We start from the raw sequence: 57,671 nt of genomic DNA on the forward strand, positions 1-57,671 counted from the left end.
CAGCGGTCAACACGAACTCGACGGAAGAGCGTCCCGAAAACGACATCCTGAAACCGTAGCAACTTAACGCCAGGATTTCCGGCGCACGACACTAGCTGTATTGATCACGAGCGTCATTGACACTCGGCAGGTCCTGAACATGACGAAGACCTCCGGTGTGGGGGAGCTGTGTAGGACTTCACCGCGCGGAGGTCACCGTGTCCCAGCGTAATGCCCGGCTTACTGTTCATGGCAGGCGGCTGTTGATCCAACGTGTCTGTTCCGGCCGTCCGGTCGCTCGTGTGGCCGCAGAGATGGGGATATCGCGGGCGACCGTCTACAAGTGGGTGCGACGGTGGCAGGCCGAGGGCGACCCGGGGCTGTTCGACCGCTTGAGTCGACCGCGCACCGTACGGCTCCTGAGACGGAAGCCGCTGTCTGCGATCTGCGCCAGGACCACAAGCTCGGCCCCGCCAGGATCGGCCCGATCATCGGTCTGCCAGCCTCCACGGTGCACCGGATCCTGACCCGTCACGGCCTGAACCGTCTGGGCTGGCTGGACCGGCCGACCGGCGAGCCGATACGCCGCTACGAACGCAGCCGCCCAGGCGAGCTGGTGCACGTCGACACCTGCCACAGAACGAGTTCACCAAATTCCTGCGGGCAAGCGCTTCCGACCGCCAAGAACTGCGGCAGACTCTTCCACACCCACCGCTTCGGATCCGTCGAGGACGGGCTGGCAGCACGCAAGAACACCCTCGCCAAACAACGCGACCAGGCACGCAACGACGTCCTGCGCCTGGCGGAACGCACTCAGCAGGAAGCCGGAACAGATCTCGATCCCGAACAGGGCGCGCCCCTCGCCTCCCGACTCCACCCCCCTCACCGGCCCTGCCCTCGCCCGGGCAACCGCCCTGCACACCAAAGCCACCGCCCATGAGGAAGAAGCAGCCACCGCTGCAGCCATCGCGGAGAAGGAACTGGCGGCCTTCCGGGACAGAGAACACGCCGAACCCGACCTCGCCGCTTACCAGGAAGCACACCGCGCAGCACACAAGCAGCTCGACGCCTTGGAACAACAAGCAGAGCATCACGACCGTCTCGTCCGACAACGCCAGCTGGCCCTGCAAGGCCAGAAGGTGGCCCCGCTCCGCCTCCGCTGGTAACCCCGTGCTGACACGCCGGCGACCCGTGTGCCAAGCTACCGGTTCGCAGAGGGGGGTGCGGAGTGGGGCGGGTGCGTACGGCGGACGGGCGACGGCTGCACGGCTCGATCGGGGCCGCACAGGCCTCGTTGACGGTACTGGTCGTGGGTGGAACTGCCCTGGGAGCAATGTTGCTGCCGCCCGACACGGGGCTGTTCGTCAAGGGCCGCGGGCCGCTTGGCGGCAACCCCGTCCTCGTAGTCGTCCTTGCCTTGCTGTCAGTCCTCGGCGGTTTCGCGTTGCGTGGGAAGTATCTGGAGAAAGTCGGCGTCGACAAGGAACTCAGCCCGGTGGAACGGCGGTTGACGGATGGTGTGAGCCGCGTCCTGCTGGCCGCACCACTGGTCCTCCCGCTGCTCATCTTGGGCCTCCACCGGTTCGGTTCGTCGGGCGGCAGCCACGGGGCCGACCACGGGCCGTCCCCGTTTCCCTCTGCGCGGCAGGAACCGGTACGCACCCCGCCGCCGCCCGTTCCAGATGCCGGGCACAGTGGCCACAGCACGCACTTCGGGCCGATGCGCATCCTGCTGGTTCTCGGCATCGTCCTGCTCGCAGTGGCCGTCGTGTTCGCCGGGCTGCACCTGTGGCGGAATCTGACTCGGCCGCCGGAGTCCGAGGCCGCGGCGACGTACACGACGCTCGATGACGAGCAGGAACGCCTGGCCCAGGCCGTGGACTCCGGGCGCCGCGCCCTGCTGGACGGAACCGACACCCGCGCAGCCGTCATTGCCTGCTATGTCGCCATGGAGGAGTCGCTCGCCGACTCCGGCGTGGCCCGGCGCGCCTCGGACAGCCCGCAGGACCTGCTGGAACGGGCCGCCGCCAGCGGTCTGCCTGTGGGGGCAGCCGCCGCCGATCTCACTGCCCTGTTCCGCGAGGCCCGTTACTCCACGCACCCGATGGACGGCAGCCACCGAGACCGGGCCGCGGCCGCGCTCGCCGAGATCGCTGATGGTCTGCTCTCGCGGGCGTCTGGTCCAGAAGCCGTGGCGGGTGCCTCGTGAAGGCACTCACACGGACCCGGTCCCTCGTCAACTCCGTGCTGCGGGAGCCCGGTTCGATACAGCACTCGCTGGCCGTCCTGGGCACTGTCGCGGTCGCGACCGGAGTGCTGATCGCCCTGGCCAATGGTGCCGCAGCTGCCGCCACCGGGCTCACCCTCATCACCGCTGTTGCGCTGGTCCTGGGGCGCTATTCCGTGGGCGGTGCTGCCCAGGACAACGGCTACCGCAAGCCGGTGCGCCTGCTGGGCAGGCGGGCCCCGGCGCTCGGCGGGTGGCAGCGCATCGTGGCCAAGACCTTCGCAGATGACAGCGAAGTGCACTTCCGTACCGTCATGCGTCCGCAGCTGCAGCGGCTGTTCGCCGCCCGGCTGGCCGAACGACACGGCGTTGAGATGTACCGGAACCCGCAGCGGGCCCGGGCGCTGGTCGGCACTGAGCTGTGGCCGTGGATCGATCCTGAAGCGACCGCTCCGCAGCCCACTCTCCCCGAGCCCGTCCTGCGTTCCCTGCTCGACCGCCTGGATGCCCTGTGGTCCAGCGGCGCTGCGGTCGACTCCGTAACCCGCACAACCTGACCCCGCCCCGTGAGGATCCGATCGTGACCAGCCCACAGCCCACCCCGGACCAAGACATCCTGACTCCTCGGCAGGCGGGCGAACGGGCCGCAGCCGTGCTCGACGAGATCCGCACAGCCGTGGTCGGCAAGACGGAACCGCTGGCGCTGGTGATGCTCGGCATACTCGCCGGCGGCCACGTCCTCATCGAAGACCTGCCGGGACTCGGGAAGACACTGCTGGCCCGCTCCTTCGCCGCTACCCTCGGCCTGGACTTCCGCCGCATACAGTTCACCCCTGACCTGCTGCCCTCCGACGTCACCGGCGCTCCGTTCTACGACCAGCGCAACGCCGACATGGTGTTTCGGCCCGGACCGGTCTTCACCCACCTGCTGCTCGCCGACGAGATCAACCGCACTCCACCCAAGACCCAAGCCGCGCTGCTGGAGGCGATGGCCGAGTCCCAGGTGTCCATTGACGGATGCACCCGACCGCTGCCGGAGCCGTTCGTGGTCGTTGCCACGGCCAACCCCATCGAATACGAGGGCACATATACCCTGCCCGAGGCCCAGCTCGACCGGTTCCTGCTGCGGGTGAGGATGGGCTATCTGACGGCGTTCCAGGAGACCGGCATGCTGCGCGCGCGTGTCGATCGGGCGGGGCCCGAGGCTGTGCTGCGCACGCTCAGCGGGCCGGACGAGGTCCTGGCCATGCGGGCCGCCGTCGAACGCGTCGAGGTGGACGACGACGTGCTGGACTACGTCGTCGCGCTGGTCGGCGCGACCCGGGCCCACCCGCACATTCAGGTCGGTGCCTCTCCGCGTGGCGGCCTGGCCCTGGTGCAGCTCGCCCGTGCCCGTGCCGTTCTGGACCTGCGGGACTACGTGACTCCGGAGGACGTCAAGTCCGTGGCGGTGCCGGCCCTGGCGCACCGCGTCACCCTCAAGCCGGAGCTTTGGGTCCGGCAGATCGACAGCGACGATGTGATCCGCGAGATCATGCAGTCCGTGGCCGCCCCACAGACCCTGCCGCGCACGCCGGTCGTGTCATGACAGAGCCAGAGCCTTCCCGTAGAGCGGCAGTCGCCGCCCAACGGGCCCTGAACGGCCGCCAGGACGTGACCGCTGAACCGCCGCCCCCGCCCCCGCCCGGCTGGCGCACTGGTGAACGGGCGCTGCGACTGGGCACGTTGGCCGTTGTCGCGATGGCTGCCGCTCTGGTTACTGCGCGCCCCTGGGTGCTTGCTCTGGCCGCCGCACCGCTGGTGCTGCTCGCCCTCGCTTTGCCGAGCGGGCCGCGCCCGGGCGCGGTGACGGCCGAGGCCGAGGTGGAGCCGCGGCGGTGCTTCGAGGGCGAGCAGGTGACGGTACGGATAGCGCTGGCCTACGACGGTGAGACCGGCCGCCTGGACCCCGGCGTCACACTCGGCCACGGGATCCGGCTTGACCACCTTGCGGTCAGCCCGCACCGCGTCGATCTCGTCCTGACCGCGCAGCGCTGGGGCCGTTGGACGCTCGGCACGGTCGACGTCGACGTCTACGACCGCGGCGGGCTGGCCCGCCGCACCGTGCGGGCCGAGCTCGGCGAGATCGTCGTTTTCCCAGTGGCCGAACACGCCGGCCTCACGCCCGTCCCGGTCCGGCTGCCGCAACGACTCGGCGAGCACACCGCCGTGCAGCGCGGCGAGGGCGTCGAGGTCACCGGCGTGCACCCATACGCGCGCGGCGAGCGACAGCGCCGGATCCACTGGCCGGCCACCACCCGCCGCGGCACCCTGCAGGTCCACCAATTCGCCGCAGAGCGCACCGCCGACACCGTGGTGCTGCTGGACGTGCTCACCGACGTGGTCGACCCGGTCACCGGCACTTCCTCGCTCGACGAGGGCTTCCGGGCAGCTGCCGGGTTGGTCCGCGCCTACCTGCGCACCCACGACCGGGTGGGCGTCGTGTCGGTCGGTGGCCCGACCCACTGGCTGCAACCGGGCAGCGGTCAGGGGTACTTCTACCGCATCGTCGAGAGCGTACTGGAGGTCCGCAAGGACCGCGCGTACCGCACGGAGGGCCTCAGTCTGCTCCCGCCTCCCGCGTTGCCCGCAGGAGCGCTGGTGTACGTCATCACGCCACTGACCGACCAGCGGATTTTTGACGTCCTGCACCAGGTGCGCCGGCGGGCAAACCCGATGGTTGTCGTCGAGATCCCCACAAGCGACCCGGTTGTGGAACCTGGCGACGCCGAGGGCGAACTCGCGCTGCGGTTGTGGCGGGCCGACCGAGACGCGATGCGCTTCGCCCTCGTGGAACGTGGGATCGCGGTCGTCGCCCACCGGGCCGGCGAGACCCTTGACCTCGCCCTTGCGCCGCTGCTGCGCACCAGCATCCACGGAGGGACCAGATGACGGCCGCCCTCGCCCGACCGGGCCCGCGCTCCGTCGGCAGCCGAGCCGCCAGGCTCATCACACGTCTCACCTCCCGCATCACTGACCGACTGCTCGGAACGGCACTCGCCGTCGCCGCCTTCGACCCACCGACCGCCCTGCACGCACCGCTGCCGGTCAGGGTGATGGTGCTCGGGGCGGCAGCGGCCGCGTGGTGGGCTGCTCCGATGGTCGACGCGCGTCCCGTTCTGACTTCCATGCACTGGCGGACCGCCGTGGCCCGTCGCAGGACGACCGTGCTGCCGGCTGCGGCGATCGTGGTCGCGGCGGCCACCGGCCCAGCGGTCTGGCTGGTCGTCTGCATCGCAGCCCTGCTCCTCGCCTACCTGCTCGTCACAGACGCGTGGACAGTCGGTGTCAACGCCCCGCCCGGCCAGCCGCAGGCCACACCCGCGCTGGCGGCCGCCGCCGCGACGGCGGTGGTCCTGCTTGCCGCCCAGGCGCCGGTCGCGAGCACCTCATGGGCACGGTTGCCTGCCGCACTCGCTATTGCCGCGACCATGGTTTGCCTGGTACTGGCGCTGCGCACCCGTCGCCGCTCGCCCGGCTGACTGCCTCACGCTGGGACTCGCAGTCCCCGCTGTCTGGCTCCGAACATGGCCTGAGAAAGGGTGCGCCTGAGCTGTTCCTCTTCTTCCGGCCTGGCCCTGAAGGACTGGGCCCGGCCCTGATCAGGAGGTCCCGAAGGACCTGGAGGTGCTCCTCCGGCGTCTTCACGCCGGGCGACTGGGCCAGCTCCCGCAACCGATGTCCGCTGGCGGATTAGGCTGACATGGTGTGCCCGTGCACCAACCCCGCAGACAGTGAGTTGTGCAGAATCTGGTCCTTGGGCAGGGTGAGCGTGAACCGGTTCGCAATGACAGTCAGGGATTTGAGGTGGGCAATCTCGCGTCTGTCTTCGTCGTGGATTGCGGCCGTTTCGATGTCAGCTTGGATGAGAGCGGCGTCCGGGCCGGAGACCTCGTGCGACCACGTGTGCATGTACATGTGGAATCCAGATGCGAACCTGCCGTCGCGATAGAGGGCGAATTGCGGAGGCGGAACCTTCGGGTTCTGGGTCTCGTAGTACAGCTCGAAAATTTCCTCACCACTGTTGCGCGAGAGTTGGTTGCTGTAGCCGGGGCCGAGTTCGCCCGGCCAGTACCCATTGTGCGAGGCGGGGTGACTTTCCTGTGAGAGTCCTGTGGGCGGCCGAGGTCGCCTGCTGAGACCGGAAGTGCCGACCGCCTCGCGCGGAGCCTGGCCTCCACCAGCGGAGCAGCAGCGATATGGGCGCCGGACAGGCCCGATGCCGCCGATTGCGGGGGCGTCACAGGCCGAGCCGGCCCACTCTCTGCTGCTCGAACTCGGTAGGGGCCGGGATCCCCCGGTCTCGCAGGCTGGCCGGCTGGGCCAGCTCGTCGGCGAGTGATGCGGACGGGCGGGGCGGGTCTGCTGGGGTGCGTGCTGGGCGGTTGGGCTTTCCCGGACGACCTGTTGGAGGTTCACCGCGAAGCCGTACGAAATCCTTCCCCGCGCCATCCGGCTTGATTAGCTTCCCGGCTGTACGACAGAACTCGGGAGGCTCAACTTGACCACGGATATTTCACGGCGACGGCTCTTCGCGCTCGGCGGCGGTGCGCTCGGCGCTGCGGCGGCGGGGTCGCTGCTGCCGCCTTCGCTGCAGGCCGCGATAGCCGCGCAGCCGGCACATTCGGCGGGGTCCGGAGGTCGTGACGGGCTCGGAGCCATCAAGCACGTGGTGATCCTGATGCAGGAGAACCGTTCCTTCGACCACTACTTCGGGACGCTCCGGGGCGTACGCGGCTTCGGTGACCGCAACGCCGTCGAGCTGCCCTCGGGCAAGCCGGTCTTCGAGCAGCCCGCACCGCTGGGCACCTCCGTTCTGCCGTTCCCGGTGCGCGGCGCCGCCGAGACGCAGCAGAAGGACCTCCAGTACATCGGTGCGCTCGACCACTCCTGGAGCGGCGGCGGCAAGGCGTGGGCCGGTGGGTGGATGAACGGCTGGGTATCCGCGAAGACGGCCGCCACCATGGCGTACTACGACCGCCGTGACATCCCGCTGCACTACGAGCTGGCCGACACCTTCACGGTCTGCGACGCCTACCACTCCTCCATTCACTCCTCGACCAGCCCCAACCGCAACCACCTGTGGAGTGGGAAGACGGGCAACGAGCCGAACGGCAAGCGGGCCGTCGGCAACGACGCGTACGACGAGGGCGCCCACCCCGGATACGACTGGGGCACCTACGCGGAGCGGCTGGAGAAGGCCGGGCGCAGCTGGCGCACCTACACCGAGTGGGAGAACTTCACCGACAACCAGATCGAGTTCTTCGCCACCTTCAAGGCCATCGCGCGCAAGGCGCTGGCGAAGACCGGCGGGCACACGTACATGGAGTCGTTCTACTCCGCCGTGCGGGACGCGGACGCAGCCGAGCGGGAGCGGCTGTTCGGCCTGCTGGAGGAGGGCGTCGCGACCCTGGACAGGACCGAACGCCGTCTCTTCGAGAGGGCGTTGCGCCGGCTGGAGACCGGAACGCTGGCCGACGAGTTCGCCAAGGACGTGGCCGCGGGCACGCTGCCGGAGGTCTCCTATCTGGTGCCCTCCGCCGTCGACTCGGAGCACCCGAGCGTCTCCTCGCCGATCCACAGCGCGACGATCGTCTACAAGGTCCTGGACGCGCTGGGCAAGCACCCCGACGTGTGGCGGCACACCGCCGTCATCATCAACTACGACGAGAACGACGGCTTCTTCGACCACGTGCCGCCGCCGGTCGCCTCGCCCGAGGTGACCGAGGAGCAGTGGGAGGGCAAGCCCACCGGTCTCGGCATGCGAGTGCCGATGCTCGTCGTGTCGCCATGGACCATCGGCGGCTACGTCTGCTCCGAGGTCTTCGACCACACCTCCGTGATCCGCTTCCTGGAGCGCTGGACCGGGGTGAAGGAACCGAACATCGGCGACTGGCGGCGCACCGTCACCGGCGACCTGACCTCCGCTTTCGACTTCTCGCGAGGACGTCGCCGACCGGAGGTGGAGCAGCCGGGCGCCATTCCGCCGTTCAGCGGCCGCTGGTCGCCGAGGCCGCCGCTCGTGCAGCACATGCCCGTGCAGGAGCCGGGCGCACGTCCGGCCCGTGCACTGCCGTACCAGCCGGACGCGCAGGCGAAGGTGGTGGACGGCGCTGTGCGCGTGACCCTCAGCAACACGGGGAGCTCGTCGGCGCACTTCGCGCTGTATCCGTACGCGGGCGAGTTCCCCGTACCGCAGCACCGGGACGTGAAGGGCACGACGCAGTGGACGGTGCCCGTCACCGGCGCGGTGTACCGGTTCACGGTGACGGGGCCGAACGGCTTCCGCCGCGAGTTCGCCGGGTCCGCGAAGGACGGTGCCCCGGCCGAGGTCGCGTCGCGGGTCGACGCCGGGGAGCGCGATCTGCATCTCACGCTGCGCAACACGGGGCGGACGACGCTCGCCTTCAACGTGAGGCCGCGTGGATACGTCGACGAGGCGGACCTGCGCGAGTGGACCAGGACCGTCAAGGTCAAGCCGGGGCGCAGCCGCACAGTGGTGCACTCGGCGGCCGACGCGCACGGCTGGTACGACCTGGACGTCACCGTCGAGGGGGACGACGCCTTCCGGCGCCGGCTGATGGGGCACATCGAGAACGGCCGGGCGAGCATCTCGGGCTGACCCCGGTCAGGGCGGCGGTGGGCGCCCCTCACCGCCGCCGGCCCGCCGTTCCAGCGTCAGGCAGGCGAGCCGGTCGAGGAACAGCAGTGCGGGTACCTCTGCCTCCGCGAGTTCGCGCATCCGCAGCCGGGCCTCGGCCCGGGCGGCCTCGTTGAGCAGGGGCAGCCGGACGATGGTTACGGCCCTCTGGGCGGCAAGCTGCCGACAGATCGCCGGGCACATCGGCCGTTGAGCCACATGTCCGGGCGTTCTTCGGGGGGCATTCCGTAGAGGTCCTTGTCGGCGACTTTGGGCCGGCCCGGTGCGAGGCTGTGCCCGGCCTGCGGGTTCTCGTTCTTGCCTAGGTGATCGCCGGGTGTGGGGAGAAGGACGGTCATGGTCTTGCCTGCTGATCAGCCTGCCCCATCTTCATGGACTGACCTTGAGCACTGTCCGCTGCCCAGCGGACACGCCCGCATTCTGTGGGCCCTGCCTGTGACGGTCGCCGAGATCGAGTGGTACGAGGAGAACGGGATCGAGGTCGGACCGAGGGCTGCGCGAAGTACACCTCCGTCGCCGACGACTTCGGATCGGCGAGCGGTGAGTCGGCCTGGACCATGCGGTTCAGGCGCCCCGGATGGGACGTCCGGGTGGAGACCCGCACGATCCTGACATCGGACGAGACCGATCTCCATGTCGATGCCACGTGGACGGCTACGAGGACGGTCGCAGGGGCTTCTCCCGGACCTGGAACGAGAGCGTTCCGCGAGTGAACGCCTGAGCGTTGCCCGTGCCGGAGCCAATGCGTCCGTCCCCTTGATATGGCGCCGCAGGGCCACGATCGGGGCCAGCCCGGTGAGGCCGCGCGGTGGACGGCAGGCCGGAAACCCTCCCGCGGGGCTCAGATCTGCCGGTCGTCGCTGTGACGGCCGAGGCTGCGGCCGAAACGTTCCGAGATCGCCGGCATCAGGCTCTCGCCGTCGGCCGGGCGGTCGAGGCCGAAGACGTGACCGGGGAAGTCCAGGTCCTTCTGTACCGCCCAGATTCCGTCGTGGTCCTCCGTCGGGAGGATGCGCACCGGGTCACCGACAGCGACCCAGCCGATCGGCACCATCGAGTCGGCCGGCAGTACGGTGCGCAGATGCACGACGCCGTTGATCCGCACCTCGGAACGGGTCCCGATCCGTGCGCCGTTGAAGACGCGGCTGCCGGTGGCCAGGAAGACCTCGTCCTCGACCCGGCAACCGGTCAAATAGGAGGTGGGGCCCACCAGCACCTGCCGCCCCAGAACCAGCGGGTCCCGTCGGGTACCCCGCAGGACCGAGTTCTCCATCACGATGCTTCCCTCGCCGACCTCCACCGGACCGCCCTCGGCGGTGAGCACCGCACCGAACAGCACCCGGCACCCGGCGCCCACCCGCACATCCCCGCACAGCGTGGCGGTCGGAGCGACATAGGCCGTGGGGTGGACCGTCGGCGAGCAGCCCTCATGAGCAATCATCATGCCCGCGATCATCCCGTGTCCGGAGCGCCGGCGTACACCACCCCCGCGACCCCACCGGTCAGCGGCCGGCTGGCCGGCGTCGTAGCCGCAAAGGTGCGTAGACGGCGAGCGCCGCGACGAACGCGACGTAGTAGGCAAGGTCCGCGCCGTGGAGTGCCGCGGCCACCGGCCCTACGTACAGGCTCGTGTCCATGAACGGAACCGCCGCGCCGAAGGCGACGACGAATGCCGCGAGTGCGGGCCACCACGGCTGCGGGCGGTCGCTCTCGGCAGCCGGCTCGAACGAAGCTCCGCCCCTGTCCCTCGTGCGTGCGAACCAGTCGACGGCTACGACCGCCACGAATCCGGGGATCCAGTAACCGACGAACAGCAACACGTTCTGGAAGCGGGCCGTGGTGTCCGCGGCGTGCATCCACAGCACCAGCGGGAAGCCGAGTACGGCAGAGAGGGCCGCGGCCAGCGGCCGTGGGATGGGCACTCCGACGGTCTGAAGGGCCAGAGAGCCGCTGTAGTCGTTCATCGCATTGCTGCACAGCGCCGCAAGCGCGACCGCAAGCAGGCCGAACGCGCCGAGCGTGCCGCCTCCCAGCAGTTCATCGACGCCCTTCGCGGTCTGGTCGGTGAAGGCGGATGCTCCCCACAGGCCGAGCGCCTGCACGGCTACGAAGGAGACCGTGACGCCGAGAAGCGTGTACCAGAACATGCGGGGGCGGGAGGCGGACCGTGGCAGGTACCGGCTGAAGTCGCTGGCGTACGGAGCCCAGGAGAGTGCGAGGCTGAGTGCGATGGTGCTGGTGAGCACGAAGGCGCCGGCGCGGTCGGCGCCGTGCACCGACCCGCTGGTGGTGGGGTGGACGCCGTCGAGGAGCTTGACGGCCAGCGCGACGAAGGCCGCGGCCAGCACGAAGGTCATGATCTTCTGCAGTCGGTGGATCGCCTCGTAGCCGAACACACCGAGTACGCCCTGCCCCACCATCATCACGAGTACGCCCAGCCAGAACGGCCATCCGCACAGTTGAGCCAGCGCATCCCCGCCGAAGAGGCCGATGAGCGCGTCCCACGCGACCGATGACAGCCACTGCAGCACGCCCGGAACGGCAACGGCCCGGCCGAAAGCGAGCCGCGCGAGCGGCAGTTGTCCTGTCCCCGTGAGACTGCCCCAGGTCCCGAGGTACGCGGTGGGCACGGCGCCAACGAGCGTGCCGAGCACCACAGCCACCAGGGCGGTGGTGAAGTCCAGCCCGAGGACGATGCCGATCGTGCCGGTGAAGACGCCCGTCATGGTGAGGTTCGGAGCGAACCACACGGTGAACAGCCGCCCGGGAGTGCCGTAGCGGTGCGATTCGGGGACCGGGGCGATCCCGCGGGTCTCGATGCGCAGATCACCGGCGGCGGGGGGCGTCCGCCCGTCGAGGACAGCCCGGCGGTCAGTGGCTGCCGGGCCGCTCGGAGCATGTGGAAATGACATGAATGACATCCCTCCGCCAGTGCTAACTGGTTCAGGTTCGACGGGTGTGATCTCAGCCCCGCTGGTCGGGGCACCCCGTGTCGGATTGCGTCGGCAAGGCTAACCCACGTGTTCGGGCCCGGACGACTGGGCTCCGACAGGTCGGTCGCAGGCCCGCATACCGCCTTGCTCACGTGGCTCGTTGAGCAGGGCGTGGGCTTCGAGGGGTTGTCCCGGTGGCGGGGTACGGGCGCCGGCGCGGGGACCGTCAGTCCATGGAGGTGTCCCCGTGGCCCGGGGCCCCGGCGACCTCCACGGTGGAGATGATTCGGACGACCGACGGGGCACGGGGCGCCGACCCGAAGCCGAAGGTGACCGGCGGGTAGACGGGAGCGAGTCCGCCGAGATTCCGTCCGCCCAGCATTGCGGTTGCCGCACGAACACGGTGCAGGTCCCCGGCCCCGTACCACTCGCGACGGCCCGCGCCCGCACTCCCCAGCGTGCGGACACCCGGCATCAGCCGGGCCGGTCCGTCGCAGACGGCGGCCGTCCTGTCCACCGTGGGAGACCAAGCCGACCGCATGGGCACACTGGTGGAAGACCTGCTGCTGCTCGCCCGGCTGGACCAGCAGCGCCCTCTGGAACGGCAGCCGGTCGATGTGCTCGCCCTGGCCGTCGACGCGGTACGCGATGCCCGCCTGCTCGCCCCCGAGCGTGAGATCCGGCTCGCGGTGGACGACAGAGGCTCCTACGCCGTCACCGGCGATGAACTCCGGCTGCGCCAGGTGCTGTCCAATCTGACCGGCAACGCCCTCACACACACCCCACCGGGCACCCCCGTCTCGATCGAACTCGGACCCGGTCGCCCCGGCCAGCCACCTGCCGTGCTCCTCGACGTCACGGACCAGGGCCCGGCCTCCGGAACAGGCCGAGCGCGTGTTCGAACGTTTCTACCGCACCGACACCTCACGAACCCGCCGCACCGGCGGCCTTACCGGGGGAATACGGAAAGGGCCCTGAGGCGTGCGTACCCGCTGCGCCAGCCCGTGACGTCGAGCGCCACGTAGCGTGCAGTGATGCCGGCCGTGAGGCCGGTCGTGGTGGTGCGGCCCCGCAGTGTTCCGCCGGAGCGGTAGGTGACGCCGTCGTCGCTGAACTCGACCGTCGCCCCCGGCACCCTGCTCGTCGTCCACTCCGCGAGGATCCTCCCGACGGGGAGCGCCGAGCCGAGGTCCACGACCATTCGGGCCCGGTCGGATCCCGGTGTCCACGACGTGCGGTGATCGCCGTCCACCGCGGCCGACGGGTCCGACATGCCGGCGGAGCGCGGTGCGTTCGGGAACGTGTCACATCCCAGTGCGGCATCGTCGAGCGGGTACGGGGCGACATCGCGCAGCGACACGGTCGCGGTCCGGCCGCGGCGCAGCCGGACCTTCGTGCGCCGTCCGCAGGCCGCGGTCACGAGCAGGTCGCAGGACGGCCCGGTCAGGCCACGGGCAGCGCAGGCGGAGTGGACCTCGGCATGTGGGCCGCCGTGGACACCGAGCCGGGTTCCGCAGTCGTCCTGATCACCGGCGTGATGGCGGCGGGGAAGTCCACCGTGGCCGAACTGCCGGCTGGGCGGCTGCCCCAAGCCGTCCACGTGCGCGGCGACGTCCTCCGGCGGATGGTGCTGTCCGGCCGGGAGCTGTCCTGCCGGGGCCTGCGGCGGTCCTCGATGTGCCGACGGCTTCATGGTCTGCCGGCCGCGACCCCGCGCCGAGGTGGATCCGGAGCGGGGTCGCGGCCGGGTGACACGGCCCGCTGGGTCAGCCGCCGATGCCCGAGTCCTGCGCGGCGGCGATGATTGTCGTCGCGTCTTCCGGGAGCAGATGGCCGGCACTGACGGACGTCTGCGCGGCGTTGCGTACCTTGCTCACGTAGTCGGCGTGGGTCGGGTAGAGCCGGGCGAGCACCGGTTCCGCGGTGGCGGGGAAATGGGGGTTGGACGGGTCGCCGTCGTCGTGCGGTCCCAGGCGTCGGCATCGCCGTTCCACGGGTCGCGGGCGCCGTACAGGCCGCAGAAGACCCCGCTGCCGGTGGTGTCGCGCGAGCCGGTGAGCGTACGGGTGGGCACCGTGACGTCCGGCAGGCGGACGCCGCCGGTGGCCAGGCCGGTGGCCGGGTCACGCAGGACGGTGCTCAGCGGCTGACCGCTCGGCGGCCGCGCACCGCCCCGTGCCCAGGTGGCCAGGTGGCGCAGCGCCGAGTTCATCGCCCAGTGGCCGGGCCCGTCGTTGAAGGGGGCCGAACCGGCGGCGCAGCCGGGCGACGGCGCGGCGGAGCCCGCCGAATTCTGCACGGTTGCGTTGCCGAGGTCGAAGGCCCACTGGTCCCCGTGCGCGGTGCCGGCCAGTTCCCAGTGCACGACGCTGCCGGTGTCCGGCTGTCGTGCCGTCGCGGCGCCCGGCACACATCGGTCTCGGTGAGCACGACGAACGTCGGCACCGGCAGGTCGGTCCTGATCCGGGACGGGTTCGGCATCAGCAGCGCGTCTGCGAGCACGCCGCTGATCGGTGAGGCGATCGCGCTGTTGCTGTGCACCATGAAGCCGTCGTAGACCTGGGACGCCGGCGGCTGCTCGAACGGGCCGGCCTGGTGAAGGTGGTACGAACGCGGAAGGTCCGGGGGGTCACCGAGCGGTACTACGCAATGGCCGCGCAGTCGATCGTGCTGCCGGACCCGGGTGAGGGCGGGCCGGATGTGCTGATGCGGCATGCGGTGGCGGACCTGGAGGCAGCGCCGGCGGAGGGCGAACGGCACGTACGGATGGCACATCTACGGCTCACCGAGGAGCAGTTCGCTGAGCTGGGGGCACGACTGCAAGCGCTGGCGGACGAGTACCGGAAACTCTCCGACCCGTCGCTGCCGGACGCGTCACTCGTCTTCGCACTGTTCCACCCGGCACCGCGCGAGCAGGTCGAAGGAGGCGCCAAGTGACGTCAGCCGCTGAGAAGTGGCCCACCGGTTTCGGACGGCTGTGGACCGCGCAGACGGTGTCCTCGCTCGGCCACGGGGTGTCGCACGCGGCTCTGCCGCTCCTCGCTCTGACGCTGACGCGCGATCCGATGGCGCTCGCCGTCGTCACGGCCGCCGGCACCCTGCCGTGGCTGCTCTTCGGGGTGCTCGGCGGTGCGCTGGTGGACCGCTGGGACCGTCGCCGCACGATGTGGGTCACGGACGCGGCGCGTGCGGCGCTGCTCGCGATACCGGCGGCAGCGGCCGCGCTCGACGTGCGGAGCATTCCCCTGCTCGCGGCCGTCGCCTTCCTGCTCGGCCTCGGCGCGCTCTTCTTCGACACTGCCGCCACGGCCTATCTGCCGGATCTCCTCGGCCGCGAACCCGCGCTCCTGGAGCGCGCCAACTCCCGCCTGCGCGGCACTCAGACCGCGGCATCCGGCTTCGCGGGCCCGCCGGCGGGCAGTGCCCTGCTCGCGCTCGGCCGGGCGGTTCCGCTCCTCGCCGACGCGCTGTCCTTCGCGCTCTCCGCACTGCTCGTACGGTCGCTGCCGGCCGTGTCCCGGCCCGTATCGCAGGCCCGGGAGTCGCTGCTGCAGCAGGCGCGGGCCGGTGCCTCCTACGTATTCCGGGACCAGCTGCTGCTCGGGCTCGGCGCTGCGCCCGGCGGTCGGCAACATCGCCTTCCTCGCCGTGGAGACCGTACTCGCCCTCTCCGCGCACGATCATCTGGGCATCGGCACCTTCGGCTTCGGCCTGCTCCTCATGGCGGAAGCCACAGGCGGTCTCCTCGGTGCGGGTATCACCCCCTTCCTCGGTCGACGGCTGGGTACCGGCACCGCGCTCACCTGTACGGCCGCGGTCGAGGGACTGGCCATCCTGGGCCTTGCCGTCGCCTCGAACCCGTACGCCGCCGGCCTCGCGCTCGCCGTCTGCGGAGCGGGCATGGGCGCCACGATGGTGCTCGGTCCCTCTCTCCGACAGACGATCGTCCCCGCCCACCTGATGGGCCGTGTCGCCTCCACCTCCCGCATGCTCGCCATGTGCGCCGCCCCGTTCGGCGCCTTCCTCGGCGGCTGGCTGGCCACCACCCACGACGTACGCACCCCGCTCTACGCCGCCGCCGGCCTTCTCCTCACCATGACCGCCGTCACGGCGACCATGACGAGCAACCGCCAGGTGGAGGCGGCGCTGCGCGCTGCCGCCCCGGCCGATGACCCGGATCACCCGGAATGCCGGGATCCTGTTCAGGAGGATGCCCTCTAGGCAGTGTGCTAGGTGGCGAGTCGTTCGTAGCTGCAGTGGCCCGAGCGGCTCGTGCCGCGCGAGTCCGAGGCCCGGGAACGCGCCCGGGAACCTAAGACGTTCGGCGTGGGCCCCGTCCGCACGTCAGCCGGGTTCAACGGTCATGGAGTCGAAGGTTGCCCGCATCAGCTGGTCGATGGTACTGGTCCGGTCTGCCATGGAGTCGAAGAGATCAGCGAGCAACCACAGCACGAAGCTGTGCACCAGTGCTTCCGCCGGCGGGATCGGTCCGAACTGATTGCGCCACGCCACTGTGTCCATACCCATTGCCGCGGCCATGAGGACACCGGTGACCATCGGCACCTGAGCCGGGTCAGCCATCTCGAAGCTGGGAAGCTTGCGGACCACAGCGGGGATCAGATCGCTGAGGGGATCCAGGCGGTCTTCTCTGCCGTTCTGCTCGACAATCAGGTATCCGGTCAGCACACCCACCAGAAAGACCGTTCCCCGGGAGACCTCGTCAGGCCCGTAGGCGTCCATCGCAGCCTGGACCCGCTGCTGCGCCTGCTGGCGTTCTTCTGCGGAAGTGCGCTTCTCCAGGACTCGGTACGAGTCCCACGCTGCACGGATCGCTTCATCTGCGACCACGCCGTCATCAGTCATGAGGCAACCGTAGTGAGAGAACGACTTGCAGGAGAAATCCTTGAGCGGCCCACCGCAGCAACGACATGAGGGCCATGCCCCGGCGGCGGCTACTCCGCCACTGACTGCATGGGGGGTGCCCCGGTGCGGTGAGACAGCAGGCGCAACACCCCACGCATGGCACCCATGAGCTGCGGATACGCCAGGAAGGGCTGCTGGCGCGCGTCTGGCACCACCGCGTTGCAACCCGGCCGAGGTTCGTTGACGGGGCAGTGTCCGCCGGTATCGTGGAGTGGATGATGGTGGGCGCCACAGAGACCAGGCTCGTTGTTCTGCGTGGGAACAGTGCCTCGGGCAAGTCCTCGGTCGCAGCCGGCGTCCGTGAGCGCTTCGGCCGCGGGCTGGCCCTGGTTGGCCAGGACAACCTTCGCCGGGTCGTCCTGCGCGAGCACGACCTTCCTGGCGGCGCGAATATCAGGCTCATCGATACGGTCGCCCGCTTCAGCCTCGATGCCGGGTATCACGTCGTCCTCGAAGGAATTCTGTACGCGGACCACTACGGGCAGATGCTTCAGCAGCTGCGCGCCGACCATCGCGGGCACACCCACTGCTACTACCTGGACGTCCCCTTCCCGGAGACCCTGGCCAGGCACGCGACCAAACCCATCGCGGACGAGGTCGGCGAGAGGCGGCTGCGCGAGTGGTACCGGCCGCTCGATCTGCTGCCCGGCGGCATCGAGACCGTCATCGACGCCGGCAGCGTCCTGGCGGACACCGTCGACCGCATCATGCACGACACCGATCTCGCACGGCTCCCGGCACGGGACCACTGACCAGCCGGGTGGCGAGTGCGAAGATGTGCGTCCGGACGAGGCAACAAGACCAAGCACACGATCTGATGCAGGTTCGGATGCCCCCACCTTCCCTCTCGACCAGGTGCACGCCAGTGATCGTCCCACGGCGAGTATGACGGGGCGCTCGGACCGCGCTTCAGCTGTCCCGCTTGAAAGCGGGACAGCCCTTGAAGGGCCTGTGTGATGTCGTGATCAATGGGCGTGTTCCGCTGCTGTGCTGGGTCGGGGAGTTCCCCCGTGCGGCGGAGGTGCTTCATCACGCGGTACGACGTGCCGCATCGCGCGGTGCGAGAGATTCGGGTCATGACGACGACGGATCCTGCCCCGCCCGAATCCCGCGTGCCGCCGCCGGCCCCGCCGCCCCCGCGCTGGGCGGTGCGTGCCGCCCGTGTCGCGGCCTGGTCGACCGTCCCCTCCGGGGTGTGGCGCGTCGCGCTCGTGCTCGGGGTGCCGGTCGGGGTGATGGAGCGTGAGGAGTTCCTCGCCGCATTCCCTGACAACTCCCCGCTGATCGGCCTGGCTTACGTACTGCTGATCGGCGCGGTCGCCGAGGCCGCCTCGTGCCTCACGCTGGGCCTGGTACGGCCCTGGGGGAAGTGGTGCCGCGCTGGATTCCGTTCCTCGGAGGGCGCCCGGTCAACCGCAGACTCGCGGTCCTCGCCGCTTCGCTGGGAGCCCTCGCGGTAACCGTCCTGTGGTGGATCCTCTTCTTCGGCGGACTGCTGACCTCTCCCAGCCCGGACCCCGGCATCTCGGCCGGCGAAGCCCTTTTCGTCGCCACCTACGCCCCACTCCTGCTGTGGGGCCCGCTCCTGGCGGCGGTGACCTGGTCGTACCACCGACGACACAAGGCTTGTGTGAAGTCGTGATCGAACCTGGGATCCGTCCCTGTGGGGGGAACGGAACCCGCAAAAGGGGGCGACCGGCAGGAACAGAACAGAACGGGCAGGGCGACGGAAACGACGCCGACGGGAAGCACGGCGACGCGTCCGGCGATATCACGGGCTCCGACTGCGGGAAGCCCTGCTTGGCCGGTTCAGAGGCGGACTGACCTCGGTGCTCCTGCACGGCGCGACGGCCACGCCCGTGATCAGGCACCTGGACCGGCGGCGTTCCCGGATCCCGTGGACGTAGCCGCCCGGGGGGTGGGCGAGCGAGATCCTGGTCGTGGCCTGGAGGTGGAGAACGGTGTACTTCAAGTCACGGGGCGTTGTCTCGCCCGCTACTTCGGGGACGGTGCTGTACGACGCTGACCAGGCGACCGGGCGACCGGGCGACCAGGTCCGTTCTCCACCGGCGGGACGCCGGGGCGGGGGCGCCCGGCTCCTCAGCCGGCCGCCACCCACCTTGGTCGTCCCCGTACAGCCCTCTTCGGCATGCGGGAACCACCACATGACCCGATCTGCGTGGACAAGGACAGACCGGCGTCGATGTCGCCGATCCGCCGCCTGCTCAGTGGCCCATCAGCACCGTGGGGTCTGCGTCCTTGACCTTCCTGCGAGGCAGGAGGGCGGCGGGGGCCAGACAGAAGGCGATCAGGATGGTCGCTACCAGGAACACGGAGGCGAACGCGTCACCCATCTGTGTCTGCACCTCGGTGGGCGAGGTCGCGTTGACGTCCTTCAGGCCGTTGGTGAGGAGCACCGAGAAAAGGGCGGTGCCGATCGAGGCCGCGACCTGCTGGACGATGTTCATCAGCGTCGAGCCACGGGCGACGTTGTGGTCCGTGAGAGTGGCCAGCGCGGATGCCATGATCGGCATCATCGAGGCGCCCATTCCGAGGCCCATCACGAAGAGCGCGGTGATGATGTAGGTGTAGGACGTGTCGGAGGCCAACTGCGTGAACATACCCATGCCCACTGTGATCACCGCGATGCCGGTCAACACGATCTTGCCGGGTCCGATGCGGTCGGCGAGCATGCCGGCGATCGGCATCGTGATCATCGCCCCCACACCCTGAGGTGCGAGGAGAAGCCCGGAGTCCAGCGCCGACTCGCCGCGCACCTGCTGGAAGTAGAGCGGGAACAGCAGGCTGGCGCCGAAGAACGCGACGGCGAACAGAGACATCGCGATCACCGAGATGCTCATGTCCCGATTGAGGAACAGGCGCAGGTCGACCAGCGGGTGAATGTTGCGCCGATGCAGGGCCCACGGCACGAACGCGATGATGAGAACCAGCCCTATGCCTGCGGGAACGAGCACTTTGGCAGCCCAGACCGTTCCCGTCTCGGGTATGGACGAGACGCCGTACAGGAAAGTCGCCAGCCCCGGCGAGAGCATGATCATGCCCAGCCAGTCAAAGGTCTCGGACGGCTGCACACGGTCCTTCGGAAGGACGATTGCGGCATAGGCCAGCGCGATCGCACCAATCGGTACGTTGATCAGGAAGATCCAGTGCCAGGAGGCGGCGTCGATCAGCCAGCCACCGAGGATGGGACCGAAGATCGGGCCGAGCAGCATCGGGATACCGAGCACTGCCATTACCCGGCCGACTCGCTCAGGGCCTGCTGCACGCGTCAGGATCGTCATGCCCAGAGGCATCAACATGCCGCCGCCGAGGCCCTGGAGGACGCGGAACGTCACGAGCATCTCAAGTGAGGTGGCAGCAGCGCACAGTGCGGAACCGGCGGCGAACAGGACGATCGCAAGGAGGTAGAGACGTTTGGTACCGAACCTGTCGGCCGCCCAGCCGGTGAGCGGGATGACGCTTGCCAGCGCCAGGGTGTAACCCGTCATCGTCCAGGCCACTTGGGCCGAGGTCGCGTGGAACTCCTTCTGGAACGTCTGCAGTCCGACCGACACCACCGTGATGTCGAGGATCGACATGATCCCGCCAAGCACGATCACGCCGGCTACAAGGAGAACCCCCTTGTCCAGCCGGTCTCGGGACGTGGCCTTGGGGGGACTGCTCTCGCTTTGTTGTGAAGCGGTCACTTCTGAACCCTTCCAGGGAAAGACTGAACCATCCCGGTCGTCTGGTCCGTCCACGCCCTGGGGCTGCCGGATGGCCGCGACGGTCGTGGAGCCTTACTCAAACGGGAGACTTCAGCCCTGTTCAGGTCGCAATGCAACCGGGCGCCCCCACCCTCACACCGGACTACATGATGGTTCGGAATACTGATGAACCTATATTGGGCAGGACCGTACCACCCCCTGTTGGGCCGGCATGAGGCTGGGAATGACAAGGAGATCGGGCGGCGTGCCCGCGCTGACCGGCGCAGACCAGGTGGACGGTGACTGGGGCGTTCCCGATCGGGCCCGCAGCCCAGGTCGGTGCAGTGGTGCTGGACGCAGACCGTGGCGGTGCTCTTCTTCACGTCGCCGGTCTCGTCGACCACATTCGGCGATGGTCCAGCAATTGTTGCGCGGCAGGTCCGAGAACAGCCCAGGCGTCACACTCCGGACCGGGGCCGGGATTCGATGCGGGCGAACCGTCAGGTGGGCCTTGACCTCTGATGTTGGACACACGAGACACTGGATCCTGAGGATCTGAGAACGGACATCTCGTGGTCATGAAGAACTATCCGCCGGAGTTCAAGGCGGAGGCGGTCGCGCTGTAGGAGTGGCGGCCGGAAGCGACGATCAGGTCGGTCGCCGCCGATCTGGGGATCAACCCGGAGACCCTGCGGCACTGGGTGAGGGTGGCTGGAGCAAGCCCTCCACGGGGACGACGGACGCAGGAACCGGCCCAGAAGTCGCCGGCCAGGACGACCGGCAGGCCGTTTGCCCAGGTCTCGATCCGCTCCAACAGTGCTGGAGTGTCATTCTTCGTGGCGTCGTCGCGCCGAAGGCGTGTACTACAGGCCAGGACCGCGCGCCCGTCGACCGGGGCCTTGGCACAGACCACCGAGCGCTTCTCCACGGTGAAACCGGGCGGGGTCAGCTCCGCCGACATCCCGGGTCACCTCGCTTTGCGGGGCCTTGAGCAAAGGCGCCTGGCCGAACGATCTGTCGTCACCCCACTTGGAGCAGCCGTCTGAGGTCTGCGTACTCGTCCACACGCCCGCGTAGACGGGCAACGCCTGCCGAAGCCGGTCGTACTGGCCCTTGCACACCTCCTGACGCATCACCACATCGGTGTCCCAGTCGGTGATGTGACCCTGCAGGCCGTCGGCCCAGGCGGTCAGTGACATGTCGCTCTGACACTTCGCCGCATACGCCCCGCATACGCCCCGCAGACGTTGTACGAGATCGTACGGACCGGGGGCGTACCCGCCGGTGCCTCGGCAGACATGGCCGCCGGCGACGGCACGCTCGCGAACAGGCCGGTGGCCAGAAGCAATGACGCGGCTCCCCCCCCGAAGTGATCTTCCCTCGGCCAACGCATTCCCCGCCCTGTTCAGAGTCAAGCAGAGAGGGACAGGGCAGATCAGGCCATTGGGCCCGTGCCGCCGGGAGACGCCGTACCTGATGCGGCGCTGACCAAGTGGGGTGCGGTCACGTCCCGCCGGCGGACCTGGGCGGACTTCGGGAGCGCGTCGAGCGCGGTGGCTGTTCTGGGAGCCCCCGGCGCTCGCCCCGCCCGGGCCGCCGATCCGCGGCGTTCCGAGGAGTCCGGCAGTTGATGCGAGGCGGCGGTGCATGCCGGTCCCGGGTCGCCATTGCGGCGGCGACCCGGGACCATCAGCGATGTCTTCCTGGAGGGGCGAAAGAAGCCGTACCGGAGGCCGTCATTGTTTCGCTCCTTCGTCTGTGACAGGTCCCCTCAGGTGCGGGTCCAGCGCTGGTTACTGCCATTCGAGCAGGAGTAGATCTGGATGGGGGTTCCGTTGGCGGTGCCGGCGGCGTCGAGGCAGAGGCCGGACTGGACTCCGACGATGGATCCGTCGGAGTTGAGGCGCCATTTCTGGTTGTCGCCGCCCCAGCAGCTGTAGATCTGGACCTTGGCGCCGTTGCCGGTGCCGGCGACGTCCAGGCATTTGTCGCCGTAGACCCTGAGCTCGCCTGCTTCGGTGTAAGCCCACTGCTGGTTGGAGTTGCTGTGACAGTCCCACAGCTGGAGCTGGGTGCCGTCGGTGGTGCCGGCGTTCGGCACGTCCAGGCAGCGGCCCGAACCGGTGCCCTTGATCTGTCCGGAATCGACAGGGGGAGTGGTGGTGGTGCCGCCGTTGAGCGCGTCGAGGACGGCGGTGTAAGCGGGCTTCTTGCTGCCGTCGCCGCTGAACAGCAGCGGCGTCTGCTCAGATCGCCAGGAGTCGGTGTCGCGTACGCCCCAGACCGTGATGCCGAGGCAGCGCGGGACCGCCAGGCAGTCCTTGGTCACATTGGCGTAGGTCGAGGCCGGGGCGCCCTGGATGTCGAGTTCGGTGATGGCCACGTCGACGCCCAGGGCGGCGAAGTTCTGCAGGGTGGTGCGGAAGTTGCTGTTGTAGGGGCTGCCGCTGTTGAAGTGCGACTGGAAGCCGACGCAGTCGATCGGCACGCCGCGCTGCTTGAAGTCCCGGACCATGGAGTACATGGCCTGGGTCTTGGCCCAGGTCCAGTCCTCGACGTTGTAGTCGTTGTAGCAGAGCTTGGCCGCAGGGTCCGCGGCACGCGCGGCGCGGAAGGCGACCTCGATCCAGTCGTTGCCGCTCCGCTGCAGATTGGAGTCGCGCCGGGCCCCCGAACTGCCGTCGGCGAAGGCCTCGTTCACCACGTCCCACTGGGCGATCTTGCCCTTGTAGTGCCCCATGACACCGTTGATGTGGTCGGTCATTGCCTGGCGCAGTGTGCTGCCGCTGAGGCTCTGCATCCAGCCGGGCTGCTGGGAGTGCCAGGCCAGGGTGTGGCCGCGCACCTGCTTGCCGTTCTGCGCCGCCCAGTTGTAGACGCGGTCGGCGGAGGTGAAGTTGAACTGGCCCCGCTGCGGTTCGGTGGCGTCGATCTTCATCTCGTTCTCGGCCGTCACCATGTTGAACTCACGGCTTGCGATCGTCGTGTACGTCGAGTCGCTCAGCCTGCCCGAGGCGATTGCGGTGCCGAAGTAGCGGCCGCTCTGCGCCGATGCGGCGCCGAGCGTGCTCTCGGCGGCGTGCGCGGTCGGCGGCGCGACGAGCGCGGTCACCGCTGCAAGGACGCCGACGACCAGCGTAGGCAGCAGGCCGCGAACCTTCCGGCGTGCAGCGGGTCTGGGAAGGGGATACGAGCCCATGGCTGTGCCTCCAAGATGGCTATTGCGAAAGGACCGAAATGCGGGGGATCGGGTTATCCGCCCCGTTCGCCGGATGGACGGAGGGGGCGGGCCGGTTCCCGGCAGCGCAGATTCACCGGAATCGCGGTCATGGGACGGGACGATCTTCGACGCAGGCACGGTTACTCCATCGCGGCTCAGCCGGGGGCCGCCATGCGGCCTCCTGCGCCTCTCCAACTGCAGGAAGAAGCAGGATGCGCTGGTGCGAACCTCACCGGAGCGGAACGGAACGGAACTGGGCGGCGCAGGTGCAGAGATGGGGGATCTGTAGCAGTCATGCGTGGAACTGCCGCGGGGCACGGGCGGCCCAAGGCTGGTGTCGTTCGGCGTATCGAGCTGTGGTCGGCTTCTCAGACAGGAATGATTGAGGTAGTGACGAAGCAGCGTCAATACTCACGACGCAGAAGTTTCTGTCGAGGGTTCGAAACTTTCGAACTTCGTTAGGTCGGGGAGTGGTGCCCCGTCTTCGTGCGAACCGCTGGGTCGATGAGCTGTATCGCGCACCTCTGGAGTTCTTCCCGGTCGCTGTCTCGGCTTGGCGAGGTGAGAGGTAGGTGGCTTCCGGCAGGTCGGAAGAGGGGTTTGGCGGTGGCGTTCCTGAAAATGTTTCGGTATCGCTGGCGATACGTGCGAAAGGTATTGACGCCGTTGTTGGGCTCCCTATCATTCAGGTTGACCGACACTTCGATCCTTGGTCGGCATTTCGAACATGTCGAGTCCGCCGCTCGCGCGGTTGGGTGACTCCGGGTCGTGCCGCATGAATGCTGAGACGCGAGGAGTCGCACCTACTGAAATGTCATGATCCTGCCAATCTTGGGCTGTGGCCCACTTCGGAAGGCCGCTATGCCGCCGCGCTCACCCGCCGGCGCCACGTCCCGCACCGCCCGACAGTCCGGGCAGCCTCGACGAGGTCAGCCGGAACCGTCTCAAGCTTGAGGAAGTCCCCATGCACAGGAGAAGTTTCAGCCGCAGACATTCGTCCGCGGCACTCGCCGCCGTGGTTGCGGCCCTGGCCGCGTTGGCGGCCATGCTCGTCGCCGCCCCGGCCCAGGCGGCTGCCAGTGGCGCGTTGCGCGGTGCCGGATCGGGCCGGTGTCTCGACGTGCCGGGCGCCGTCCAGGCCGACGGCACGTACCTGCAGTTATACGACTGCTGGAACGGAACGAACCAGCAGTGGACGCTGACGGACGCCGACCAGCTGACCGTATACGGAAACAAGTGCCTGGATGTTCCGGGGCACGCCACCACAGCTGGTAGCCGGCTGCAGATCTGGAGCTGTTCCGGCGGTGCGAACCAGCAGTGGCGGGCGAACTCCGACGGCACGGTCCGTGGTGTGGAGTCCGGGCTGTGCCTGGAGGCCGCGGGCGCCGGTACGGCCAACGGCACGGCAGTGCAGCTGGGCACGTGCAATGGTGGCAGCAATCAGAAGTGGACCGGCCTGACCGGGACGCCGCCGACGGACGGCACATGTTCTCTTCCGTCGACGTACCGCTGGTCCTCGACGGGTGTCCTGGCGCAGCCGAAGAGCGGCTGGGTCGCGCTGAAGGACTTCACCACGGTGACGCACAACGGCAAGCGCCTGGTCTACGGGTCGACCTCGTCGGGGTCGTCGTACGGCTCGATGGTGTTCAGCCCCTTCACGAACTGGTCGGACATGGCGTCGGCCGGCCAGAACACGATGAGCCAGGCCGCGGTGGCGCCCACACTGTTCTACTTCGCGCCCAAGAACATCTGGGTGCTGGCCTACCAGTGGGGTTCGGCGGCCTTCGTGTACCGCACGTCGAGCGATCCGACCAACGCGAACGGCTGGTCCTCTCCGCAGCCGCTGTTCACCGGGACCATCTCCGGTTCCGACACCGGCCCGATCGACCAGACCCTGATCGCCGATGGTCAGAACATGTACCTGTTCTTCGCCGGTGACAACGGCAAGATCTACCGGGCGAGCATGCCGATCGGGAACTTCCCGGGCAACTTCGGCTCCTCGTACACGACAATCATGAGCGACACGAAGGCCAACCTCTTCGAGGCCGTGCAGGTCTACAAGGTCCAGGGGCAGAACCAGTACCTCATGATCGTCGAGGCGATGGGCGCGAACGGGCGCTACTTCCGCTCCTTCACGGCCTCCAGCCTCAACGGCTCGTGGACCCCGCAGGCCGCCAGCGAGAGCAATCCCTTCGCGGGCAGGGCCAACAGTGGTGCCAACTGGACCAACGACATCAGCCACGGTGACCTGGTCCGCGACAACCCCGACCAGACCATGACCATCGACCCCTGCAACCTGCAGCTCCTCTACCAGGGCAAGTCTCCGAACGCGGGTGGGGACTACAACGCGCTGCCATGGCGGCCAGGGGCCCTCACCCTGCAGCGTGCGTCAGGCAGCCCGCACGACGGCCTCCGCGTAGGAGAGTCCGAGCAACTGGGTGAGGACGAAAGCCTGCCGGCGGTCGTAGGGGAGAGCGGCCAGGAGTTCCTGGAGCGCCACGCCTTCCTCGAAGCCGGGCAGTCCGGTCGGCTGGGCGCGTTCCACGGTCGTACGCCAGTCATGGGTGTCGGCGAGCAGAGGGCGCGCGGCGGCCCTGCGGAAGTCGTCGATGACGGCGCGGCGGGCGATGGCGAGAAGCCAGGTACGGGCCGAGGAGCGCCCCTCGAAGCGGTGGAGTGTGCGTAGCGCGCGCAGAAACGTGTCCTGCGCGAGGTCCTCGGCAGCCTGTGGATCGGCGGACAAATGGGCCACGAACCGCACGGCATGTCCGAAGTCCCCGGTCGCGTCGAGGAGATCAAGAGCCTGCCGATGGGAGGGGTGATTTGCTACCCGCTGTGGCGAGCAGGGGATGCCAGACTGGTGTGCTCAACTCGACCTCACAGCAGTGGAGACCACCTGATGAACGCTTCCCCCGCTGAGGCAACCGAAGAGCGTACTGGCGGATGCCTGTGCGGCCGGATCCGTTTCACCGCCACGGGCCCGGCGGTCTACCCGCACACATGCCACTGCGACCATTGCCAGATGCTCGGTGGGGCCCCGGCGATGTGGTGGGCCGGCTTCGAGCGGGTCACGTGGACGGGCGAGGGCGGTGAGCCGACCTGGTTCGAAACGTTCCCGGGCAAGGCCAAGCGCGGCTTCTGCCCCACCTGCGGGAGCCGAGTCGCGGCGGTCGACTGCGATGTCCCCGAGATCGGCATCAACGTTCCGGCCCTCGACGATGCCAGCGGCGCGGACCTCACGCCGGTCAACGCTTCCTTCCGCCGGAACGCGGTGCACTGGATGCCGCCGGTGCCCGACACTCAGCGCTGCCCCATCGGCTGACACACAGCCTGCTCAGGTGGCCGCCAGCATCGCGACGGCCTGCTCTCTGCAGCTTCCTGGCGCACGGACTGCGTCAGAGACCCAGTGACCGAACGCCGCGCGGCTCTGAGGTGAGGCTGCACCATGACAACCACGCCCGGCCACACGCAGCCGACGCCGACCAGCCACCTCATCAAGCGATTTTGATCAACGTTCCCCGGTTCGCCGTGCACCTGTTGACGGTCGGCCAGGTGCTTGCGCACCCGGTCGGTGCGGGCGCGGGGATCACAGCCGCCGGGCAGCGCACCATGACGGCGCACGGACCTGGCGCGCAGGTGAAGGAGCTCGGCGTGTACGGGCAGCAAGCCGACAGTGCAGGGCTGACCCGGGTCAGGACCCGGCCGCTGCGCGAGACTCATTGCTTGCGGAACTGTTCCACCAGCGCCACGTATCCGCTGCTGCCGTGGCCGGCGGCTGCCGCTAGCTCCGCCAGGGCCATGAAGAGCCTTGGCAGTTCGGAGTTGAGGCCGAGTACCTCGCTCTCCTCGACCACCTGTGTCATCGCCGTCAGATGGGTGTCCACGGTGCCGTCGTCGGCCGGGTAGACGCCGTCGTCGGCCTGCCGCGCGTAGCTCGGAAGCCAGCCTGTCACCATGTCGATCGCGGTTCGTGCGACGGGGAGGTACGCCGTGGCGGACACACCGGCCGAGCCGAGGATCGCGGTTCCGTTGAGGAAGCCGTCGAGCATGCTCCACATGAGGACAAGCGTGGCCATCTCGTGTGTGGCCGACAGTCCGGGGTCATCACCGAGGTAGAGGCCCGTACCGAGACTGCCCAGGCAGGACTCCTGGGCTTCGTACACCGGTCGCGGCCCGCTGTAGGCGAGCACCGCGTCAGCCGTGCCGACCGCCTCCGGGACGGCCATGACCCCGCCGTCGAGGTAACCGCCGCCGCGGCGCACCACCTCCTCGGCGAGCTTCCTGGCGCGCGAGGGCGTGCCCGAGGTCAGGTTCACCACGACCCGATCGTCGAGCAGCCCGTCGAGGATTTCCACCACGGCGTCGTAGTCCGATACGCAGACCACCACGAGCGGGGCGGCCGCTATCGCGACCCCGGGGGACCCGCGCGCGTCGCGCCCCGAGCCACGAGGTCGTCGGCCTTGGACGGTGTGCGGTTCCACACGGTCGTCGGGTGTCCCGTGCGCAGGAACGCCCTGGCGAGGGCGCCGCCCATCAGCCCAAGGCCCAGAACGGTGACAGGTGAGCCGGTGTGCATCATGTGCTCCTTCTCTGATCGCCGGCACAATCGTCAACGTTCACACCGGTATGAAGGTCAAGGGGGAATGCGCGTTCTGATCGGGGAGTTGAGTCGGCAGACCGGGGTCAATCCGCACCAACTGCGGTACTACGAGGCTCAGGGCCTGCTGGTGCCCGGCCGCGGCGACAACGGCTACCGCGAGTACGGCGAGGACGCCGTCCTGACCGTGTCCCAGAAGGGATCACCGTGGTGCACCGCAGAGTGCTTCCAAGCCGCAAGGGGTCAGGCCGGCCTGGACCACGGCCAGGTTCGCCACTGGACATCCTGGCACCGCCACATCACCCTCGCCATGCCCGCGCTGGCCTTCGTGGCCGCCGTCGCCGTCGGCGCGAAGTCCGCCACAGGCCCAGACCCGAACGGCCCGGTCTCATCGGTGTTGGCGGGTTCTCACCGCGGTGTGCTCAGGCAGCGACTGGGATCGCGTTCGAGATGGTGCCAGTAGTGTCTGGTCATGACTGAGGAGCACTCCAACGCGTGGGCCGCCGCAGCGATCCGACGGGTAGGGGCAGACGGCCCGCAGGTGGCGCCGACGCCTCTGCGTCGGCTTCCGCTTGCCGCGATCCGGGACATCCAGGTCTACCTCAAGGATGAGTCCGCGCACCCCACCGGCAGCATGAAGTACCGCCTGGTGCGGGCCATGTTCTGCGAGGCGATCGCCAGCGGCGCCATCAAGGCTGATACGCCGGTGATCGCGGCTACGAGCGGACCGGTTGCCATCGCCGGAGCCCACTTCGCGAGCCTGCTGAGCCTGGACTTCACAGCCGTCGTGCCGGCCAGGACCCCTCCTGAAGTCCTGGCCAGAATTTCAGGAGAGGGCGGGCGGTGGCAGATTGCGGAGCAGCCGCCGGCCGCGGCGCAAGAGGAGGCGAGAGCGTTGGCCGAGCAGTTCGGCGGCCACTTCCTTGACCACTTCACAGACGCGGAGCGGGCGATGGCCGTGTGTGGTGAGCCAACGGTCGCCGACGAGATCTTTGTTCAGTTGAGCCGGGAGCAGCACCCGATTCCGCAGTGGATCGTCACCGGTGCCGGAACAGGAGCGACCTCTGCGGCGGTCGGACGCCACCTGCGGCGACACGGCCATCCGACTCGGCTGGCCGTGGTTGATCCGGAGAACTCCGCCTACTTTCCGGCGTGGGTGAGCGGGTGTGGCGACTACACCACGGGGATGCCCTCGCGGATACCCGGCATCGGCCGTCCACGAACCGAACCCGGATTCCTGCCGACGGTGATCGACCTGATGATTCCGGTACCGGACGCGGCGTCCATTGCGGCCCTGCGGTGGCTCCGTACGGCTGCCGGGATCGAAGCCGGACCGGCGACCGGCACCAACTTCTGGGGAACGTGCCACCTGGTGGCACGGATGCGTGAAGCGGGGGTACGGGGCAGCATCGTCACCCTCATCGGCGATACCGCCGGCCCGTACCTGAACACCCACCTCAACCCGTCCTGGGTTCATGCGCGGGGGCTTGACCCCGCACCGTACGAAGCCGACATCGAGCGTTTCGTCCACACCGGGGAGTGGCCGGCCGGGGCGCGGCCCGTGTGATCCTCAAGCGCGGACAGCCCTGCTGTTCTGTAGAACGCCCGAGGGGAGCCCCGGCGCCGTCCGAGGGAGACCATGGGCAGCTTCGCCGAAGAGAAGAACGGCTGAGTCAGCTGTCCTGTCCGGCGGCACGATTCCGCGAAAACCATGTCGGCCGAGAACAATGAGGGGCAGCGTTCTCAATCAACGTGGCACCTCACCAGACCAGCGCATCGTCATCTGACGGTTCGTGGTGAGGCGTCCCGGCGGGCCCGGCAGTGCGCCCTCGCGCCCCCGTTTCAGCGGCGGGCCGGACGGGCGCAGAGTACGTTACCGGAGGTGACTGCGTTCCGGGGCAGGGCGAGGCCGAAGGCCCGTTCCAGTCCTTCGAGGAACAGCGCGATGTTGTCCGTCCAGTTGCCTGCCTTCTCCGCGATGCGGAGGTGCAGGTTGAGGAAGGACAGTGGCGCTTCCGGGGCGAACGGCGCCTCCCCCGGGGCGTACCAGATGAGCTCGTACATGTCCCGCCGGTCTTCGGCGCCGTCCTCGATCGGGAAGGGGTTCTGGTACACCCCGTCCTCGAAGTAGCTGAAGGCGTAAACGGCCTTGGCCATGGTCGCGCCGAGCGTGATCTGCTGCTCGGGAGGCGGGTCGAGGGAGCGCGAGAAGGCATGGTCGAAGTCGTGGTAGCCCAGCCACGTCCAGCCGTTCTCCTCCCCGAAGGCCAGCACGCGGGTGAGGTCGTCGGTGCCCTCCCGTGCGTCCCGCTCCTCGACCTGGTGGAGCAGCAGCCCGTCGGCGATGTCCTGCGCGTCGGCCCCGTAGGCGAGGGCGACGTCCTCGGCGGTCAGCCCCTTGATGAACACGAGTTCCGTGAAGGGCTCTTGGCACCGCCAACTGCCGGCGATCCACGCCACGCCGTCGCCCACCGGGCCCTGGCGGGCGAGGAACTCCTCGAACGCGGCCGCCTGCTTCGGGGGCATGTAGCCCTGGCGGGCCGTGCGCGCCCTGTCCTCCAGCCAGGCGAGCTCCGCCACGGACCTCAGCTCCGCCACGACCACCCGGTCCCGCACGAAGGTCATCCGCCCCCCGTCAGCGTGCACGTACCGGATGTACGGGCCCTGCGGGTCGGGGCCGAACGGGTGCCCCTGCCCCGATCCGGATCTGGGCCGGTGTCGCGCTCCGTCGTGGGCCCGTTGGGCAAAGTGTTCCAGCTCGGCGAGTTCCGCCGCGGGGAGGAGCACACTCGTCGGCTCGCCGCCGTCGACGACACACACCCGCTCGCCGGTCTCCTCGACGTGACCGACGAGATCTGCGAAGTCCGTTACGGCATCGCCCAGTTCAACGTTGTCCATACGACGGGACATTACTGGCGGCGACGCGGCGACGCGGCGGCCGGGCCGGGGGCGGGTTCTGAACCGCCTCTGCACCACGGAGCGTCACCGCTGCGTGGGCTGGTGCGGACCATGCCGAACCTGCAGGCGATCTGTTCTCCGCGCGCGCCGGAGAGCAGTCCGGTGCGGTCCGGGCTGATTCCGGCGAGACGAAGGCGGCCGGGGTGCGTTCGGAGAAGGACTTGAGGGTATCGGAGGCTTCGGCGCCTGCGCCTGCGCGTGTGGCGGTGTTGAGGTTGTGGAGTTCGTCGACTTTACCGACCGCAAGAGCTCGTGAACCGGCTCTGAACTGCGACGACCGTGCGGATCGCGATCGGCAGTGACAACTTCTCCCCGCACCTGACCACGAAGAAGGTGCCAGCGCGTCGGCGACTGGGCTGCGGCGAACAACGTCTAGATGGCCTACACCCGGACCAACGGTTCTTGGCTCAACCGCATCGAGGCCCAGTTCACCGCCCTGCGCTACTTCACCCTCGACGGCACCGACCACGCCGGCTACAAAGAACAGGGCGGCATGATCGGCAGCTCTGGCGGAACAGGCACACCGCCGATATTCGCTTGCGCACCATCGTCAAGCGGGTCAACGTCGCCTGACACCTCATGAAGGCAGAGAAGATGACCACGCAGACCCGCCACGTCGACCACGAACTCATCCAGGCCGCAGCCCACGTCGCACGCACTCGCTGCCGGGGCAACAACCACACCATGGCGGCCGCAGCCCGTGCCCAGGACGGCCGGATCATCACAGCAGCGAACGTCTACCACTTCACGGGCGGCCCCTGCGCCGAGCTGGTTCTCCTCGGCACAGCCGCTGCCCAAGGCGCCTACGAGCTGGACACGATCGTCGCCGTGGGCGACGGCGACCGGGGAGTCGTTCCCCCGTGTGGACGGTGCCGCCAGGTCCTTCTCGACTACTTCCCGGCCCTGAAGGTCATCGTCGGGGCCGGCGAACGGCTCCGGACCGTGTCCATCTCCGATCTGCTTCCCGAAAGCTATATCTGGGCCGATCATCAGCTCGACACTGAGGAAACCGAACCACTCAGCACGAGCTGACACCCTCAGACATAGACAGGGCGAACGTTGTGTGATGCGGCATTAGCCGTGTTTCCGTACACGTGCGCGAGACAATCTCACGATGGAGCAGCCGAGTTGAACAATGCGGGCGCGGACACGTAGAACTGCGACAACAGGGCCTCCGGGAACTGCTCGGTTCGGTTCGCACCTCCGAGCTACCAAGGGGCGTCTTCACGCGCCTACAGCCCGGCCGCGCCGCCCGGTACGGGAGAGGCCGACGGCACCGCCGCCGCGGCCTGCCCGTCTTCCTCCTGCGCGTCGTCTCGAATGCCGGGACCTGGGGTGTGCGGGTGACCTACGAAGCCTCGTCGGCGGGGGTGTGGTCGGTGGACAGGGTGAGGTCTTCCCAGGTGTCGAGGTCGCTCTCGACCGCCGCGCGTCCGGCACGGACCAGGCGCAGGGCGTCGGATCCGAGGACGAGGTGGGCCGGCGGGTTGGGTGTGTCGAGGATGCGCAGGAGGGCGGTGGCTGCCTTGGTGGGGTTGCCGAGCTGGTTGCCGCTGGCGGCCTGGCGGGCGGCGCGGATGGGTTCGAACAAGTCGTCGTAGTCGGGGATGGATCGTGGTGCACGGACCATGGAGCGGCCCGCCCAGTCGGTGCGGAAGGAGCCCGGCTCGATGGCGGTGACGTGAATGCCGAAGCCGGCGACTTCCTTACCGATGGCTTCGAGGATGCCTTCCAGCGCGTACTTGCTGCCGCAATAGCCGGAGACGCCGGGGAAGGAGGCAAGCCCGCCCATGGAGGTGACGGCCAGGACGTGCCCGCGGCGCCGTGCGCGCATGAACGGTAGGACGGCCTGGACGGTTGCCGCCGCGCCGAAGACGTTGACGTCGAACTGGGCGCGCAGGTCGGCCAGAGGCGTTTCCTCGAAGGTCCCTTCCAGGCCGTAGCCGGCGTTCGCGATCAGCACGTCGATGGACCCAACGGTCTTCTCGGTCTCGGCGATGGTGGTGATGACGGCGTCGTCGTCGGTCACGTCCAGGATGCGGGCGTGGGCACGCTCCTGGTGCAGGGCGGTGAAGGCAGTCGCGTCGGCATCCTTGCGGACGGTGCCGACGACGGTGTGGCCGGCGTCCAGGGCAGTGGTGGCGAAAGCGCGGCCGAGGCCGCTGCTGACGCCGGTGATCAGGACCGTTTTGGACGGGGGTGTCATGCCTGCTGCTCCCTGTAGAGGACGAGGTGCTCGTGGAAGAGCACGCCGTCGCGGATGTCGCCGGTGGCGGTGAAGCCGGTGTCGTCGACGTAGTCGAGGTGGTTGCCGGTGACGGTGTAGCGGCCGGTGTAAGCACTGGGACGGGTGCCGCGGGCCTCGTCGTAGCGGCCGTCGGGCAGTAGTTCCTGGCGGATGTGCCCGTCCGCGGTCACCCACATCCCGACCACGTCCACGTCACCGGCCCCCCGCCCGGCGGCTGCGTTCGGCGGGCTCGACCGGTTGCTCACCAGGTGCTCCTTGTCGTTCGCGGCGTTGATCGCCAGCCTGGACGGGCTGGAGGAAGGGAGCCAGGGCGAGTCGTGCCTGGGTACGGTGCACCCAGGCACGCGGCGTGAGGTGTGGCTTAGCCTGAAGGGGTGACCAGCAACGATCTCGGACATTTCCTGCGCGCTCACCGCGCCCGCCTGCGACCCGACGATGTCGGGCTCGCCTCCTACGGTGCGCGCCGGGTGGCGGGGCTGCGGCGGGAGGAGGTCGCGGTGCTGGCCGGCATGAACAGCGACTACTACGCCCGTCTGGAGCAGGGGCGTGAGCGCAGCCCTTCGCCGCAGATCCTTGAGGCGATCCGCAGCGCGCTGCGGATGGACGACCAAGCGCGGGAGCACCTGTTCCGGCTGGCGGGCACCGCGCCGGACGGCGAGCGGCCGCAGCCGCGAGAGAGTGTGAGTCCTGCGCTGCGCCAGTTGCTGGACGGATACTCGACCGCCGCTGCGTTCGTCCTGAACCCTGCCAACGACTTCCTGGCGTCGAACGCGCTGGCCGACGCCCTGTTCTCGCCGTTCGAGGACATGGACAACATGGCCCGCATGACCTTCCTCGATCCGGCCGCCCGGAGCTTCTTCACCCAGTGGGGCCGGGCGGCGGAGGCGGTCGTGGCCGGACTGCGCCACGCCACGGGTCTGGACCCGCACTACCGGCGCCTGCACGACCTCGTCGAATCTCTGACCGAGGAGAGCGAGGAGTTCGCCGCCCTGTGGTCCTCGCACACCGTCCACGGCAAGACCCGTGCCGACAAGGAGCTCCTCCACCCCGACGTCGGTCACCTCGATCTCACTTACCAGACCTTCGACGTCCGCGGCGCGCCGGGCCAGCAGTTGGTGATCTACCACGCCGCACCGGGAAGCCCCGGCGCCCAGGCGCTCTCCCTGCTCGGCAGCCTCCAGGCTACCCAGCGTCAGGAGACTGCGCCGGAGCAGTGATGTCCCCGGGAAGGCAGAGCCTTGTGCGCGTGAGCCCATCGCATCCCAGGGTGCGATGGGTTCACGCGCACAAGACAGCGACCACTCGGGTGTTGGCGTCGTAGGGCCGGAAGTGCCAGGGCGGCGCCCAGGACCTGACTGAAGTTCCCCCCGCGAGCTGGACAGCGGGTGTCTACGCTGCCGGGGCGAGGTTCTGTCTGAGCAAGGCTCTCGTTTCGAGCGGGGTGACGTACCCGTAGTCAGGGTGCCGACGGAGCCGGCTGCGGTTGTACTCGACCTCGACGTAGCGAAAGCAAGAAAGTCCAGGTCCGCACCGACACCGACGAGGTCATCGTCACCCTCACCCCCGGCGGAGCGGAAGTCGCCCGCCACTCGCGCTGCTGGGCCAAACAGCAGACGATCACCGATCCCGTCCATGCCCGAGCCGCGGCCCTCCTGCGGGGCAACTACCGCCACCACCAAGCCTCCCGGGCCCTGGCTGCCCGCCAGGCAGGCGCCGCCACCGCGGCTGACCTCGTCGAGGTCGAACAACGACAACTCGACTCCTACGACCGCATGTTCACCCTCATCGAGGGCGGCGGCGGACACGACGAGCCGGAGGCATCCTGATGCCGCCCACCACCACCAAGGCCAGCCCCGACAAGCCCCAAACCGGCCGCCAGACCGCAGCCGACCTGACCTTCCTGACCCGGGCGATGAAAGCCCCCGCGCTGCTGGACGCCGCCGAGCGCCTGGCCGAACGGGCCTTGAAGGAGACCTGGACACACACCGAGTTCCTGGTCGCCTGCCTCCAGCGGGAGGTCTCCGCCCGCGAGTCCCACGGGGGCGAGGCCCGCATCCGGTCTGCCCGCTTCCCCGCGATGAAAACGATCGAGGAACTCGACGTCACCCATCTGCGCGGCATAACTCGCCAACAGCTCGCACATCTGGGCACGTTGGACTTCATCGCCGCGAAGGAGAACACCGTTTTCCTGGGACCGCCGGGAACCGGGAAGACACACCTGGCGATCGGACTGGCGGTCCGCGCCTGCCAGGCCGGCCACCGCGTCGCATTCGCCACCGCCGCCGAATGGGTCGACCGCCTGGCCGCCGCCCATCACGCCGGACACCTCCAGGCCGAGCTCACCAAACTCAGCCGCTACCCGCTGATCGTCATCGACGAGGTCGGCTACATCCCCTTCGAAGCCGAGGCCGCGAATCTGTTCTTCCAGCTGATATCGAACAGATACGAACGAGCGAGCGTGATCGTCACGAGCAACAAACCCTTCGGACGCTGGGGAGAGGTCTTCGGCGACGAGACCGTGGCAGCCGCCATGATCGACCGCCTCGTCCACCACGCCGAGGTCCACTCCCTCAAAGGCGATTCCTACCGCATGCGCGGACGCCAGCTCGGACGCGTCCCCACCGCCACACACGACACCGACTGAACACCAGCAACCAGACCCGGTGGGTCAAAGTTCGACCGCCCAAACCGGGTCAGGATTCAGCCGCCGCCGACACCCGGTGGCTCGACATAGGGGCTCACCTCGTACCCTCCGCACATGACTGAAGCCCCGCCATCTTGAAGTCGCTGGTCATCGGGGTGGCGTGATCGTCTGTGAGCATGCTCGGGTAGATCGTCGGCGGCAGTCTGCGCTCTTGATCGTCAGGCGGCGGGCAAGGTCGGCCTGTTCGTTTCCAGGTCGCGCGGTCGTACGGGTTCGCAGGCTCGCGGGATGACGGAGATCAATGAGGTCGCGAACGAGCTCCCGTCGAACACGGCTTCGCGCACCTGAAGACCTGGCGCATCCGCACCGAACTCCGCACCGCCCCCGCTCGCGCCACCGACCTCCTGCGAGCTCTCCTGGTCCTCTCGAACCTCGAGCTCTCACGCTCACAGATGATCAGTCATATTCGGCCTGGTACGGCTCCGTCCTGCCAGCGGTAGAGGTCGCGCAGCAGAGAAATCTCGGCGCCGTGGTGGATCAGCTCCCTGTTGACGTGCAGGACCCTGTTCTCCATGGGAAACCGCTCGGGACCCGCCGTGGGCGGATTGTCCAGGTCGGCGTCCGAGAGCTCGCGGACCCCCGCGTTCCATCTCCCATACATCTCATCGAGCTGTTTCAGCGCCTCGTCAGCGGTCCCCGCGTAGGCGAATGCCTGGGACTCGACGTCCTGGCCGCCGAAGTACCATCCGACCCGATAGCCCAGGCAGGAGACGATCATGTGCGCCAGCCGCCAGGCAATCGTGGTCACCGGCGCGGGCACCGGGGCAGGGGACGCGAAGTCCATCGTCCATTCCCCCGAACCTTCCGACATCGGTGCGGCCGACGTGCCACCTGGGCGAATGCTCCAGCAGCCGCGCACCGGCTCCCAGAAGTACTCCTCGTCGGAAAGACCCTCCAGCCGTGGCCGCAGGTTCTTGCTCCAGTACCAGTCCAACTGGTCCGCGAGTCCCTCGCTTCTTGTCATTTCCGCACACTACATACAACGGAGACCTGGCCCCTCGTCGACGCCGTCGCCGGCCATGGGCCGCGAGACGTACCGCACCGGGAGATGACGCTGGGCCCTGATGAGCCGTTCGGGCCGCGCCGCCGCGAGCGGCTCAGCCTCGACCAATGACATGACGGATGACATGACTGATGACCAAGACTGCAGACTCCCGCCCCGGATCGGCATGAGTGTCCCGAGCGAGCACCACGCCAGAGCCTCCGACCCGCATGTTCGAAGATGGCGAAGACTCACTGTCCACATCCGGCTATGGCATCGGCCAAAAGGAAACTGATAGAGCGTCACTTTCAGGTATCAGACGTCAAGGCGTACGCCGTCTCACACGAGCCAGTCCTTCGCAATCGAACATCAAAGCAGGGCTCCGAGACGGCTCCCCAAGGTCTGTGCCAGAACCAAGAAATGACGGACTGTGTGGATGCGAACGTGGGGCCGTCCAGTCGCCCGCAGCGCGGCTGTCCGGCGTGGCAGGTAGCTGCAGTGAGAGAGTGCAGTTCTGATGTTCGCGCGGTTTCGATCGGCGTTTAATCACTTGACCCGGCCCATACGGTGTTCGGGTGAAGGACACTCTGATCAACGAACTCCGCACCGCGTACGACACCCAACTCCGTGGTGTCACCCCGCCTGGCGGCAGCGCACGCATCGAAAAGGACGGCCCGTTGACCCGTGTCGTCGGGTGGCACCGCGGCTTCGTCACGGGCCCACGCGAACTCGGTGTGTGCGGGGCAGAACTCGACAAGCTCATCGCGCGGCAGCGTGACTTCTACGCTGCCCGTGGTGAAGCGGTCGAATGGAAGACTCGTGCCCATGATCTCCCTGCGGACCTCACCGACCGACTCACGGCGGCCGGCTTCGTCGCCGAGGACAGTGAGACCGTGCTCATCGGGCAGTCCGCAGACCTTGCCGCAGACCCCGTCCTGCCCGAGGGTGTGACCCTCCGCCGTGTCAGCGCCAGATCAGACCTTCAGCGCATCGCCGCTATGGAGAGCGTCGTCTGGGGCGAGGACTGGGGCTGGCTCGCCGGAGACCTGGCCGCCCGGATCGAGATCGCCCCGGAGAACACCGTCGTCCTCGTCGCCGAAGCACGCACCGAAGTCGTCTGCGCCGCCTGGCTGGTGTTCAAGGACGGCATCGACTTCGGCGGCCTCTGGGGCGGCTCAACGCTCAAGGAATGGCGCGGGCAGGGCATCTACAGGGCCATGGTCGCCCACCGAGCCCAACTCGCTGCCGCCCGCGATGTCCCTTACCTCTACGTCGACGCCTCAGCCGACAGCGCCCCGATCCTCACCCGCCTTGGACTGCACGCGGTCACCACGACGACGCCGTATGTGTGGTCGCCCTGAGCTCAGCCGGCCTTGGCGGGATCTTCGGCTCGTGCGCGGGTGCTGGCGAGGGTTCCCCTGCTCGACCACTTGGACCTGGCCTGTGTTCGTTCCTCGACGACGTCCGCGGCAAGTTCCCCGACTCGCCCGCACTGTTCGCCGACGAGTGCGGCCGCCACCTCCAGCAGGGAACGGCCCGCAACCGGCTGCGTTGTCTGATGGAACTCGAAGGCCGTCCGGCCGCCGACCGGTTCAGCACGCACGCCCTGCGGCGGGCGTGCGCGATGCATGACTACGAAACGAGGGGTGGACCTGGTGGCCATCCAGCAGATGCTCGGTCACTGGACTGTCAGCTCGGCCATGAGATACGTCCGGCCCTCGGCCACGTTCATCGAGGACGCCTACCGACGTGCCGTGACCAGCACGCTGGGCGAGCTCGCGGGAGAAGACCCCACGCCGTGAACACCAAGTGGAAACTGCGGATGGAGGCCGCCCAGCGCGAGTGTTCGGCCGCGCCGGATTTCACCTCTTCCGCAAGCGTCCTGCTCTACTCGCGAACCCCAGGTCCGACCGTTGGGGGTGGCCAGTTGGATTTCCCCGTCCGCGGCCGTCTGATGGGGAGCCAACTGGTCACGGGACTGGTGACGGTCAGTCACTTGATTCGCGCTCGTCATCCATCTCGTTCGGCGGTTCCCGCGACGGCCGGACCGAGACCGGTGGGGAGGTGGCGTACCGCCAGGGCGACGGCGTCCTCGGCTGTGGCGGCCTCGCCGAGAACATCATCGGAGAGCGGATGCCTCTTCACGCAGAATGGGCTGCCACTGTGTGACGGGACGATGGCCACCTCATCGCGGAACGGGTATCCCGTGCAGGAGCTGAAGCCGAGCGTCCAGTGGCTGGAGAATACGTAGAGCTGTCGCAGCCGTGGTTCTGCATGAGCCGCTTCCACGAGTTCGCCGAACCCTGTGAAATCCGGTTCCTCGGACGCCTGCTGCTGCATTGTGCGCCACTGCAGGTCCACCACCGCGGCCGGCCCGCGTTCGTGAGCTTCGGCGCGCTTGCTGGAGCGGACAAACGACAGCTCCGTCCGCAGCTCCCGCAGGCTCCTGCCCTGCCCCCATGCCGCTCCGGCCCTGACGACATCCGCCAGGTCGGGCGTCGCTCCGGTGATGAGTTCGACTCCGCGACTCCAGCCGGAGACACCGAACCAGCGGCTCTCCGCCCCGATGTGAACGGATAGCGGCTTACGCTCAGGAACCGACGAGGCGATGCCCGCCGAAACGAGTGGGCCCCAATCGCCGGGTACCACTGTGAGATCGGCATCGAGTTCGGCCGCCAGCTGTTCCAGCGCTGCGGCCAGGCTGCCCGCAGCAGCCAGATCAGGGTATAGGTCAGAGTCCACTTCCATATTCTGCCGTTGCGACGCCACCAAGAGAACGGCGATCAGTGTCGCAGCGACGCCGTGGGCACGTGACTCCGACTGTGCTTTGCTCACGGCCGGGGGGAGCCATTGACATCACACTCAGTCAGCCCCCCACGGAAAGTGAGCCAGAACCCGAGAACGGGCTCTGGTCCACTGAGTGTGGTCGCGTATACAGGGAGGCTGCTGATCTTCGCCTCATGGTCGTTCTAGGGCGTGTTTTGAAAGTAGCGCCGTCCGCCCGGCAGGCGGGACTTTCGAAACACGCCCTAGGTGGCCAAGCATGACGCTGGCTCTCCTCACCGGGCCCCTTGGATCGATCATCCGGGGACTCGGGAGGCGTTCTACCGGCGGACCGCCGAGATCAGTCCGCCGGGCCGCTCCTCGCGCTGCGGCGGGGTGCCGATCGGGCGGCCGTAGGCAGCAGCGCACTCGCGCAGGGTCTGACTCTCGGCCTCCCAGCCGTGCCCGGCCAGCCAGCCCACCGGGTCGTCGGGCATCTCCGAAACCCACAGGGACGCCGCCGATCCCGACGCGGCGTCCGCTCCGAAGCGCTCGAGCACGCCGCGCGAGCCCAATGTCAGCCCCATCCGGCTGCCTGCCGCCGACTGCGCGCTGATCCGGGCCAGCAGCAGTTCCACCGCGGCCTCGGGCAGATAGATCAGCAGTCCTTCGGCGATCCACACGGTCGGCGCCGCCGGGTCGTGCCCCGCGGCGGCCAGCGCGCCTGGCCAGTCCTCACGCAGATCCACCGCGACGGTGATCCGCTCGCAGCGCGGGACGGCCCGCTCCTGGCGCAGCACCGAAGCCTTGAAGTCCAGTGGCGAGGCGGTGTCGACCTCGAACAGGCGGGTGCCCTCGGGCCAGTCCATCCGGAAGGCCCGGCTGTCCATGCCGGCGCCCAGCAGTACAACCTGCCGGACCCCGGACGCGGAGGCCTGCTGCAACAGGTCGTCGAGGAACTTTGTTCTGATGACGATGGAGAACGACACGGCCAGCCGACGGCGTCGCGCGGCCTCGTCATCGGGCGGCGGTGAGGAGGGCCACAGGCCGCCGACGGTGGCGAAGGCCCGTGCCAGCGGATCGCGGAATAGCGGGTCCTCCCGCTCGGTCTCCAGCGCCCGCACCCTGGCCACCCCCACCGCCGTGGCCCACACTCCCGACGGCTGCACCCGCTCCTGCCCCTCAGTCACCACGTCAGCCTAACGAGTTCGTGCACGGTTAGCGGTGAGACGTCGAAGGCGTCGGTGGGTGCCTTGGTGCTCACGTCTGCCAAGCCGGGATCTGGTCTGCGGTCTGCTGCTGGGACAGCAGACCGGCGACGGCTCGGGCGGTGGTGTCCATGTGTTCACGGCGGCCGAGGTGGCGGGACAGTGCCCGCCAGTTCTTCAGATGGGCGATGCCGTGCTCGACCCGGATGCGGCGAGAGGAGCGGGCCTTGCGCTGGCGCTCGTGCATCTTCTCGTACCAGTCAGGGGCATCCTTCTTGAACTTGCGGTGCGGGGGCGTCACGACGCGTCCGCTGGTCTGTGCTCCGAGTCCCTGGTAGCCGGCGCCGGCGAGTATCTCGACCGCTGGACCGTCGGCCAGGAGCTTGACCAGCCCTAACTCACGGGCGTGGGTGATGTCCGCGCAGCTTCCGGGTCTGGTCGGGCTGCAGAACAGCAGCCGTCCGTCCCCGTCCGCGAAGACCATCGCTTTCACTGCGTTCTGCTTGTTCTTGCCGGAGATGAACTTGTCCCGGGCCTTGCGGCCGACGGCCGGGCGGCGGACCCGGATCTCGGTGCCGTCGATGATGCCGGTCTTCCCGGTCGCACCGAGATGGGCGATGACCTCGGCCAGGCTTCGCAGCCGCACGTCGGAGCTGATGGTGCACCCACGCTCGGCGAGCAGGGGCAGCACGACCGCCGTACCTCGCTGATTGCCCGGGTGACAGTCGAGCGCTCCACGCCGAACCAGCAGGCCAGCACGTCATGCGTAACCCCGTGGCGAAGGTGTACAAGCGTGGCCAGGAGCCGGTCGACGACGACCATGCGGTGCTTCGCACCGGCGCCCACCGCCCGCTTCCGCGGCCGGGACGCAAGTCTGGCCCGGTGTTGTTGATGCCACAACGGACCGACGTCGGCAACGAGTTCAGCAATCACAGCGGCCGACAGGCCTGTGATCCTCCGGTCGCTGATGATCGCTGTGGCCGTCACGTTCCCCACCACACGACCATGATCCACGATCCAAGTTCGACGTCTCACCGCTAACCGCGCACGAACTCGTTAGATGAACGATTACCAGTGACCTGATGAGGGGAGCCAGATCCACGCCTGGCCGGCCGGCAATGCGCGCGCTGACCACCTACACCCATTCAAACGCCACGGGGCAAGTATCAACAGCCGCTCTGTGTACGCGACCACACGAAGTGGACCAGAGCACGTTCTCATGGACAAAGCCATGCCGCCGGTCGCCTCGGCGCGGCCATGCCAAGGGCACCGTCCTGCGGTCCGCGCGGTCCCTGCGCAACGGCCTCGCGGGCACGCGGCGCGGCGCTTCAGCCGGGCCGGTGCCCGCGCAAGGCTCGGGCTTCAACGGTGTGTTCGGTCAGGCGAGGTAATCTGATCTGCGACGGGAAGAACACTCCGTTGAGGGTCATCCCCTCCGAGGCCAACGGACCGCCTTCCGGCCTCGCGGAAAAGGAGAGCTGCTCGCCCGGCGGCATCTTGAAGCGGTCGAGAGATCCGTTCAGCCGATGGTGAAGCGCTGGTTCTGGGCGCCTCGGTCGCAGCGGGCAGTGCGGTAGTAGCCGTTGTCCTGCTGGTAGAGGCAGCGGCCCGTGCCGACGCTTTGGAGCATGATGGCGCTCCGGGCGGCGGGCTGGACGGTGCGCCACTTCTGGTATGAGCCACCGTTACAGCGCAGGGGGTAGACGTCGCCCCGTTATTGCTGTCGAGGCAGCGGCCCCAGAAGTTGTTCTTGAGAGTGGTGCTGGTGTTGAGGCGGCCGTTCCACTGCCACAGGAGGCTGCCGCGTCCGGTGGTGCAGCGGTCGCCCTTGAGGCCGGTTTCGGAGGTCTCGCGCAGGCAGTCACCGTAGCGGTAGTTCGCGAAGCGGCTGGTGGTGGTGGCGGCCGAGGCGGGTGTGGGGGTGAGGAGGGAGAGGGCGAGGCCGGCTGTGGCGATGAGGGCGGCGAAGGCTTTCCGGGTCGGGCGGCGCACTGGGGGTCTCCTTACAGTGTCTTTCAGAGGTACCTCGACAGGATCCCCGAACACCATCGCGTAATTCTGAAAAATGGTGAAAACCCGGGATGGATCCGCTCATGCCGGCCGATCCGGGCCGGGGGCGGCGCCGGGCACCTCGCAGTGGGGGCAGGTTCCCGGCGGCCACTCCTACGGCTACACGGTCTCCAAGCCAGCCCAGTTCGGCCTGATGAAGACCCTCGCCCAGGAGTTCGCCGACGAACGCATCATGGTCAACGCCGTGGCTCCCGGGGCCGTTGCCACCCGGATGGTGTCCGGCTCCAACTACGAGGCCGAGGTCGCCGCCGTGCCGGTCACCGCTGACATCGAGGGCGGGTACGGGAAGGACGCCGCCGACGTCGCCGAGACTGTCGCCGGGGTGCTTGCGGCGGGCGCCGTCGGCGTCAACATCGAGGACGGCACCCGGCCCGCGGGCGCCGTCGGCGTCAACATCGAGGACGGCACCCGGCCCGCGGAAGAACTCGCGGCGCGCCTGGCCGCGGCCCGGCAGAGTGCCGACCGGGCAGGCGCGGACCTGTTCCTCAACGCCCGTATCGACACCTTCCAGCTCGGGCTCGGCGACCCTGACACGCGGCTGAAGGAAACCCTGGCCCGGGGGGCATTTGTACGTTGAGGCGGGCGCGGACGGCATCTTCGTCCCCGGCGTCACCGACACCGCCACCATCGAGGCACTGGCCAGGGAATTCTCCGTACCGCTGAACGCCATGGCCGGCCCCGGCGCCCCGAGGGTGGCCGAGCTCGGTGCCCTCGGCGTGGCTCGCGTCACTCGGATCGGGCGTGGCGCAGGCCGCCTACGCTGCTGCACGCCGCGCCGCACAGGACCTCTTCGGCACCGGCGGCTACGACTGCCTCGCCGAAGGCATCGCCTTCCCGGAACTCAACGCGCTGCTCTCCGGGCCTCACTGACCGGCCCACCAACTGCCCGCAGGCGGGCCTCGCACACGAGGAGTTGGCCCGTTTGTCGTGCCTGTTGCCGTCGCATGTCCGATATTTGGCACCGCCGCAGACTGCAAGCGGTTGATGAAGATGCTCTGGGGCCACAAAAGTGAGTACCGGCAGCGGGTACGGCCACGCATCGTGCTGCACGCCGCGCGCGGCCGCTCCAAGGCCCGCATCGCACAGGAGACGAGCCTGCACCTGGACATGGTGCGCCGCCGGCGGCACCGCTTCGCCGAACATGGACCTCCGGGACTGAGGGGCCGCCAACGACAGGGCTGCCCGCCGTCGTTCACGCCCTTGCAGGCCGCCGAAGTGAAGGCGCTGGCCTGCCGGCTGCCTGCCGATAACGGAGGGCCCCTGTCGCGCTGGTCGGGCCCGGAGCTGGCCCGCGGGGCCACCGAGCGGGGCATCGTCACCTCCCTGTCGGCCTCCACCGTGCGCTGCTGGCTCAAGACCGACGCGCTCAAGCTGTGGCAGCACCATTCCTGGATCTTCATCACCGACCCAGACTTCCGCCTCAGGGCCCAGCCCGTCCTTGATCTGTCGCACTGTCGAGGGCGCCGCGCTGGCGGCGACGAGTACGTCATCAGCGCGGACGAGGAGACCTCCGTCCAGGCCCGCTGCCGCTGTCACCCCACCCTTGCCCCCGGCCAGGCCAAAGCGATGCGGGTCAGCCACACCTACCCGCCCGGCGGAGCCCTGGCTTACCTCGCCGCCTACGACGTCCACCCTGCGAAGGCGTTCGGCCGCTGGGAGAAGCCCCCGGGCGTCGTCCCGTTCTCTGGTCGCCCAGGTCATGAGCCAGGAGCCCTACGCCGGCGCGAAACGCGTCATCTGCATCGTGCGCAACGGTTCCTCCCACCGCGGGAAGAAGGCCGCCGACCGGCTGACCACGGCGTTCCCGAACGCGGTCATGGTCCACACCCCCATCCATGCCTCCTGGCTGAACAACGTGGAGATCTCGTTCTCCGTCGTCCGGCGTAAAGTCGCCCAGCCCAACGACTTCACCGGCCTGGCCCAAGTCAGAGACCGGCTCCGGTACTTCCAGAACCGATACAACACCACGGCACAACCATTCCGGTGGAAGTTCACCACCTCCGATCTGGCCGATCTGCCGGCCAGGCTCGACCGGCACACCACCGATCACCCAGAACAATCCTTTGTCGCTCTGACAGCATGATCAACCACCGGTCCGGGGGTCTACCAGGTTCGCGGCGGTGGGAAGAGCACCGGTCAGTAGCATCCGCCTGGCCGGAGTGGTGGTCCTGGCGGACTGCGGGATGGCCCATTCGCGACCCCGACGTCTTCCCGGCAAGCACGGCGGGGGACCTCTTCGCACCGCTGGGAGCCCCGCACCCCTGTCGTTCGGCGCCGGAGCGTTCTCCCGCCTGGGAGCCTGGCCGGCCCGAGTCGAATTCCCACTGACCCTGCACGGGCCGGCGGTCAGGTTTCCGGACTCCGGCCGGCGCAACCTTGGCAATCCGTCCACTGGTGTGGGGGGCCAGCCTCACGCAGCCCGGAACGGTTCCTGGTGACCTGGCCGCGGTCGGAGCCGACCTGGTGGCTTCCCTAGCTTGCGGGTCCGGGTGCGTGAGTGGGGCAGGCCGGCTGCACGAGGCCGCTGACCGGGTACGAGACGGTGTCCTGGGCGGGACGGGACAGATGGACCGCGGTGTGGAAATGGCCGTCCGTCTCCTTTCCCCGAGGGTCCTCGCCCGCCGCGGTCACCGCCTCGACGGCGAACTGCCGCTCCTCGGCACTGGTGAACCGGCGCTGGACGAAAGTAGGGGAAGCCGCTTTCTCCGTGACCAGTCCGAAGGAGTCCAGGCACTGCGTAATGGGCCGGTAGGAGCCCGTACGCAGCACCAAAGCCGCCACCCATACTGGGGCGTCGGCCGATTCGAGAAGTGGCTGGAAGGTGCGCGACGACAGGAAGCTGGCCCCGCCGGTGACCGTGATCAGACGGATGCGCCGCGCCGCGTGCAGGAGGGCGGCGGACGGCGCCGCGACCTCCAGATTCTCGCCGAATCCCTCGTCCAGCAGGCCCACCTCGCGAGCGTAGGCGACGGCATTGGGCGCCGCGTCGATGCCGAACACGGGGACCGCGTCCGGGCGGCGCCTGGACCGGTAGAACTCACGGTCCCAGGAGATCAGTTCACTGGTGGTCATCGTCGACGCCCTGGACGAGGTGTAATGGGCGTACAGGTCGTCCAGCGTCAGATCGTGGTTCAGCAGGGCCGCGTTGATGCCGTAGGAGCAACAGATGTCCAGTACCGCCCCGCCCCCGGCGGCACACACGCCGGTGGCGATCAGCCTGCGGTGGAAACCCTGGGCGTGGTGCGGGGTCCGGTAGCCCAGCGGCTGGAACGCGCGGAAGAAGGCCCGGGGATCGGGCCGGTCGTAGATCTCGTCGAAGGGCGTCATCGACTCCTGAGCCCCGGGCATCGCATCGTCCGGCCGGTCGCCCGTCCGCTTCTCGTGATCATTGCCCGTTTCGTCCGATGCCTGAACCGTCACACGCACTCCTCTGTCGGCCTGCCCCGCCCGTCGCCGTCCCGGTCAGCATCGGTCCGATGGAGAAGGAACGGAACAGGCACGGAAAGGAACCGGCCAACGACCGGCCAGTCACCGGGTGATCAGGCTCCTGCCCAGGCCTGGACGGCCCCGACGTCTCCGGCAGCCCGGACGCGCTGGCCGTCAACACGCCGGGTTCGAACAGATGATGGAATCACTTGTCTGTGGATCCATACTGGATCAACATCAACTCCTGCCCGATGAGGATGTGCTCGTCCCGGTGACATCACACGTAGACCCGATCCGGCCACTGCCCGAGCTGCTCCGGGAACATGCGCGCCGCTTCGGCTCGAAGGTCGCGTTCCAGGACCCCATGTCCCGCGTGACCTATGCGGAGTTGGAGCTGCGCACCGGACGGCTGGCCGGCCATCTGGCCGGACTCGGGTTGCGGCACGGCGAGCGGGCGGCGGTCCTCCTCGGTAATCGCGTCGAAGCCGTGGAGAGCATGCTCGCTGTCACCAGAGCGGGCGCGGTCGGCGTGCCGATGGACTCACGGAGCACGCGAGCCGAACTGGCTCACATGCTGGACGACAGCGGAGCCCGCGTCATCTTCACCGACCGGTCCCATCTGGGCCTGCTGGGGCCGCTCCTGCCGGAGCGCCCGCACCTGAGCGTGGTGCTCCTGCGGTCGGCGGGTGGCGACATCGCGGCGGACACGGAGCCCGGCACGTTCTCCTACGAGGACATGGCCGCCACCGAACCATCCGTTCCCGCCCCGGACGACCTCGGGCTCGACGAGGTGGCATGGCTGCTCTACACCTCGGGGTCGACCGGCATCCCCAAGGGCGTGCTGTCCACACAGCGCAACCGCCTGTCGTCGGTAACTGCCGGTTTCGTCGCCGTCCTCGGTATGTCGGCCGACGACCGACTGCTCTGGCCGCTGCCCCTCCACCACGCCATGGGCCAGGTCCTCTGCGTCATCGGGGTGACCGCGACCGGAGCGACCGCCGTCATCCTGCCGCGGTTCTCCGCGGTGGACGTGCTGGGCGAGCTGCGCCGGACGGAGAACCCGTTCACCCTGCTGGCAGGTGTGCCGGCGACGTACGCCAAACTCCTCGACGCCGTACGCGCCGAGGGGCTGACGGCCCCCGCGCTCCGTGGCTGCGTCAGTGGCGGTGCGGCCGTCGGTCCCGCCTTCGAGCGGGCCTTCGAGGAGATCTGCGGGGTCCCGTTCCTCGAGCACTACGGGAGCACCGAGGCGGGGCCCGTCACCATGTCGGCACCGGGCGCCGCCCGTGCGGCCGGTTCGTGCGGCCGGGTGCTGCCGGGCACCCGGGCACGTATCGGCGACGGCAGCGCAAGCAACGCCGGCGGCGGCGAAGCGTCGGACGAGGGCGAGTTGTGGGTGGCCGGACCCGGCGTCATGGCCGGGTACCACGGCCGTCCCGACGACACCGCCCAGGTGCTGCGCGACGGGTGGTACCGCACCGGTGACCTCGCCCGGATCGACGCCCGCGGTGAACTCACCATTACGGGCCGGGTCAGCGAGCTGATCATCCGCGCAGGCGAGAACATCCACCCCTCCGAGGTGGAGGCGGTACTGCTGGCGCTGCCGGACATCAAGGACGCCGCCGTGACCGGCCGGCCCGATGACGTACTCGGTGAGGTGCCGGTCGCCTACCTGGTCCCGGAGACGGCAGGCGCACTCGACAGGAGAGCGGTCCTCGCCGCCTGCCGGGAGAAGCTGTCACCGTTCAAGATCCCCGCCGCCCTCTACGAGGTGGACGAGATCCCGCGCACCGCCTCCGGGAAAGCCAAGCGGTACGCCCTCGCCGACCGCCCGGCGAGGCTCCTGGAAGCCGAAGCCTCCTCGCCCGCGGGGATGGACGCGGTGGATCTGCAGGCTCTGGTACGGGGCGAGGTCGCCGCCGTACTGGACTGCGCCGTCGACGAGGTGGAGCCGGGGACCGCGTTCCGCGATCTGGGCTTTGACTCGTTGACGTCGACCGAACTGTCCAGCCGTCTGTCGGCGGCGACCGGCATCTCCCTGTCCGAAGCCGCCGCCTTCGACTTCCCCACAACAGCGGAGATGGCCGCCCACCTCGCGGCGCGGCTCACCGGTGAACCAGCCCACGCCGCGCCCGCCCGCCCGGACGGGGCCGGAACGGACGACGACCCCGTGGTGATCGTCGGGATGGCATGCCGTTTCCCGGGCGGGGTGGAGTCCCCGGAGGATCTGTGGCGGCTGGTCGAGGACGGTGTCGACGCCATCACCCCGTTCCCCACCGACCGCGGATGGGACATTGACGGACTGTTCGACCCGGATCCCGGCCGGGCCGGCCGGACGTACGTACGCGAGGGCGGCTTCCTGTCCGGTGTGGACCGCTTCGACCCGGCCTTCTTCGGCATCTCGCCCCGCGAGGCACTGGCGATGGACCCGCAGCACCGACTGCTGCTCGAAGTCGCCTGGGAGGCCTTCGAACATGCCGGAATCGACCCCGGCACGGTGCGCGGGACCCCCACCGGCGTGTACGCCGGGCTCATGTACAGCGACTACGCCGGCCGGTTCGCCGCCACCCCCGAACACGTGGAGGGCCACCTCGGCATCGGGAACGCCGGCAGTGTCGCCTCCGGGCGGATCGCCTACACCCTGGGTCTGGAAGGGCCGGCGATCACCGTGGACACAGCGTGCTCGTCGTCCTTGGTGGCGCTGCACCTGGCCGCCCAGGCACTGCGCAGAGGCGAGTGCTCGCTCGCGCTGGCCGGCGGCGTCACGGTCATGTCGGGGCCCAACTCCTTCGTGGAGTTCAGCAGGCAGCGCGCGCTGGCACCCGACGGCCGCTGCAAGGCGTTCGCCGCGTCGGCGGACGGCACCGGGTGGGCCGAGGGCGCGGGAATGCTGCTGATGACCCGGCTCTCCCACGCTCGGCGGGCCGGGTATCCGGTACTGGCCGTGGTACGCGGCTCCGCGGTGAATCAGGACGGTGCGAGCAACGGCCTGACGGCGCCGCACGGACCGGCCCAGCAACGGGTGATCCGCCAGGCCCTGTCGGACGCGCGGTTGGAGCCGGCGGAGGTCGACGCGGTGGAGGCGCACGGCACAGGCACCCGACTCGGCGACGTCATCGAGGCGGAGGCGTTCCTGGCGGCCTACGGTCAGGCGGGGCCGCGGGAGAACCCGCTGTGGCTGGGCTCGGTCAAGTCGAACCTCGGGCACACGCAGGCCGCGGCGGGCATGGCCGGTGTGATGAAGATGGTTCAGGCGATGGAGCACGGTGTGCTGCCCCGTACGCTGCACGCCGACGAGCCCACACCGAGGGTGGACTGGTCCTCGGGCGCGGTGTCGCTGCTGACCCGGGCGGTGCCATGGCCCCGGACCGGCCGGCCCCGGCGGGCCGGCGTCTCGTCCTTCGGGATCAGTGGCACCAACGCGCACGTGGTACTCGAACAGGCGCCCGCGGTACACCGGCCCGCCTCGGACGACGGCCCCACGACCGCACCGGAGACCTCTGCGGAGGCCCTTCCGTTCCCGGTGACGGCCAGGAGCGCCGCCGGACTCCGGGCACAGGCCCGACGGCTGCACGACGACGTGGCCGCGCGCCCCGGAACACGCCTGCTGGACCTCGGGTTCTCGCTGGCCACCACCCGCGCCGCCTTCGAACACCGCGCGGTGGTGCTGGCCGGCGACCGGGACGAGCTGCTCGCCTCCCTCGACGCGGTGGCCGAAGGAAAGCGGCGGCCGGGGGTGAGCACGAGCGGCCCCCGCCCGGCGGGCCCGGTCGTCTTCCTCTTCACCGGCCAGGGCAGCCAGCGGTCCGGTATGGGCCGGGAACTGTACGAGGCCCATCCCGTCTACGCCCGTTCCTTCGACGAGACCTGCGCACTGCTGGACCCGCACCTGCCGAAGCCGCTGCGCGAGGTGGTGTTCGCGGACGACGGAGCCGAAGGACCGGACGAGAGCGGACTCCTGCACACGACACGGTTCGCGCAGCCTGCGCTGTTCGCTCTGGAAGTGGCCCTGTTCCGGCTGCTGGAGTCCTGGGGGGTACGCCCGGACATCGTGGCGGGACACTCCGTCGGCGAGGTGGCGGCGGCACACGCCGCCGGGGTGCTGTCCCTCGGCGACGCCTGCGCACTGGTGGCGGCACGAGGTCGTCTGATGGACGAACTGCCCGCGGGCGGGGCGATGGCCGCGGTACGGGCAGACGAGCACGAGATCGCCGCGTACCTCGCCGGCAGGGAGCGGGAGGTGAGCATCTCGGCCGTGAACGGCCGCTGGGTGGTCGTCGCCGGTGACGAGCCGGAGGTACTGGAGACCATGGCGTACTGGCGCGAACAGGGGTGTGAGACCACGCGGCTGCGGGTGAGCCACGCGTTCCACTCCGCGCGCATGGAACCCATGCTCGACGCGTTCGCCGTGGTGGCACAAGGAATCACCTACTCCCGGCCCGTGCTTCCGCTGGTGAGCGCGGTCGCGGACCGGCCCGCCACCGACGAGGAACTGTGCTCGCCCGGCTACTGGGTGGACCACGTACGCCGCCCGGTCCGCTTCACCGACACGGTGCGGAATCTGCGGGAGCGAGGCGCGACCCACTACGTGGAGCTCGGCCCGGACAGCGTGCTCTCGGGCATCACACGGGACATCCTGTCCGACATGCAGGCAACCCCGCCCGCGACGGACGCAGCCGCGCCCGCACCCCTGGTCGTCCCCACCCTGCGCGGACCCCGGCCGGAAGCCGAAGCACTGCTCACCGCAGTCGCCGCCTTGCACACCCACGGCGTGAGCGTCGACTGGCACGCCGTCTTCGCCGGACGCGGCGCACTGCGTACGCAACTGCCCACGTACGCGTTCCAGCGCGGGCGGTACTGGCTGGAAGCCGACCGGCCGGAGGCCCGGGCGGAGCTGACCGCCGAGCCCCACCCGTTCCTGCGCTCCGCCACATCGACAGCGGACGACGACGGCCTGCTCCTGAGCGGCCTGCTGTCACCGCGTGACCACCCCTGGCTGGCCGACCACACGGTGCTGGGCGCCGTGCTGCTGCCCGCGACGGCGTTCGTCGACATGGCTGTGCACGCCGGAGACCGGGTGGGCGCCCCCGTACTGGAGGAACTCACCCTCACTGCACCCCTGCCGCTGCCCTCCGACGAACCGGTCGAGCTACAAGTGAAGGTGACACGACCGGACGCCGGCGGACGGCGGACCGTGGTGTTCCACGCACGGCCGCACACCCCCGGGTACGACGGGCCCTGGAACCGCCACGCGTCGGGGATCCTCGCGTCCCAGGAGCTGCCGGAACCCGCGGTCGCACCCGGCCCGTGGCCGCCCGCGGGCGCCGTCCCCCTCGCACTCGACGCCCGGCCCGGCGAAGGCTTCTACGACCGGCTCGCGAACGGAGGGCTCCGCTACGGCCCGGCCTTCCAGGGCCTGCAGGCCGCCTGGCAGCTGGGCAACGACATCCTCGCCGACGTCGCGCTACCGGAGGAGGAACACAGCAACGCGAGCCGGTTCACCCTGCATCCGGCCCTGCTGGACTCGGCGCTGCACACCATGATGCTCGGGGGAGTCACGTCGGCGCCGGACGACAGCGCAGGAGGGGTGTCCCTGCCGTTCGCCTGGAGCGAGGTGCGACTTCACGCGTCCGGTGCCTGCCGGCTGCGGGTGCGTGTCTCGCCGACGGCGGAGAACGGAGCACGGCTGGAGCTGACCGACGGGTCCGGAGCCCCCGTGGCAACGGTACGGTCGCTGGTCCTGCGGCCGCTTCCCCGGGAGCAGTTGAATGGCGTCCGGGCGCACGGCGACTGCCTGTTCCGCCAGGACTGGATGCGCCTGCCCGATTCCCTCACCGCGGCTCCCGCGCCACGCGTGTGGGGCCTGCTGGGCGAGCCCGGACCGAGGCTTCGCGGCACCCTCCTTCCGTCGGGCGACCGGCCGAAGGCGTACGCCGATCCGGCCTCGGCGGGCGCCGACGCACCGGACGTCGTCATCGCCTGTCCGCCGCTCACCGAGACGCACGGAATGGACCGTGCATCGGCCGCACACCGCATGGCCGGATGGGCACTGCGGCTCGTGCAGGACTGGCTGGCCGAGGAGCGCCTCAGCAGTTCCCGTCTGGTCGTCCTCACATCGGGTGCCGTCATCACAGGGGCGGAGTCAGCCGCCGGCGCGGCGAACGACGACGCCGCGCTCGTCTGCGCGCCGGTATGGGGACTGCTCCGCTCGGCGCAGACGGAGAACCCCGGCCGATTCGCACTGGTCGATGTCGACGACACCTCCGCATCCGAGGCGGCCCTGGCGCAGGTCCTGGCGAGCCGGGAGCCCCAGACGGCCGTGCGGAAAGGCGTCGTCCACGTACCGACGCTGGTACACGCCTCCCGCGCAACGACGGACAAGGGCCCTTCGCGCAGGCTGGACCCCGGGGGGACCGTCCTGATCACCGGGGGATCGGGCTCCCTGGGCGCCTCCTTCGCCCGCCACCTCGTGGTCGCGCACGGCGTACGCCACCTGCTGCTCGTCGGACGGCGCGGAGCCGGCGCACCCGGGGCCGCCGAACTGCGAGCGGAACTCACCGGGCTCGGTGCCGAGGTGACGGTCGCCGCGTGCGACGTCGCCGACCGCACCGCGCTCGCCGCGCTCCTCGCCACTGTGCCGCGGGAGCACCCGCTGACGGCAGTGGTGCACGCCGCGGGCGTGCTGGACGACGGCGTGATCGCGGCGCTCACACCGCAGCGCATGGATCGCGTGCTGCGGCCGAAGGTGGACGCGGCGCTCGCCCTGCACGAGTTGACCCGGGACAGCGACCTGGCGGTCTTCGCCCTGTTCTCCTCGGTGGCCGGTGTGTTCGGATCCGGCGGCCAGGGCAACTACGCGGCGGCGAACTCGTTCCTGGACGCGTTGGCACAGCACCGCAGGAACATCGGTCTGCCCGGCACCTCCCTCGTCTGGGGCCCCTGGCAGCAGACCGGCGGAATGACCGCCGAGCTCGCAAGCGCGGATCTGCGCCGGATGGCCCGCTCCGGACTCGTCCCGCTGCGGACCGAGGAAGGCCTCACGCTCTTCGACACCGCCATCGAGAGCGGAGACGCTGTTCTGGTCGCAGCACGCCTGAACCCGGAGGTGCGCGGGACCGCCGATGCGCCCCTCTCCCGCTTGCCGGGCCGCGCGCCCGTCCGCCGGACACCCGCGGGGCCCGAGGCCGGCGATTCCCTGCGACGACGGCTGGCTGCAACGCCGTCCGGCGAACAGGGCGCACTGCTCCTGTCGGAAGTACGGACCGAAGCCGCAGCGGCGCTCGGATACACCGAGGGACAGTCCGCGGTCGAGGCGGACCGCCCGCTGGCGGAGCTTGGCCTCGACTCGCTGGCCGCAGTCGAGCTGCGCAACCGGCTCGCGACGGTGACAGGGCTTGCCCTGCCCGTCACGCTCCTCTTCGACCACCCCACACCGCGCGCGGTCGCCGCCCACCTTGAGGAACGGTATTCCGGGACTGCCCCGGAAACACCCCCCGCCCCGAACGTGACGCCGACCGGCGCGACGGGTGGACCCCTGGAAGGGACTGCGGAACCGGGAGGCGCCGACTCCCTTTCCGCTCTCTTCCGTAAGGCGTGCGCCCGCGGCAAGGCATGGGACGGCATGGCACTTCTGACGATCGCTTCCCGCTTCCGTGAGGTCTTCGACAGCACGGAAACCCTCGGTACCCCGCCCGCGGCCGTCAACGTCGCGACCGGCCCCGCCCGCCCCCGGCTGATCTGCTTCCCGGCGCTCAGCGCGCTCTCGGGCCCTCATGAGTACGCCCGCTTTGGGACGTCCCTCCAGGGCCTGCGGGACGTCTCGGTGCTGCCGAATCCGGGATTCCTGCCGCGCGAGGCCCTGCCCGCCACACTGGAGGCCTTCGTGACGGCGCAGGCCGCCGCCGTTCTCGGGTGCTCGGGCGACGAGCCATTCGTCCTGCTGGGGCGCTCGGCCGGCGGCTGGGTGGCGCAGGCTGTTGCCGAACACCTGGAACGTGCGGGCGTGCGCCCGTCCGCCGTCGTCCTGGTCGACACCTTCCCCGGGGACAGCGTCAGCGGGGCGGAGGACGGGCCCGCGCTCTCTGCCATGACCGTCGGAATGCTCGACAAGGCCGCCCAGTTCGCCTCGGCCGAGACCGACCGGCTCACGGCGATGGCCGGCTACCTGGAGCTGTTCTCCGGCTGGGAACCGTCGGAGCTCTCGGCGCCCACGCTCTTCGTCCGGGCCGGGGACGGTCTGCCCGGCATCGAAGCGGCGGAGCCGTGGAGTCTGCCGCACTCGGAAGTCACCGTGCCGGGCGACCACTTCAGCGTCCTTGAGGAGCATGCCCGTACGACCGCCCTCGCCGTCCACGCGTGGCTCTCCGAGCACCGCTGACCCTGGATCCTGCCCTGGTTGAATCCCGCTCGTTGAGCTGCCCCGAGTTCCATGGTGGCCGGTTCCTGTGGTTTCAGGTGGTGTTCGTGGTCGCCTGGGATCGGTGGTGCTGGGCCTCGAATCTTCGGGTGGAAGGTAGCCGAGGGCGGAGTGAAGGCGTTCGGTGTTGTACCAGTCGCACGCTCATAGCCGATGTATAGCTTGTCGATCTGTTCGAACGGGAAGGAGCTGCGGTGGATGTCGGTGGAGCGCATGTTTCGATCCAGCTCCCTGAAGGGTCCTGGTGGGACTGGGACGTCGTCGCCTGGTACGATGGAGAGTTCAGGCGTGCCGCTGGCCACGACCTGGCCTACCACCACGGCCTGGAACTGGTCTTCGGCGATCCAGTTTTCGTCAGCTGCCCGTCCGGCTTTCACGATCCGGCTTTCCGGCCCCCCTCGCCCGACGAGCTCCTGAGAATCACTCGTCAGCTCGGCGGGAAGCCGCCCGTAGTGGTCGCCTTCGAGGCCAATGCTGGCGGACAGGAGCCGGTCTCGTGTCTCATCGCCGCAGAGCGGCTCGACGTCGTCCAGGAAACCGTCCTGCGGTACTGGCGCGAAGACGCAGGCCCCGAGCAGCGCTTCGTTCCCTGGGTGCGGTCACCCGGCCAGTAGGCCTCGAGCCAGCTACGCCCTTGGGGCCTTCACCCCGTTCATGATCCCCAACGGGGACGGCTGACGTCCTATGGAGGTCAGGCCACCGGCCTCCCGTCCGACGTCTTCGCCCACCACCTGCAGGCCGTCGCCGCAGGGCGAGTCGAAGTCCCGGTCGCGATGGTCTGCCACGGCCTGGAACAGGTCCGTGACGCCCAGGCCGACGTCGAGTCCGGGCACCAGGCCGGGCAAGCACGTCGTCGTCCTGGACGACTGCGGTCCGGGCAGCTGAAATACGACAGCCAACCACCCCAGATGTGCGAGGGCCGACAACGTAAGCGCCGGTGGGCACGGAATCCTGACACCGCGTGAGCGCATAGGGGCGCCGGTGCCTGCCCCACCCGGAAGCTGGTTCCCTGGCTCAGAAGCGCCGACTCGTCAGCAGGACGTGCCCATGAGTGAGCGGTGAGGGCGGCCGGCGCCGTTTCGGGAATGTCCGGGCAGGGCAGCCGCGGGCTCGGGGGACGTCAGCGTGCTCGGGGGAAAAGCCGTTCGACTGCGGTCACCACTGCGGCGCGGCGGGCGGCGGTGGTGGGGTCCACGGCGTGTGAGGCGGCGGCCTCGCTGTGTTCGGGCTGTGCCGCCCAGGTCGTGGCGATCTGGTTGACCAGGGCGAGGACGTCGGCCGGGTCCCAGGCGGGGTCGAGCTGTCCCGCCTGTTGCGCCTTGCGGAGCTGTTCGATTTTGCGGGCGATCAATGCTTGGGCGTGATCGTCGGCAGCGGCTGTGGTGTCCGGCAGTTCGAGGCGGCCCCAGGTGATCAGGCGGTGGTGGTCCGGACGGGCGACGAAGTAGTCGAACAGTCGGCCCGCGTAGCCAGGGAGGTCGGCCGGGTCCAGTTGGGTGGCCTCGGCGATGACGACGTGCTCCCGTGCAGCGACGTCGGCATAGAGCGCATCTTTGCCGCGGAAGTAGGCGTAGACGCGTTCTTTGCTGGTCCTGGCGAGCTTGGCGATGCGGTCCACGCGGGCGCCGGCGATGCCGTGGCGGGCGAACTCCTCCATGGCGGCGGTAAGGATGCGCTCGCGCGTGGTGTCGCCGCCGGAGGCGGGCGCTGCGGTCTGGCCTGAGTCGCGGGACGGGGACATAACCCGAGGATAAGGCACCGAACCGTTCGGTTTGGCATCCGGGCGATCGGCACGTAAAATCAAACAGAACCGTTCGGTTTGGCTTTTGAGGGTGGAGCCGGCGAAACATTGAGGGAGTGAACTCATGCAGCACCGCAATCTGGGCTCTCAAGGTCCGCGCGTCTCGGCGCTCGGCCTGGGGATCATGGGCATGTCCATGGGCTACGGCGCCTCGAACGACGACGAGGGCATCGCGACCATCCGCCGCGCCCGCGAACTCGGGATCGACTTCTTCGACACCGCCGAGCTGTACGGCGCCGGCACCGGCAGCAACGAGATCCTCCTGGGCGAGGCGGTCAAGGACTTCCGCGACGAGGTGGTGCTCGCCACCAAGTTCGGCTTCGACATGACCGCCCCACTGCACAGCCCCGGCTTCGACAGCCGTCCGGAGAACATCCGCAAGGTCGCCGAGAACAGCCTGCGCTACCTGCAGAGTGACCACATCGACCTCTTCTACCAGCACATCTCCGACCCCGCCGTTCCGGTCGAGGAAGTCGCCGGCGCGGTCGGCGAACTGATCACCGAGGGCAAGGTGAAGTACTTCGGCCTGAGCAACGTCGGCCCCCAGTACATCCGCCGCGCCCACGCCGTCACCCCGGTCTCCGTGCTCCAGTACGAGTACTCAATCTTCGAGCGGGAGGCCGAGGAGAAGATCCTCCCCGTGCTGCGGGAGCTCGGCATCGGTCTGGTGCCCTACTCCCCGCTCGGCCGCGGCTTCCTCGCCGGCCAGGTCAAGCCCGCGAGCGAGTACCCCGCGGACGACATGCGCAGCTGGGACGAGCGTTGGCAGGGCGAGAACTACACGTACAACGTGCGCGCCATCGAACAGC

At 69.1% G+C, this 57,671-nt stretch carries 40 protein-coding genes, 16 pseudogenes and 1 riboswitch (1 of these 57 running past the window's edge); of the genes and pseudogenes, 31 read left to right on the plus strand and 25 right to left on the minus strand.

Features of this window, described 5'->3' with window-relative positions; all coding sequences use genetic code 11:
• Window positions 1-197 precede the first annotated feature (197 nt).
• From ACIBJG_RS33860 to ACIBJG_RS33890, 7 genes and pseudogenes are all read left to right on the plus strand, one after another.
• Window positions 198-652 (plus strand): annotated as a pseudogene (locus ACIBJG_RS33860) (helix-turn-helix domain-containing protein); the annotation flags it as partial.
• A gap of 660 nt (window positions 653-1,312) precedes the next feature.
• Window positions 1,313-2,188, plus strand: coding sequence for a DUF4129 domain-containing protein (locus ACIBJG_RS33865; protein WP_399313511.1), 876 nt, complete (start codon window positions 1,313-1,315; stop codon window positions 2,186-2,188).
• Window positions 2,185-2,763 (plus strand): hypothetical protein, encoded by a 579-nt coding sequence (locus ACIBJG_RS33870; RefSeq protein ID WP_399313513.1) that lies wholly within the window; start codon window positions 2,185-2,187, stop codon window positions 2,761-2,763. Before ACIBJG_RS33865 ends, ACIBJG_RS33870 begins: the two co-directional genes overlap by 4 nt.
• 23 nt (window positions 2,764-2,786) lie before the next feature.
• Window positions 2,787-3,794, plus strand: coding sequence for an AAA family ATPase (locus tag ACIBJG_RS33875; RefSeq protein ID WP_399313515.1), 1,008 nt, complete (start codon window positions 2,787-2,789; stop codon window positions 3,792-3,794).
• Window positions 3,791-5,137: a DUF58 domain-containing protein gene (locus ACIBJG_RS33880; protein WP_399313517.1), complete on the plus strand. Its 1,347-nt coding sequence runs from the start codon at window positions 3,791-3,793 to the stop codon at window positions 5,135-5,137. The genes ACIBJG_RS33875 and ACIBJG_RS33880 overlap by 4 nt, the downstream gene beginning before the upstream one ends.
• Window positions 5,134-5,727, plus strand: coding sequence for a hypothetical protein (locus tag ACIBJG_RS33885; protein ID WP_399313518.1), 594 nt, complete (start codon window positions 5,134-5,136; stop codon window positions 5,725-5,727). The genes ACIBJG_RS33880 and ACIBJG_RS33885 overlap by 4 nt, the downstream gene beginning before the upstream one ends.
• A 1,019-nt stretch (window positions 5,728-6,746) precedes the next feature.
• Window positions 6,747-8,867 (plus strand): phosphocholine-specific phospholipase C, encoded by a 2,121-nt coding sequence (locus ACIBJG_RS33890; protein ID WP_399313520.1) that lies wholly within the window; start codon window positions 6,747-6,749, stop codon window positions 8,865-8,867.
• 6 nt (window positions 8,868-8,873) lie between these two features.
• Here the strand turns inward: ACIBJG_RS33890 and ACIBJG_RS33895 are convergent, their stop codons facing one another.
• Complete coding sequence (locus ACIBJG_RS33895; protein ID WP_399313521.1) at window positions 8,874-9,104, minus strand: hypothetical protein; 231 nt, start codon at window positions 9,102-9,104, stop codon at window positions 8,874-8,876.
• A gap of 264 nt (window positions 9,105-9,368) precedes the next feature.
• Here ACIBJG_RS33895 and ACIBJG_RS33900 point away from each other — a divergent pair.
• Window positions 9,369-9,627, plus strand: a pseudogene (locus ACIBJG_RS33900) (peptidase S15); the annotation flags it as partial.
• 120 nt (window positions 9,628-9,747) lie between these two features.
• Here ACIBJG_RS33900 and ACIBJG_RS33905 read toward each other — a convergent pair.
• The 3 genes and pseudogenes from ACIBJG_RS33905 to ACIBJG_RS33915 form a co-directional block, all read right to left on the minus strand.
• A complete protein-coding gene (locus tag ACIBJG_RS33905) occupies window positions 9,748-10,350 on the minus strand; it encodes a gamma carbonic anhydrase family protein (RefSeq protein WP_399313523.1) in 603 nt (200 codons plus the stop codon).
• Window positions 10,351-10,408: 58 nt separating this feature from the next.
• Complete coding sequence (locus ACIBJG_RS33910; RefSeq protein WP_399313526.1) at window positions 10,409-11,827, minus strand: purine-cytosine permease family protein; 1,419 nt, start codon at window positions 11,825-11,827, stop codon at window positions 10,409-10,411.
• Window positions 11,810-11,906, minus strand: a riboswitch (TPP riboswitch). Its footprint overlaps the gene before it by 18 nt.
• Before the next feature lie 159 nt (window positions 11,907-12,065).
• Window positions 12,066-12,344 (minus strand): annotated as a pseudogene (locus ACIBJG_RS33915) (hypothetical protein); the annotation flags it as partial.
• Window positions 12,345-12,378: 34 nt separating this feature from the next.
• On the opposite strand from ACIBJG_RS33915, the gene ACIBJG_RS33920 reads away from it, so the two are divergent.
• Window positions 12,379-12,864: an ATP-binding protein gene (locus ACIBJG_RS33920; protein ID WP_399313528.1), complete on the plus strand. Its 486-nt coding sequence runs from the start codon at window positions 12,379-12,381 to the stop codon at window positions 12,862-12,864.
• Here ACIBJG_RS33920 and ACIBJG_RS33925 read toward each other — a convergent pair.
• A complete protein-coding gene (locus ACIBJG_RS33925) occupies window positions 12,789-13,112 on the minus strand; it encodes a discoidin domain-containing protein (protein ID WP_399313619.1) in 324 nt (107 codons plus the stop codon). The two genes, ACIBJG_RS33920 and ACIBJG_RS33925, sit on opposite strands and share 76 nt — an antisense overlap.
• Before the next feature lie 207 nt (window positions 13,113-13,319).
• Here ACIBJG_RS33925 and ACIBJG_RS33930 point away from each other — a divergent pair.
• A pseudogene (locus tag ACIBJG_RS33930) lies at window positions 13,320-13,481 on the plus strand (phosphotransferase); the annotation flags it as partial.
• A gap of 124 nt (window positions 13,482-13,605) precedes the next feature.
• On the opposite strand, the gene ACIBJG_RS33935 reads toward ACIBJG_RS33930, so the two are convergent.
• From ACIBJG_RS33935 to ACIBJG_RS33945, 3 genes and pseudogenes are all read right to left on the minus strand, one after another.
• Window positions 13,606-13,716: a hypothetical protein gene (locus tag ACIBJG_RS33935; RefSeq protein ID WP_399313530.1), complete on the minus strand. Its 111-nt coding sequence runs from the start codon at window positions 13,714-13,716 to the stop codon at window positions 13,606-13,608.
• Window positions 13,713-14,249: an alpha/beta hydrolase domain-containing protein gene (locus tag ACIBJG_RS33940; RefSeq protein WP_399313532.1), complete on the minus strand. Its 537-nt coding sequence runs from the start codon at window positions 14,247-14,249 to the stop codon at window positions 13,713-13,715. Before ACIBJG_RS33940 ends, ACIBJG_RS33935 begins: the two co-directional genes overlap by 4 nt.
• Before the next feature lie 44 nt (window positions 14,250-14,293).
• A pseudogene (locus ACIBJG_RS33945) lies at window positions 14,294-14,383 on the minus strand (hypothetical protein); the annotation flags it as partial.
• 27 nt (window positions 14,384-14,410) lie between these two features.
• Here ACIBJG_RS33945 and ACIBJG_RS33950 point away from each other — a divergent pair.
• Window positions 14,411-14,776, plus strand: a pseudogene (locus ACIBJG_RS33950) (transcriptional regulator); the annotation flags it as partial.
• A pseudogene (locus tag ACIBJG_RS33955) lies at window positions 14,773-16,060 on the plus strand (MFS transporter). The pseudogenes ACIBJG_RS33950 and ACIBJG_RS33955, both read left to right, overlap by 4 nt.
• Window positions 16,061-16,183: 123 nt before the next feature.
• Here ACIBJG_RS33955 and ACIBJG_RS33960 read toward each other — a convergent pair.
• Window positions 16,184-16,702 carry a hypothetical protein gene (locus tag ACIBJG_RS33960; RefSeq protein ID WP_399313533.1) on the minus strand — a complete coding sequence of 173 codons (519 nt, stop codon included), beginning with the start codon at window positions 16,700-16,702 and terminating at the stop codon, window positions 16,184-16,186.
• Between the two features lie 278 nt (window positions 16,703-16,980).
• On the opposite strand from ACIBJG_RS33960, the gene ACIBJG_RS33965 reads away from it, so the two are divergent.
• Window positions 16,981-17,514, plus strand: a complete 534-nt coding sequence (locus ACIBJG_RS33965; protein WP_399313621.1) for a kinase — start codon at window positions 16,981-16,983, stop codon at window positions 17,512-17,514.
• Window positions 17,515-17,838: 324 nt separating this feature from the next.
• Window positions 17,839-18,404 (plus strand): annotated as a pseudogene (locus ACIBJG_RS33970) (hypothetical protein).
• A gap of 583 nt (window positions 18,405-18,987) precedes the next feature.
• On the opposite strand, the gene ACIBJG_RS33975 reads toward ACIBJG_RS33970, so the two are convergent.
• The 3 genes from ACIBJG_RS33975 to ACIBJG_RS33985 all read right to left on the minus strand — a co-directional run bounded on the left by ACIBJG_RS33975 (window position 18,988) and on the right by ACIBJG_RS33985 (window position 23,668).
• Window positions 18,988-20,469, minus strand: coding sequence for a DHA2 family efflux MFS transporter permease subunit (locus tag ACIBJG_RS33975; protein WP_399313535.1), 1,482 nt, complete (start codon window positions 20,467-20,469; stop codon window positions 18,988-18,990).
• Between the two features lie 586 nt (window positions 20,470-21,055).
• Window positions 21,056-21,430 (minus strand): hypothetical protein, encoded by a 375-nt coding sequence (locus ACIBJG_RS33980; protein WP_399313537.1) that lies wholly within the window; start codon window positions 21,428-21,430, stop codon window positions 21,056-21,058.
• A gap of 810 nt (window positions 21,431-22,240) precedes the next feature.
• A complete protein-coding gene (locus ACIBJG_RS33985) occupies window positions 22,241-23,668 on the minus strand; it encodes an endo-1,4-beta-xylanase (RefSeq protein ID WP_399313539.1) in 1,428 nt (475 codons plus the stop codon).
• A gap of 985 nt (window positions 23,669-24,653) precedes the next feature.
• Between ACIBJG_RS33985 and ACIBJG_RS33990 the strand changes: the two are divergent.
• A pseudogene (locus ACIBJG_RS33990) lies at window positions 24,654-26,075 on the plus strand (non-reducing end alpha-L-arabinofuranosidase family hydrolase); the annotation flags it as partial.
• A 21-nt stretch (window positions 26,076-26,096) separates the two neighbouring features.
• Here the strand turns inward: ACIBJG_RS33990 and ACIBJG_RS33995 are convergent.
• Window positions 26,097-26,540 (minus strand): annotated as a pseudogene (locus tag ACIBJG_RS33995) (sigma-70 family RNA polymerase sigma factor); the annotation flags it as partial.
• Between the two features lie 171 nt (window positions 26,541-26,711).
• Here ACIBJG_RS33995 and ACIBJG_RS34000 point away from each other — a divergent pair.
• The gene (locus tag ACIBJG_RS34000) at window positions 26,712-27,011 is read left to right on the plus strand and encodes a GFA family protein (RefSeq protein WP_399313541.1); all 300 of its coding nucleotides are present in this window, start codon (window positions 26,712-26,714) and stop codon (window positions 27,009-27,011) included.
• Window positions 27,012-27,405: 394 nt separating this feature from the next.
• Here the strand turns inward: ACIBJG_RS34000 and ACIBJG_RS34005 are convergent.
• Window positions 27,406-28,293 (minus strand): annotated as a pseudogene (locus ACIBJG_RS34005) (NAD(P)-dependent oxidoreductase); the annotation flags it as partial.
• A 39-nt stretch (window positions 28,294-28,332) separates the two neighbouring features.
• On the opposite strand from ACIBJG_RS34005, the gene ACIBJG_RS34010 reads away from it, so the two are divergent.
• Both ACIBJG_RS34010 and ACIBJG_RS34015 read left to right on the plus strand, forming a co-directional pair.
• On the plus strand, window positions 28,333-28,749 hold the full coding sequence (locus tag ACIBJG_RS34010; protein ID WP_399313542.1) for a MerR family DNA-binding transcriptional regulator: 417 nt from the start codon (window positions 28,333-28,335) through the stop codon (window positions 28,747-28,749).
• A 9-nt stretch (window positions 28,750-28,758) separates the two neighbouring features.
• Window positions 28,759-29,853, plus strand: a complete 1,095-nt coding sequence (locus tag ACIBJG_RS34015) for a PLP-dependent cysteine synthase family protein (protein WP_399313543.1) — start codon at window positions 28,759-28,761, stop codon at window positions 29,851-29,853.
• Between the two features lie 275 nt (window positions 29,854-30,128).
• On the opposite strand, the gene ACIBJG_RS34020 is transcribed toward ACIBJG_RS34015, so the two are convergent.
• Window positions 30,129-31,184, minus strand: a complete 1,056-nt coding sequence (locus ACIBJG_RS34020) for a prevent-host-death family protein (protein ID WP_399313545.1) — start codon at window positions 31,182-31,184, stop codon at window positions 30,129-30,131.
• Window positions 31,185-31,523: 339 nt separating this feature from the next.
• Between ACIBJG_RS34020 and ACIBJG_RS34025 the strand changes: the two are divergent.
• Window positions 31,524-31,817, plus strand: a pseudogene (locus ACIBJG_RS34025) (IS630 family transposase); the annotation flags it as partial.
• Window positions 31,818-31,838: 21 nt separating this feature from the next.
• Window positions 31,839-32,276, plus strand: a complete 438-nt coding sequence (locus tag ACIBJG_RS34030; RefSeq protein ID WP_399313547.1) for a cytidine deaminase family protein — start codon at window positions 31,839-31,841, stop codon at window positions 32,274-32,276.
• Window positions 32,277-32,592: 316 nt separating this feature from the next.
• Here the strand turns inward: ACIBJG_RS34030 and ACIBJG_RS34035 are convergent, their stop codons facing one another.
• Window positions 32,593-33,450, minus strand: coding sequence for an oxidoreductase (locus ACIBJG_RS34035; RefSeq protein WP_399313549.1), 858 nt, complete (start codon window positions 33,448-33,450; stop codon window positions 32,593-32,595).
• Entirely contained in the window at window positions 33,447-33,668 is a 222-nt protein-coding gene (locus ACIBJG_RS34040; protein ID WP_399313622.1) for an Atu4866 domain-containing protein, read from the minus strand. The genes ACIBJG_RS34035 and ACIBJG_RS34040 overlap by 4 nt, the downstream gene beginning before the upstream one ends.
• 198 nt (window positions 33,669-33,866) lie before the next feature.
• On the opposite strand from ACIBJG_RS34040, the gene ACIBJG_RS34045 reads away from it, so the two are divergent.
• The 3 genes and pseudogenes from ACIBJG_RS34045 to istB all read left to right on the plus strand — a co-directional run bounded on the left by ACIBJG_RS34045 (window position 33,867) and on the right by istB (window position 36,136).
• Window positions 33,867-34,709: a helix-turn-helix transcriptional regulator gene (locus ACIBJG_RS34045; protein ID WP_399313552.1), complete on the plus strand. Its 843-nt coding sequence runs from the start codon at window positions 33,867-33,869 to the stop codon at window positions 34,707-34,709.
• A gap of 303 nt (window positions 34,710-35,012) precedes the next feature.
• A pseudogene (locus ACIBJG_RS34050) lies at window positions 35,013-35,318 on the plus strand (IS21 family transposase); the annotation flags it as partial.
• The gene (gene istB / locus ACIBJG_RS34055; RefSeq protein WP_399313554.1) at window positions 35,318-36,136 is read left to right on the plus strand and encodes an IS21-like element helper ATPase IstB; all 819 of its coding nucleotides are present in this window, start codon (window positions 35,318-35,320) and stop codon (window positions 36,134-36,136) included. The pseudogene ACIBJG_RS34050 and the gene istB, both read left to right, overlap by 1 nt.
• A 460-nt stretch (window positions 36,137-36,596) precedes the next feature.
• Here istB and ACIBJG_RS34060 read toward each other — a convergent pair whose 3' ends face one another.
• Window positions 36,597-37,160, minus strand: a complete 564-nt coding sequence (locus ACIBJG_RS34060) for a DinB family protein (RefSeq protein ID WP_399313556.1) — start codon at window positions 37,158-37,160, stop codon at window positions 36,597-36,599.
• 593 nt (window positions 37,161-37,753) lie between these two features.
• Between ACIBJG_RS34060 and ACIBJG_RS34065 the strand changes: the two genes are divergently transcribed.
• Together ACIBJG_RS34065 and ACIBJG_RS34070 are read left to right on the plus strand one after the other, a co-directional pair.
• Window positions 37,754-38,539, plus strand: a complete 786-nt coding sequence (locus tag ACIBJG_RS34065) for a GNAT family N-acetyltransferase (protein WP_399313558.1) — start codon at window positions 37,754-37,756, stop codon at window positions 38,537-38,539.
• Window positions 38,540-38,806: 267 nt separating this feature from the next.
• The gene (locus tag ACIBJG_RS34070; protein WP_399313560.1) at window positions 38,807-38,980 is read left to right on the plus strand and encodes a hypothetical protein; all 174 of its coding nucleotides are present in this window, start codon (window positions 38,807-38,809) and stop codon (window positions 38,978-38,980) included.
• A gap of 208 nt (window positions 38,981-39,188) precedes the next feature.
• Here the strand turns inward: ACIBJG_RS34070 and ACIBJG_RS34075 are convergent, their stop codons facing one another.
• The 4 genes and pseudogenes from ACIBJG_RS34075 to ACIBJG_RS34090 form a co-directional block, all read right to left on the minus strand.
• Entirely contained in the window at window positions 39,189-40,013 is an 825-nt protein-coding gene (locus tag ACIBJG_RS34075; RefSeq protein WP_399313561.1) for a DUF6193 family natural product biosynthesis protein, read from the minus strand.
• A 269-nt stretch (window positions 40,014-40,282) separates the two neighbouring features.
• The gene (locus ACIBJG_RS34080) at window positions 40,283-41,095 is read right to left on the minus strand and encodes a class I SAM-dependent methyltransferase (RefSeq protein ID WP_399313624.1); all 813 of its coding nucleotides are present in this window, start codon (window positions 41,093-41,095) and stop codon (window positions 40,283-40,285) included.
• A 106-nt stretch (window positions 41,096-41,201) separates the two neighbouring features.
• Window positions 41,202-41,840, minus strand: coding sequence for a transposase family protein (locus ACIBJG_RS34085; protein WP_399313564.1), 639 nt, complete (start codon window positions 41,838-41,840; stop codon window positions 41,202-41,204).
• A gap of 65 nt (window positions 41,841-41,905) precedes the next feature.
• Window positions 41,906-41,971: pseudogene (locus tag ACIBJG_RS34090) on the minus strand (hypothetical protein); the annotation flags it as partial.
• A 1,243-nt stretch (window positions 41,972-43,214) separates the two neighbouring features.
• Between ACIBJG_RS34090 and ACIBJG_RS34095 the strand changes: the two are divergent.
• The 3 genes and pseudogenes from ACIBJG_RS34095 (at window position 43,215) to ACIBJG_RS34105 (ending at window position 45,302) form a co-directional block, all read left to right on the plus strand.
• Window positions 43,215-44,089: pseudogene (locus ACIBJG_RS34095) on the plus strand (SDR family NAD(P)-dependent oxidoreductase).
• Between the two features lie 120 nt (window positions 44,090-44,209).
• Window positions 44,210-44,512 (plus strand): annotated as a pseudogene (locus tag ACIBJG_RS34100) (helix-turn-helix domain-containing protein); the annotation flags it as partial.
• 406 nt (window positions 44,513-44,918) lie between these two features.
• Entirely contained in the window at window positions 44,919-45,302 is a 384-nt protein-coding gene (locus ACIBJG_RS34105; RefSeq protein ID WP_399313635.1) for a hypothetical protein, read from the plus strand.
• 389 nt (window positions 45,303-45,691) lie between these two features.
• Here ACIBJG_RS34105 and ACIBJG_RS34110 read toward each other — a convergent pair whose 3' ends face one another.
• Window positions 45,692-46,639, minus strand: a complete 948-nt coding sequence (locus ACIBJG_RS34110) for a hypothetical protein (RefSeq protein ID WP_399313566.1) — start codon at window positions 46,637-46,639, stop codon at window positions 45,692-45,694.
• Between the two features lie 277 nt (window positions 46,640-46,916).
• Here ACIBJG_RS34110 and ACIBJG_RS34115 point away from each other — a divergent pair, with 277 nt between their 5' ends.
• Window positions 46,917-55,022, plus strand: a complete 8,106-nt coding sequence (locus ACIBJG_RS34115) for a type I polyketide synthase (protein ID WP_399313568.1) — start codon at window positions 46,917-46,919, stop codon at window positions 55,020-55,022.
• A 233-nt stretch (window positions 55,023-55,255) separates the two neighbouring features.
• Window positions 55,256-55,675 carry a hypothetical protein gene (locus ACIBJG_RS34120; protein ID WP_399313569.1) on the plus strand — a complete coding sequence of 140 codons (420 nt, stop codon included), beginning with the start codon at window positions 55,256-55,258 and terminating at the stop codon, window positions 55,673-55,675.
• A gap of 12 nt (window positions 55,676-55,687) precedes the next feature.
• On the opposite strand, the gene ACIBJG_RS34125 is transcribed toward ACIBJG_RS34120, so the two are convergent.
• Window positions 55,688-55,960 (minus strand): hypothetical protein, encoded by a 273-nt coding sequence (locus tag ACIBJG_RS34125; protein WP_399313571.1) that lies wholly within the window; start codon window positions 55,958-55,960, stop codon window positions 55,688-55,690.
• A 221-nt stretch (window positions 55,961-56,181) separates the two neighbouring features.
• Complete coding sequence (locus tag ACIBJG_RS34130) at window positions 56,182-56,802, minus strand: TetR family transcriptional regulator (RefSeq protein WP_399313573.1); 621 nt, start codon at window positions 56,800-56,802, stop codon at window positions 56,182-56,184.
• 124 nt (window positions 56,803-56,926) lie between these two features.
• Between ACIBJG_RS34130 and ACIBJG_RS34135 the strand changes: the two genes are divergently transcribed.
• A protein-coding gene (locus ACIBJG_RS34135) for an aldo/keto reductase (RefSeq protein ID WP_399313575.1) crosses the window boundary here: on the plus strand, window positions 56,927-57,671 show its 5' portion. Its footprint extends 248 nt past the window's final position; the window shows 745 of its 993 coding nt (coding positions 1-745); it begins with the start codon at window positions 56,927-56,929; its stop codon lies off the right edge, out of view.

The organism is Streptomyces sp. NPDC050422, assembly GCF_044458665.1.
Taxonomy (GTDB): Bacteria; Actinomycetota; Actinomycetes; order Streptomycetales; family Streptomycetaceae; genus Streptomyces.

What these genes read in the sequence shown, in the direction of transcription:
- ACIBJG_RS33865 (WP_399313511.1), top strand. Translation starts at nt 1,313, where the DNA reads ATGTTGCTGCCGCCCGACACGGGGCTGTTCGTCAAGGGCCGCGGGCCG.
- ACIBJG_RS33880 (WP_399313517.1), top strand. Translation starts at nt 3,791, where the DNA reads ATGACAGAGCCAGAGCCTTCCCGTAGAGCGGCAGTCGCCGCCCAACGG.
- ACIBJG_RS33885 (WP_399313518.1), top strand. Translation starts at nt 5,134, where the DNA reads ATGACGGCCGCCCTCGCCCGACCGGGCCCGCGCTCCGTCGGCAGCCGA.
- ACIBJG_RS33905 (WP_399313523.1), bottom strand. Translation starts at nt 10,350, where the DNA reads ATGATGATTGCTCATGAGGGCTGCTCGCCGACGGTCCACCCCACGGCC.
- ACIBJG_RS33910 (WP_399313526.1), bottom strand. Translation starts at nt 11,827, where the DNA reads ATGTCATTCATGTCATTTCCACATGCTCCGAGCGGCCCGGCAGCCACT.
- ACIBJG_RS33920 (WP_399313528.1), top strand. Translation starts at nt 12,379, where the DNA reads ATGGGCACACTGGTGGAAGACCTGCTGCTGCTCGCCCGGCTGGACCAG.
- ACIBJG_RS33925 (WP_399313619.1), bottom strand. Translation starts at nt 13,112, where the DNA reads ATGTCGGACCCGTCGGCCGCGGTGGACGGCGATCACCGCACGTCGTGG.
- ACIBJG_RS33960 (WP_399313533.1), bottom strand. Translation starts at nt 16,702, where the DNA reads ATGACTGATGACGGCGTGGTCGCAGATGAAGCGATCCGTGCAGCGTGG.
- ACIBJG_RS33965 (WP_399313621.1), top strand. Translation starts at nt 16,981, where the DNA reads ATGGTGGGCGCCACAGAGACCAGGCTCGTTGTTCTGCGTGGGAACAGT.
- ACIBJG_RS33980 (WP_399313537.1), bottom strand. Translation starts at nt 21,430, where the DNA reads ATGTCGGCGGAGCTGACCCCGCCCGGTTTCACCGTGGAGAAGCGCTCG.
- ACIBJG_RS33985 (WP_399313539.1), bottom strand. Translation starts at nt 23,668, where the DNA reads ATGGGCTCGTATCCCCTTCCCAGACCCGCTGCACGCCGGAAGGTTCGC.
- ACIBJG_RS34000 (WP_399313541.1), top strand. Translation starts at nt 26,712, where the DNA reads ATGCTCGGTGGGGCCCCGGCGATGTGGTGGGCCGGCTTCGAGCGGGTC.
- ACIBJG_RS34010 (WP_399313542.1), top strand. Translation starts at nt 28,333, where the DNA reads ATGCGCGTTCTGATCGGGGAGTTGAGTCGGCAGACCGGGGTCAATCCG.
- ACIBJG_RS34015 (WP_399313543.1), top strand. Translation starts at nt 28,759, where the DNA reads ATGACTGAGGAGCACTCCAACGCGTGGGCCGCCGCAGCGATCCGACGG.
- ACIBJG_RS34020 (WP_399313545.1), bottom strand. Translation starts at nt 31,184, where the DNA reads ATGGACAACGTTGAACTGGGCGATGCCGTAACGGACTTCGCAGATCTC.
- ACIBJG_RS34030 (WP_399313547.1), top strand. Translation starts at nt 31,839, where the DNA reads ATGACCACGCAGACCCGCCACGTCGACCACGAACTCATCCAGGCCGCA.
- ACIBJG_RS34035 (WP_399313549.1), bottom strand. Translation starts at nt 33,450, where the DNA reads ATGACACCCCCGTCCAAAACGGTCCTGATCACCGGCGTCAGCAGCGGC.
- ACIBJG_RS34040 (WP_399313622.1), bottom strand. Translation starts at nt 33,668, where the DNA reads ATGTGGGTGACCGCGGACGGGCACATCCGCCAGGAACTACTGCCCGAC.
- istB (WP_399313554.1), top strand. Translation starts at nt 35,318, where the DNA reads ATGCCGCCCACCACCACCAAGGCCAGCCCCGACAAGCCCCAAACCGGC.
- ACIBJG_RS34060 (WP_399313556.1), bottom strand. Translation starts at nt 37,160, where the DNA reads ATGACAAGAAGCGAGGGACTCGCGGACCAGTTGGACTGGTACTGGAGC.
- ACIBJG_RS34070 (WP_399313560.1), top strand. Translation starts at nt 38,807, where the DNA reads ATGACTACGAAACGAGGGGTGGACCTGGTGGCCATCCAGCAGATGCTC.
- ACIBJG_RS34105 (WP_399313635.1), top strand. Translation starts at nt 44,919, where the DNA reads ATGAGCCAGGAGCCCTACGCCGGCGCGAAACGCGTCATCTGCATCGTG.
- ACIBJG_RS34130 (WP_399313573.1), bottom strand. Translation starts at nt 56,802, where the DNA reads ATGTCCCCGTCCCGCGACTCAGGCCAGACCGCAGCGCCCGCCTCCGGC.